Below are 41,837 nucleotides of genomic sequence, written 5' to 3' on the forward strand. Positions count from 1 at the left end.
CGACACCCCGGACCGCACCCACACTTTGACGGTCTTCCACCCGAGCAGCTTGATCGCCGCCAACCGTCTCGCTCCGCAGATGAGGTTCCCATCCAGGGTGATCGTGATCGGTTGCAACAGGCCGTTGCGGCGGATCGACTCGACCATCGGTGCCAGGTCGCCATAGTCCTGCCGATGCCGACGTCCGACGCCGATGGAGTCCACCGCCCGCTCCAACTCGATGTGCCCATCCTGCGGGGAGCTCATGGCTCCTCGCTCCCGTTATCGGGAGCGGCAAGGCCCGCGGTCAGCACGAGGTCGTCGTCACGCCACAGCGCCCGCAACGGCTCCCCGATCAGCAGCCGCACCAACATCCCGCGACCGGCGTTGGTATGCGCGAGGGCGGGGTCGGGATTGCCGAGCACGACCCGCAACAGGGCCGTCCAAGAGGTGCCGGGCAGGTCCAGGAGGGCGCGGGCTTGCCGGTCGCGGCGCAGGACCTCGAAAGCCGACGCCCGCGACACGGACTCGGCAAGCCGCCCGGTGATGTACTCCACCCCAGCCCGCGCGGTCTCCGGCGCCCAACCGACGCGGCTGAGGAACGCGATCGTGTCCTCCACCGTCGAACCCACGTTCATCGTCCGCTCCAGCAGCAAATCCTCGTCCTCGCCGCCGTCGTCGGGGTCGTCATCGGCGAAAGGGTCGACGTGAAACGCGGGGTGATAGTCGGGCAGCGGGTTCTCCCGGTCGCTGAAACGCTCCGCGTCATGGAACACCGAATACCTTGGCCGGCGCGCCTGGTGCACGGAGCACAGCAGGCCGTTGCCTCGCTCCTCACCGATGCAGGTCACCTGCACCGCACGAGTCACCACCGCCCACGGATCATCCGCACGGCGAGTGGCGGCTCCCCGCATCGCCTCGAACGCTGCGCTGGCGGCCTCCCACGGGTCCAGGCCGTGCTTGCGGGCCAGGGCGGCGTACTTGTCGGCGGCGTGCCGCATCAGCGCGGCAGCCTCCGGGTCGTTCCGCCACGCACCCTTACCGGCCTCATGGAGTCTGTTGAGGAGGGCGCGCAGCGCCTCCGAGTCCTCGAAACGATCCCGCGCCACGTTGCGGGTGCTTGCCTGTGTCATTCCGGCACCTCCTGAACAGCAGGTGCGCACGCATCCCCCAGCCGCGGCGCTCGCAGGTACAGGAGGGACGCGCATGGCCTACGTCACCCCAGCCCGATCCCGGACCGCGACACCCACGAGTGCCGTTCCCTGCCTCCGCGGCCGAACGCGGTCACCGGCGGCAGCTTCCGCGCCCGCTCGCTCACAACCCGCACACCCGAACGCGCGACCCCGCGAGTGCCCCGGTATGCCTGAGCGGGTGCCCGGCGGGCGCGGCGGGCAAGTTCGGCTTGGAAGTCGATGCCTTGCCCGGCGACCCTGCCCATCCGCGAGGCCAGCAGATCGGACGGCCGCACCCACTCCACCCCCGGCCGACGCTTTTCCGTCTCCGCCGCATCAGCCGTCTTCTTGTTGGTCGCGGAGGGGTCGCCGTGGCGGGCCAGCTCGGACACTTCCCCCTCCCCGGCACCGTGTGCCTCGTCCGGCAGTTCGGAATCCTCCCGACGTCGTGCGGGGTGCTTCCGGAGCTGGGCGGTGCGCTGTTCGTCGTCATTCACGGTGTCTCCTCCGTATCGGGATCGGTCAGGGCGGGGCGGGCGAACCACCGTCCGACCGTGGACGGGTGCACACCGAGGTGGCGGGCGATCTGCTTGTTCGACCAGCCCTCCTCCTCCCGCAGCAGCACCGCCTCCTCACGGCCCGCCGGGATCAGTGGCGGAGCGCCCGTCGCTGTCTCCTCGCCTGACTCGCGTGACGGCTCGGGTGCGGGGAGGGGGCGGGTGAGTATGACGGTGAGGTGGGTGATCGCCAGCAGCACCAGCGGCGGCACCGCCGCCACCGACGCCGCCAGCACGCTCGGTACGTCCGCGTCCGCAGCGACGACGGCGTGGATCGCGTTCGCGGTCACCGACACCACCGCACCAGCGGCCAGCAGCGCCCACGGATACCAGGCCGAGCGTTGCCCGGCCAAAGCGACGACGGCGACGGTGGAGACCACGATGATGCCATCCACGATCAGCGGCCACGCCCACGCCTGCCCCGCGTCCACCCCCGAGCGGCGGGCAAGATCGGCCAGCGCTGTGAACGAGAGCCAGAACGCGCCCGCGGCGATGAACACGGTCCCGGCCACCGCGGTTGCCACCGCGACCCGGCCACCGCGCGTTCTCGTCGCCGGGGTCATCACAGCCCCCGCCCCCTCGGTGACGAGCCAGTGGTGGAGTGACGGCCGAACCACCTCGACTCAGACGACTCACCCCGCACCGGCGGCGCCTCGCGGCGGGCAGGCTCGGGGCGGACGGTGCGGTAGGCGGAGCGGACGGTCGCGGCAATCTCTCGCGGCCCGAAGTCCGACTTCGCCGCCGCCAGTACCGCATCGAGAGCATCAGCCATCGGGACGCCGCCCTCCGCGAGACGGCAGGACGCCCAGAAAAGTTTGAGGTTGCGGTCGGTGTCCTGCCTGTCCAGCCAGCGCGCCAACCGCTCGGCATCCTCCCGCCCCACCGGCTGCCAGGTGTCGGGGCGAGGACGGGGCTCGGGGCGGGGGTCGAGGAAGTCCCGCAACCGCCCGGCATCCAGGGTTCTCGCGGGACCGGTACTGACCTCCTCGACTCGGTAGAGGGCCATGGTGCCCTCGATCGTCCGGGCTGAGGGCGGGACGATGATGTAGCCGCCGTCACCACGGAAATCGACCCCGGCCCGTCCCGCCTGCCACGACCGCTGCTCGGTCCCCGGCGTCGCCGGATAGTAGGCATGCATCCCGCCCGTGGGCGTGCGCACCAACAGCTCCCACCCACCGGTCAACCCCGCCGCGGTAGCGCGGTCGAAGCTGGCCCGCCCATCGACGGGGCCGTGCACATCGACATCGACCACTAGAAGCCCGGACGCTCGGCCGGTCGGCACGCCGATGTTCGCGGCCGGCCACCGCCGCCACCACGCCCGGATCTGTGCCGGGTCGCTGCTCGCGTCGTGGAAGCCACGGCGCGTGAGCGGCCGCTTCTCGCCCGGCACGCACGGGAACACCGGCATCCCGGCTTGTGCGAAGCGTGCGGCGGCCGCAGCCGGCGGGAGGTCGGCGACCTGGGCGAACAGTTCAGCGGCCTTCATCACAGGCTCCTCACCGCGGCCTCCGCCGTGCGAGACGACCGAGGCGGATCCACTGCTGGCGTTGCCGTGGTGCGTTCTGCTCTTGGGGTACGTTCGGCACGCGCGGGGTCGCGGGTGAGGCCGGGCGGGTCGCCGTCGCCGATCTGCGCGGTGGGGAGGGCGTCAAGGATCGCTCTGGCGGTCTTGCGGACGCGCTCGCCGGTGGCCTGCACCACCTCGGCCGGGTCCTTGTCCGTGACGGTGCCGGCCCAGCCGGAGACGTAAGGGATCGTGTAGGCGGCGGTATCCATGCCATGCGCGGCGCCGATCATCAACGCCACCGACTCCGCCTCCACCTCACCGACCCCGCGGTGCCCCGTCGCTTCGGGGTTGTCGGGGCCGTGCAGCTTCACATGCGCGAGCTCGTGGGCGAGCGTCTTCACCTGCGCGGCGTCGTCCATGTTGGTCCGCACCGCGACCGTCCGGTTGGTGTAGTCGGTCAGCCCGTTCGCGCCGTGGATCATGCCCCCGTGCTCGACCCGCAGCGCCGCGAACCCCTCCGCCTCCACCAGCGCCGCCAGCCCATCCCAGAGGCCTTCGGGCGCTTCGCCTTCCAGCAGCACCGGGGACGGGCGCTCGGGGATCGGCGGTCCCGCCGTCATCGAGATGTCCCACACTCGTACCGGGATCGAGCGGACCATCTTCGAGCGGACCGCCTCGCCGGCTTTCGGCTTCTCGTACTTGTCCAGCCGACGCCACGACCCGGGGTTCTGCGGCGTCGAAGACGCGAAGCGAGCCATCAGGGGCGCGAAAATCTGCATGGAGCCGCCAGCCAACGGTGAGCGCCCCAACGCCTTCCACTGCTTGTAGCCAGCCACGAAGGTCGGTTCCGGCGCGCTCGTCCGGCCCGCCTCATAGGCGTCGAGGTGTTGCGCCCAGATCAGCAACGTGTTGTTGAACGACTTGGCGCGAAAACGGGCAGCGAACTCGAGCGCACGCTTCCAGTCGTCCCCGGAGACCAGCGCCTCAACCGCGCCCGTCAGCCGCTCATGCAAGGCATCGAGCTGCGCATCCCGCGCGGCTCGTGCCTCCTCGCCCGTCGCCATGCTGGCCTCCTCTCGGCGAGCCGCCCGCACATGACGGGTAGCCCTTGCGACCATGAGGTGCGCCGGGAGGATCGGACGAGAAGCGACGGACGACGGACGACGGAAACGAGGGTGCGACCGTCAGGCTCGACCATGAACCCGACGTGTCCGTACCGGCCTAGCAGCCGAGAACCCGCCAGAGCCAGCGATCGGGACAGGTACGACCTTCGGGACGCCGTATATGCGTCGATCGACGCCGCGCGGTCGTCACGAGATAGCGCGCACGCATTGTCCGTTCAGGCACAGCACGCAGGGTGCTTCCCCGGCGCAGGCGGGGGCGGGTTGGCGGCGGAACCGGGTCGGGGACACTCCGAATCGTCGCCGGAACCAAGCGGCGGCCACCCGCCGGTCTGCCCACCCGACCTGGCGAGCGGCGGCATCTACCGGCAGGGCGGCCTCCTCGATCAGCCGAGCAAACTCCGTGGTGCGCGCCTCGATCAGCCACCGCATCGGAGGGATGCCGTACCCCTCGGAGAAGCGACGGGTGAGCTGCGACTTCGACAGCGCCACCGCCTGCGCCAGCTCGCCCACAGTCCACGCCCGCGACAAGTCCTCGCGCAGCAGCGCCGCTGCGCGCTCCGCTTCCGGCACCACGGGCGCATCTGAAAGACGGCTCACCACCCGCGAGGTAATCGGGATCGGCGCGCATGGGTCGGTGAGCAGAGCCGGGATGGTCAGCTCGACCGCCCGCGCGAACAGGGCCATGAGCCCCGCGGCCGCATCAGGGCCGCCTCGGTGCGGCAGGACGCTCATGCGCCGCCAGAGCGGTTCCAGCCGCGCCAGCATCTCACCGCCGGGGCGGAAGAACAGGGCATGCCCGTCCCACTCGGCGGGGTGAAGCCCCGGCAGCACTCGCTCCGGTTCCGCTGGCAGCGCCCACAGCATGTGCCGCACCATGAACTCCTGATCCAGATAGATCGTCCACGTCCGCACTTCTGGTGACGGCACCGCCTCGCACCACACCCCGCGACCGAGCACCATCACGTCCCCGGCAGTCAGCGTCCGCTCACCGGCCGGGGTACGGATTCGGGAGCGGCCGGCCACGACGTGCACGATCTTCGCGTGCGCGAACGCCACCGGCACCACGGGGCGGGTGCGTATCGCTTCGATCACCGCCAGCGGCCCCAGCAACGGCGCCAGATCCCGCAGCGGCCCGTGATAGTCACCGACTGTCACCGGTTGGCCGTTCTTGACACCGGGCAGGCGATCCTTCCACCCCCGGAGCGCATCGTCGCTTCTCCGGGTCGCTGTCGGCGGATCATTCCGTTCCGTCCGCCCTGCCGCGTCCCTGCTCCCATGTCTTCCAGAACTGTGCGTATCTCCCGCCCGCCGTCATGAGCTCGGCATGGGTCCCGGTCTCCGTGATCCGGCCGTGGTCCATCACGACGATCTGGTCGCAGACGGCGGCTTGCGAGAGCCGGTGGGCGATGACGAGCCCGGTCCGGCCGGTCAGCGCGGCATCCGCGGCCCGGTCGAGGATGCCGGCATGGCTGGAGCCGGCTTCGGCGGTGGCCTCATCAAGGATCGCCAGCTCGGGATCGGCCAGCACGAGCCGAGCAAGTGCGACCTGCTGGGCCTGGGCGGCGGTCAACTCCTGACCGCCCGTTCCCAGCGCGGTGTTCAGCCCCTCGGGCAGCAGGTCCAGCAAGCCCGATGCCCCGGTGGCCTCCAGCGCCGCCCGCACGTCCTCATCGCCGGCGTCGGGTGCGGCGAGGGTGAGGTTCTCGCGCAGCGTCCCGGCGAAGGTATGTACTTCTTGGGTGATGACGGCGGTGCGCTGAGGCCGGGCGACCGTTCCCTCCTGGGCGTGGTGGATGCCGGCGATCACCGCGGCGAGAGTGCTCTTACCTGCCCCGGACGAACCGACGACAGCGACTCGCTGGCCGAGGTCGATGGTGAGGGTCACGTCGTCCAGCGCCGGTGGAGCACCTGCGTCGTACCGGTGGGTGACACTCTCAACCCGGACGGCTGCGGGAAAGTTGTGCGGCGAGGCGTCCGGCGCCGAAGCATGAACGGGGGTAGGGATGGTGATGACGCCGACCATGCGTGCCAGGGAGGCGAGCACGGATTGGAGGATGTCGACGGTGATCAGGAGCTGATTGATCGGTCCGAACAGGCGCAGGAACAGCAGCATCGCAGCCGTCGCAGCCCCCACCGTGGAGAGTCCCGCGTCGATGAGCCAGAACCCCACGAGCAGGATCGCGGCCATGCCGAGGTATTCGGCCAGATTGAGCCGGCCGAAGAACATGTTCTGCACCGTCCGCGCCCGCAACGAGTGCACGACGACCTTCCACGACGCGTCCAGCACCCGGTGGTGGCGGTGCTCGGTGAGACCGAAGCCGACGATGGTGGCGTAGCCGCGCTGGGATTCCAGGAGCTGCTGCGCCCGCCCGCTCATCGCGGCACGCTCGGCACGGTACACCCGCGGTCCGGTGCGCAAGTACCAGCGCACAGTGACCACGTACACGGGCAGCACGATCGCCAACGCCAACGCGTACCACGGGTCCAAGGTGGCCATCCCCGCGAAGGTAACCAGGATGGTGAACGCGACCGTGGTGAAGGCAGGGATGAGCTGGGGTGCGGCGTCGGCAACCTGCGCCACGTCATCGCTGGAACGCGACACCAGATCACCGGTGCCCGCGTGCTCCACGACGCCCTGCGGCAGACTCATCGCCTGCTCCACAAGTCGTTCGCGCAGCTCGGCGAGCATCGCATGGTAGCTGCGCGCGGTAAGCACGATGGTCACCGCCGCCCCGGCCGCCCCGGCGAGGGCGGCCGCGACCATCACGGCGAGAACCCAGACGACGGTCCCGGCGTCGGCTGTGCCGTCCTGCACCCCGTCCACGAGATACCCGATGGCTACGGGAGCGACCAGCCCCGCCGTAGCGCTGAGGATGCCGAACAGCGCGGCGGCTCCAAGTTTGAGGCGATGCCCGCGGCTCATCCGCCACACCATCCTCCCGGTCTGCCTCCCATCGGCGACCGGCAGGCCGGCGCCGAGAGCACTTGTGGTGTCGATCACGATGCGTCTTCTCTCGCTTCGCCGCGGTCGCGCAGGTCGACAATCCGGTCGCAGACGCTCAGCAGGGCCGGGGAGGAGGTGATCAGGATCGTGGAGCGGCCGTGGCGCATATCGTGCAGCCGGGCGGCGATGGTCTGCTCGGTGACCGAGTCCACGGCCGTTGTGGGATCGTGCAGCACCAGCACCGGTGCATCCGTTGCGAGGGCGCGCGCTAGCGCGAGGCGTTGCCGCTGCCCACCGGAGAACCGGCCTCCCCCCTCCCCGACCTCGGCATCGACACCGCCCGCCGTGACGATGAAGTCCTCGCACACCGCTGCCCGCAACGCCGCTTCGCGCAACCGGGCCGGCGCGCCCGGGAGTGCGAGGTTGTCGGCGATCGTGCCACTGAACAACGTCGCGTGATGAGGCGCCACCACTACCACCGGCCGGTAGGCACCGTGGGGAATCCTCCGGCCGGGGATGCTGCCGACGCTCACCCGCACCGCGCCGTCCGCGTGCGGACCCAGCAGGGCGGCGGCGAGACCAGCGGCGGTGCGATCATCGGCGACGAACCCGACCAGCTCGCCGGGCTTGACCCGCACCGCGTCGTCGGAGCCGATCGCCAGCTCCACGATCGGTACGCCTGTCGCTGTGGTGGGTACGTCCGTGCGTGGCAGGTCTGACGGGGAGGCGGGGTCGAGGGTGTCGAGGATTCGGCCGCTGGACGCGATCGCGCTAGCCCACGCGGGCACCGCGTTCATCGCGAGCATCCGCATCGGCATCAACAGCGCCTGGGCAAGCCCGACCGCAGCGATCAACCCGCCGATACTGAGATACCCGGTCACGGCGAACCATCCGGCCAAGGCAGCGACGCCGGCCACGAAAACGCCGCTGATCGCGGTGCTGACGGTGATGAACCTGCCCAGCAGACCCACGTTGCGGTACGCCCCGGCAAGAGTCTGCCGGCTCGCGTCCCGGTAGCGGCGCGCCGCCTCCGCTTCGGCCCCGATGCCCTTGACCACCCGGTACCCGGCGACCAGATCGGTCGCCCGTCCCACCGTTGTCGCCAGCAGCGTCTGATACGCCCGGCTGTCGCGCGAGAACCGCCCGCTGAGCAACCCCATTACCCACACGACAACGGGAGCCCCGGCGAGCACGGCCACGCCCAGCGGCCAGTGAATGACTAGCAGCGAGACGGCGATGAACACGATCCCGGCGAACTCGCCGACCGGGAACACCGTCAGGCCTACCGCAGCGAGCCGGGTCACGTCGTTGGTCATCAGCGACACCACTCCGCCATCCGGCGCCCGTGCCGCCGCCCCGTCGCGGTGGAGCACCGCACGGGATAACGTGGCGCGCAACCGATGCTGCACTGCCTCGGTCGCCCGCGCAGTGAGCTGCGCGGCGAAACGGAACGCCAGCGACAGCATCACGAACACCGCTGCGAGCACGACTAGCCACAGCACGAGCTGCCTGGTGTCGCCTGTGGCAAGCGCCCGATCGATCGCGAGCCCCATCACCACCGGCACCAGCGCCTCGCCGACCTGCCACAGCACCGCCAGCACCGCCGCCGGCACCGTGAACCGCTTCACCGAGAAGATCACCACCAGCAGGAATCGGGCCGGGCTCATCCGCTCCGTCACCGCGAACGGCACGACGGTGGGCGGGTCCGGCGGCGCCTGCCAGAACACCGGCAGCCACCGGGACAGCCACCCGCGCCCCAACTCCGCAGGATCGGCGCCGGGCGATGCGATCATGTGCGCTCCGGGCGGCGGTCCCGCCCGAGGGGCACCACCTGCGGGGTGCCCGCCACCGGGTCTGGGACGACCAGGCACCGTAGCCCGAATACTTCTTCCACCAGCTCCACAGTCACAATCTCCTCGGGGGTGCCCTCCGCGACGATGGCGCCGTCCTTCATCGCGATCAGATGCGTCCCGAAGCGCGCGGCATGGTTGAGGTCGTGCAGCACGGCGACCAGAGTGTGGCCGGCGTGGTGCAGGTCGGTGAACAGTTCCAGCAGTTCGATCTGGTGCGTGATGTCCAGGAACGTCGTGGGTTCGTCCAACAGCAGGATGTCGGTGTGCTGGGCCAGCGCCATCGCCACCCATACCCGCTGCCGTTGCCCGCCCGAGAGCTCATCGACCAGCCGGCCCGACAACTCGGTGACCGCCGCGGCGTCCATCGCCCTCAACACGGCGTGTTCATCGTCGTCCGTCCATTGCCGAATGAATCCCTGATAGGGATACCGGCCGCGGGCTACGAGGTCGGCGACGGTAATCCCGTCCGGGGCGATCGAGGTCTGTGGCAGCAGCCCGACCTTGCGGGCCACCTCCTTGGTCTTATATGTCTGGATGTCCGCGCCGTCCAGGATCACCTTCCCGGTCGACGGCTTGAGCAGCCGGGACAGCCCGCGCAACAGCGTGGACTTGCCGCACGCGTTCGGTCCGACGATCACCGTGAACGACCTATCGGGGATCGACACCGACAAATGTTCGCTGATGACACGCTTGTCGTAACCGATCGTCGCAGCATCCACATGCAACCGAGCAGACCCGGCGGGAGTGAACGGAGCAGGGTTGGCCTCGGGTGAGGTGGACGTCGGGGTCATGGTCACGGGGTTGTTCCTTCAACGAGATTGAGGTCAGACGGCACGGCGGCGCACCTCGCGGATGATGAGCCAAACCAAGTAGGCCCCGCCGACAACCACGGTGACCACCCCGACCGGTAGGGAGACGGGCAGCAGGTGCTGAGCGATCACGTCCGCAGCGGCGAGCACGAGCGCGCCCATGAACGCCGCCGGAACCACAGTCACCCCCGGCGTGCGGGCGATACGGCGGGCGATCTGCGGGGCGGCGAGCGCAATGAACGAGATCGGTCCCGCCGCCGCGGTCACGACCGCGACAAGTGCGACGCCGAGGACCATGATGCCCAAACGCACTGGTTCGGCTCGTGTGCCGGTGGCCTTGGCGGCGTCGTCACCCAGTTGGAGCTGCTGTAACCCGGGAGCGAGGGCAGCGATGCTGGCCAGCAGGAGGATGATGATCGCGCCGCCGTAAGATACCTGCTCCCAGTTCGTGCCGTTGAGCGAGCCCGCCCCCCACACTGCCGCGCTCATCGCGGTTTCGATGTCTGCGGTGAGCATCAGCCAGGTGTTGAAGGACCCCAACACCGCCGAGACGGCGATGCCGACGATGATGAGCCGGAACCCCTGAACCCCGCGCCGCCATGCCAGCACATAGACCAGCGCCGCGGTGGCGATGCCGCCCAGGATCGCGCCGCCCGCCAACTGCAAGTACGACCCGTGGATGAGGATGATCACAATCAGGGCGCCGGTGTAGGAGCCGGTGGAGAATCCGATGATGTCGGGTGAAGCGAGCGGGTTGCGGGTGAGGGATTGGAACACCGCCCCCGAGGCGCCCAACGCCGCGCCGAACACGACGGCGGCGACCGCACGGGGAGCCCGCCACTCCACCACCACGGTGCGGGCGAATCCCGCCTCTGGGTCACCGGTCAACGCCCGCCACACCTGGGTGAGGGTGAGCGGGTAGTCCCCGAGGATCAGAGCCCACACGGTGACCGCGATCGTCAGGACAGCGAGGATCGAGCATACGATCGCGGTCCGGGTCCGCCACCGCACCGCAACCGGCCCACGGCGCACCACGATCGTGCGATGACCGAAATCCACCCGCGGCGGGCGAGGAGTGGGCGTGTCCCGCGTATCGACACCTGTCATAGTCCGCTCGCCTTCTTCCGTCGCACCAGCACGATCAGCACCGGTGCGCCGACGAACGCGGTGACGATGCCGACCGGGAATTCACCGGGCCGGATCACGACCCGTCCGACGATGTCGGCGGCGAGCAGCAGAGACGGGGCGAGGAGGATCGTGTAGGCGAGAATCCAGCGTTGATCGGGGCCGACGATCCAGCGGGCGATGTGGGGGACCATGAGCCCGACGAAGCCGATCGGACCGGCAATCGCGGTGGCGCCGCCGGCCAGGAGGGTGACGGCGATGATCACGAGGATGCGAGTGCGCGTGATGTTCGCACCGAGGGACCGCGCCAGGTCGTCGCCGAGCGCGATCGCGTTGAGCGAGGATACTGCGACGATGGCGAGCAGCACACCGATAATGAGAAACGGCAACACCGGGAACAGGATGTTCCAGCCGCGGCCGACGAGGCTGCCCGCGTTCCAGTTACGCATCTGATCGAACGCTTGCGGATCGAGCAGCACCATCGCGGTCACGATCCCGCCGAGCACTGCACCGAGCGCTACCCCGGCCAAGGTGAGCTGCACCGGGTCCGCGCCACCGCGCCCCGCCGAGCCGATCACGTACACGGCGACAGTGACCACAAGCGCACCTGCGAACGCGAACCACATGTACCCGCTCACCGAGGTAACCCCGAACACTGCGACACCGAGGGCGACGAAGAATGATGCGCCAGCGTTGACGCCGAGGATGCCGGGATCGGCCAGCGGGTTGCGGGTCAGCGCCTGGATAAGCGCCCCCGCCACCCCTAGCGCGACTCCGATTGCGAGCCCCACGACGGTGCGGGGGATGCGCATGTCCCAGACGACATACGCATCTCCCTCCCCGCTCGGCCGAAGGAGCGACTCGACCACAGTGCTCAATGGAATGTCCTTCGAGCCCACCGCGATGCTTAGCAAGAGCATGACGACCAGCACGGTCGCAGAGAGCAGGGCTCCCAGCAGTCGACGCTTGTGCGAGGAAGCGGACCCAGGTTCGCTTCCGGCTCTCTCAGTCACATCTGCGCGAGTTGTCATGGGCGCTCAGGTCTCACATTTGCTCTCGGACATGTGAACGGATGGCTCGCTGATCGCGGCGATTCACTGCCCGCGCTGGTTGAGGGGAGAATCCTCCAGGAAACTCACGAGCTGATCCGCGATCCACGTCATGTTTGCCGGACCCGCGTACCCGGCGGCTCCGTAGAAATCGATCGGAAGATATATGAGCGTGCCGTTCTTCGACGCCGGGAGGCTCACAACTCTCGGGTCCGACTTGAACGTGTTCGTCGTTTCCTCATCGAATGCCACGAGCATCAGGACATCAGCTTGGAGCTGGTCGACGTTCTCCATGGACAAGCGCGGGTACTCATCCGTTGGATGGTTGTCCGCAGGGACCAGACCCAGGTCGGTGAGGAACGTCCACGGACTCAAGACGACCTCCCCACCTATGAGCGTTCCGACGTTGTACGTCTTTCCCTGAAGTCCCTGAAGCTGCTCTTGCGCGGCAGCGTACGTCTGCTCGACCGCGGCGATCTGCTCCTTCGCCTCCTCAGACTTCCCTGTGAGCAGGCCGATCTCGGTCGTCGTCGCCTTCCAATCGGTTCCGGCGGCTCGATCCGGAACATACACCGTTGCGAATTCTGAGAGCCTCTCGTAGATGCTCTCGTCGATACTGTTTCCCCAGGCGATCACCAAGTCGGGGGCGTACGCGGCGATCGCTTCGAGGTTGTCAGAAGACGCGTCGAGGTCCCAAAGATCAATGCTGACCTTGTCGGCCATCCATGGAATCAGTGAGATGTCCGGGTCTGCGCCCCTCGCGGTAAATCCGTCGGAGGAGAATGCGACGGGCGTTTCTCCGAGGCTTGTGAGGTCGTCCACGAAGTCCACGCTGAGTGCAATGATGCGCTCGGGCTTCTCATCCAGCGTGATGTCGCCGTACGCCGTCTCTACGGTGACCGGAAACGCGCTGGTAGAGGCGCCGTTTGATGAATCGTCAGCGTCGCCGCCAGGCGCGTTACTGGCGCAGCCGGTGAGGGCGAGGGCCGCACCGAGGATGGTGGCGACGAGCGCTCTGGTCCTTCTGCGGGTTGGGGGCATGGTCATGCTGTGTCCTCTAGCTTTCTTCTCTGGTTCGGGTGGGGTGGTCAATGGGCATCGGTGGGGACCAGCTCGTGGACGGTGGTGCCCCAGCCGACGGTGTGCGTCGTGGTGCGGGCGAGTCCGGCTCGGGTGATGACGGCGTCGAGTTCGGCTTCGGTACGGAGGCCGGAGCCGTGGACGGTGAGGCCGATCAGGTCTGCTTCGCCGTCGTGCTCGTCCAGGTCATCGAGGTCATAGGTTTGCTCGACGAGCAACACCCGGCCACTTGGGGCAAGGTTTTCGGCCGTCCGGCGCAGCGCATGGGACGCGTCAGCGTCGGGCAGGACCCTGAACGCGCGGCCGATGAAAACGGCATCCGCGGCGGGGGTGGGTTCGAACACGGATTGTTCGACCACCTGCACCCGTGCCCGCTGGGTTTCATCGGGAATGGTGTCTGGCAGGTCGCGGCGCAGCCAATCGGCCTGGGCGGGGAGCGCGCAGATCGTGATCCTCAGGTCGGGGTGAACGGCCAGGAACTCCCGTGCCTGCGCTCCGGCGCCGCCGGAGTGGATCACCAGATGTTCGACGCCTGTGAGGATGTCGGATTTGGCGATGGGTTCTGCCAGGGATGCCTGGAACCTCGCTAGCCGCTCCAGGTAGCGGTCTTCATAGTCCTGCTCCGCACGCACCTCGGCGAAGGTCTGTCCCGTGACCGTGGCGTAGGAGGCGTTGCCGGTGCGGATCGACTCGGTGAGGCCCAAGATGCCGAGGAGTTCGCGTCCGCCGACCCCGGCCGGGTGCAGGTGCTCGATCATGAACTCGAGCGTCAGCCCCTCGCCAACCGGGGTCAGAGCATAGTGGTCCGGTTGGGTCTCGGTCAGCACGTTCAGGGCGTGGAGGTATCGCAGGAGCTTGCCCAGCGCTCGCTCATTGGCACCCGCTTTGGCGGCCAGCTCGCTCACGCTGGCTACGCCGCGGGAGATCGCCTCGGGGATGCCGAGTTCGACGGCGGTGCGGATCGCGATCGGCGGGATAAGTTCGGTGAGGTCGTGAAGCTTCTCGAAGGCTGCCGTGTTCTTCTCCGGGTCGGGCACCGCATCGTCGTCTTGGAGGGCGATGACCTTGTCACGACGCCAGTAGCCGGTGAACTCGATGTCCGCCTTCGGCACGTCGCGCTCCTCGACCAGATGGCGGCGGATATCACGAACGGCGGCGTGCTCGCCGGCGACCCAGGCGAACGGGCGACCATCCCACCAGTTGGCAGCGCGTACCGCGTCCAGAAGGTGGGTGGTCGTGCCAGCCTCCGCGCCGTCACGCACCAGCCAAGTCACCTCGACACCCGGCAACGGCCGCAGTTCCAGCCGGTGAGCATCTTCGGCGACCTCGACAAATACCCGCGCCCGCGCATCATCAGGCAACTCCTCCAGCAGCCGAGCAATCGCCGGGATCGCGGTGTCGTCCCCGGCGACCAGCAGCCAGTCCGCATCGTCCGGGAGCGCACGCGAGGCGGAGGGACCGTAGAAGTGGATGCGGTCACCCGGTTGGGCGCGGTACGCCCAGGTCGTGCCGACACCGATGCCGTGCTTGACGAAATCGACGTCCAGTTCACGCGTCTCGGGGTCCCAACGGCTGACCGTGTAGACCTTCGACAACGGCCGGGGGTCTCTCGGCAGGTCTACCCCCTTCTCCTTCTGCACCGGCAACACCGGCTCTGCCTGTCCGGGATAGCGGAACACCAACCGGATGTCGTCATCGAAACCGTCGCTGCGAAACTCCGGCTGCGCGAACCCGTTGGCCGAGGAGAACGCAGCAAGCTGCTCGCCGGACAGAGTGACCCGCCGCATCCCCGGTGTCAGGTCCGTCACCCGAACGACCGCGACCTCCCGCAGGGTCAACGGGTGCACTGTAAGCGGGCGGGAGGTCTTGGGCATGGCGAAAGAGGTTCCGTTCGACGGCGATGACGGTGAGAGGGCAGCGCACTCGCGTCAGAACGCGCAGCACCGCATTACTCAGATTAGCCTTGCCTAACCTTGCTTTGTTATCCTGGTCGGACGACTTCTTTTACTCGATGGGAGGTATGTGCGTGGGGTCTGCACTTGAGTCGCGCTCGGGACACACGGAACACGACATCCCTGCGGGGCGGATAGACCCGCATGCTCACCATCATGCGGAGCTGCTCTGGGTCCGCACCGGGATGATCGAGATAACTATTGACGGCACCGCGCTTCGACTGGCGGCGGGGCAGGCGATCTGGGTGCCCGCGGGAATCGTTCACGCGTTGCAACTGGAGCCGGACACGGTCACCGTCGCCGTCTGGTCGCACTCGGTTGCGAAACCGCCCTCCCTGTCGGAGGTGCGGGTGGTGGACATCCCCGACGGCTGGGGGGATTGGCTGATCCACAAGCACAGCCACGGTGCGCTCGCCGCCGATGGCCCGCTGCTGGAACTCGCCTCGGGTCTCTCCCGCCACGCTGACTCACAGGTCCGCACTCCCCGACTGCCGATGCCGCGCTCCCCTGAGGCGCGTGCCGTCGCGCGGGCGCTGCTGCGCACGCCGGGGTCACCGCTCAGCGCGGACGACTTCGCCGACCGTGAGAGCGTGAGCGCGAAGACCTTGCGGCGGCAGTTCGCGAACGAAACCGGGATCGTGTTCTCAGAGTGGCGCACCCGCGCGCGGGTGACCGCCGCCGCCGCGCATCTGGCAGAGGGGCGCGGAGTCGCGTGGGCCAGAAGGCACGTCGGCTACGCCACTCCCGCCGGCTTCACCCGCGCGTTCCACCGCCACGTCGGCATCGCCCCACGCGAGTACGCACACCGCCTCCGGATGAAGGCGGCACCGACCGATGAGCTCGCCAGGAACGTGGCGGCCCTGGTCGCAGACGAGCAGGCGAGCCCTCCTCCGATCCCCGCTTACAGCGGGCCGATGCGGGTCAATGACTGCCATGTGCTTCTGTGGGTCTACCGAGGTGAGGCGAGCATCCGCATCGCCACCCGCGACCAGAAGCTACGACGCGGCGAGGCGATCTGGGTTCCTGCCGGGGTGTCACACCGCGTGGACCTCGCCGCCGGCTCCATCCTGCGACCCCTCGGCAACCGCTACGGCAGAATCCGCATCGGCGTCGACGACTTGCGCGTGTTCTCGTTCCCGCCCGAGGCGGAGAACTACCTGCTGCACACTACGTTCGCCGAATATGGCCTGCTAAGCCCCGACAACCCGCTCACGCTCACGGACGAGCTGTTTCACGAGCAGTTCATCCGAGACGACACCGGCGAGACGACGCTGACCGGCGCCGCGGGCGCCCTGGCGACCGCGCTTCGCCGCGATCCCGCCGATTCCCGATCCCTCGCCGATTGGGCGAAGGCTCTCGGTGTGACACCGGCGGCGCTCGGGAGAGAGCTCACCAGCCAGACAGGCACGAGCTTCCCGCACTGGCGGGCGCAGCTCAGAATGAACATCGCCCGAGAACTGCTCCACCAGGGCGAACGGCCTGGTGTCATCGCCCGCAGGCTCGGCTACGCGAGCCCCGCCGCGTTCACCAAAGTGTTCACCTCCGCCCACGGCATCCCGCCCCGCGAATACCAACGGCAGGCGACCGGACAGACCACGGCATCCGAGCGGTCCAACGGCCCCGGTGGCGGAGCCTGACACGCACGCCTCCGATCCGGCTCCGGCTACTGGTTGGTCGGCTGGACGAGCTGGCGGACCTCGGCGGCGATCAGTGCAGGCTCGGTGATCGGGACATAGTGCCCGGAACGCTCGGCAATAACGTGTCGGCCCTGCGGGGACTGCGCGGCACGCTCGGAATGAGAGGCGATCGCGGCGGTGCGGACGCGGCGCGGCATCCCGTCGCCGGCCTTGGCGAGCCCGCCGGAGACGATGGTGACCGGGATGTCGCCCAGGGCTGGCGGCATCTCCCGCCACGCGTGGAGCTCATCGAGGAAGGTTCGCCCCTGCCGGGCCTGGGTGGCGAACACCGAGGGCTGGAATGCCTCGCGGCGCAGGTCATCGGCGACGTCGGCGGGCATCGCATCGAGCATGAACCGGAACCCGCGTTGCAGCAGGCCGAGCCGCGCCGACAACGCCATGAGCCGTGTTGCGGGCAGCTCTGCGGCGCGGAACAGATGGGAGAACAGCACGTCGGCGGCCTCGTCGCTCGGGTCGACCAGCACAAGTCCGGCCACCCGCTCGGGGCGGCGGGAGGCGGCGAGGCGCACGATGGGTCCGCCGGCGCTGTGCCCGACGAGGACGAACGGGCCGGGCTCGACGTGGTCGAGGAGGTCGTTCAGGTCGTCGGCCATCCGGTCCAGGGTGCGCCCGGCCGGGTCGGGGCCTGAGAGGCCGAGGCCGGAGCGGTCGTAGACGATCGCGCGGGCGAACTCGGCGACGCGCGTCTGCACGAGCGCCCAGGTGGAACGGGTCGCCGCAGCCCCGGCCTCGAACACCACGGCCGGCGCCCCGGCACGGTCCCCGGCGGCGGGAAGCACCATCGCGTACAGGCTCCGCCCATCGCGGGTCGGCACCCGCACCGGGGCGCCCTGCGTGTGCCCGGCCTCCCGTGCGTGCTCGGTGCTCATCGTGCTCGTCTCGTCCTGCCCGGCAGTGCACCGGGGTCGTCTGGATCGACGTTACGCCTGCCCGGCCACGCGCAGCATCGCGCGAAGGGCGTGCGCGGCTTGTCTGGGGACGACGCCGTTGCCGAGGGCCGTGAGCTGCTGGGCGTCGGTGAGCTCGTGGCGAGGGTCGGTGACCCAGCCGGGATCGAGGCCCATGAGCCATTCCACGAACGGCGGGGCCGGCCGTGGCCCGGTGGCGTCGTTCAGGAGAGCAGGCGCCGGGGCGGGTCGTCCGGTGAGATGTTCCCAGCGAGTGATGGCAGGGGCGTAGCGTCCCCAGCGTCGAACAGTTCCCCGATCAGCGTCCACAGGCTCTCCGGCTCCTCGGGTCGCGGGTATCCGTTCGGGCCGTGGAGGGCGAGGTCGATGATCTGGTGCGACAGGGCGATCGTGCCGCGTCGTGCCTTCACCCTCTGCAAGCTCTCCCCACCCCTGGCGGCGTCGGAGGCGAGTGGGGTGCGGAACAGTGCGGTGGGCGAGGATGAATACCCGGAACCGGGGATGTGGTGCGCCGATGTGGGAAGCGGGTAGACCGATCCATTGCGCGTCATAGCGGAGGTCCACCAAGTCGCCGAGTACGGCGCCGGCCGCCCGGAGAGGTCGAGCTGGCTGGTCTCCCAGATGCCACGGGTCGGGTTCCACCTCGCCAGGGGTTGCACCGGCACCGGCACCGGTTGCGGGTCCGGTTGCGCCTTCGGGGTTGCGTTGCTCATCGTCGTCTCCTTCCGGGGCCGGGCGGATCGCGGGTGCCGAGAGCAGCCCGCGGACGTTCTCGATCACCACCCACTCGGGTTGCAGATGCTCGATGGCCGTCGCCATGTGCGCCCACAGGCCCGAACGCGTGCCGGGCGCGAGGCCGGCCATCTTCCCGACCGTCGACACGTCCTGGCACGGGAAGCCACCGCACAGGATGTCCACCGGCGGGAGGGTGCTCCAGTCGATGGTGGTGATGTCGCCCAGGTTCGGGGCATCGGGCCAGTGGTGGGCGAAGACGCGGGCGACGGGCTCATTGATTTCGGAGAACCACACGGTGTCAGCGTCGAAGACGTCCTCGACGGCGAGGTCGAGGCCGCCGTAGCCGGAGAACAGCGAGCCGACCCGCAGACGGCGATCGTTGTTCGCGTCGTTCGGCTCGCGCATGAGAACTCCGGCAAATCGGTGCTCCCCGGCCGTCGTCTCTGCGACTCCTGACCGGGCTGGTCACCTGCCAGGTGCTCGCGTCGCCTCCCGTGGCCTCTCGCGACCGTCCCGAGTCGACCGATCCGTCACCGCTCGGAGCCCTCGTCTCCACCGCTCCTCAGAAGCACCACGCGTCTTGCAGGTCCTCGGGCCGCCCTTCCGGCGGCGGTCGTTCACCTCCTCGTTGAGCGATGGGAGGTGAGCGGGTGACGGTCTCGATGCGCGTCATGTCGGCAGGCGATGGCTACAAGTACCTGCTCCGCACCGTCGCGGCAGGCGACGGCGACCGCTCTCTGTCCACGCCGTTGACGAGGTACTACGCCGAGGAGGGCAGCCCGCCGGGTCGCTGGCTCGGCGCGGGCGTCGCAGCGCTCGGCGGGGTGATTGTGGAAGGCGATCAGGTCGCCGAGTCCCAGCTCCAGCTTCTTGTCGGGATGGGCCGGAACCCCGTCACCGGCGACCCGCTCGGACTGGCGTATCCCGCGTACAAGAGCGTGGCGGAGCGCATTGAGGAGCGCACCGCGGCCCTCGATCCCGACCTTGGGCCGGCCTCGCGTGCCGAGGCAGTGGCGCAGATCGAAGCCGAGGAAGCGGCGCGCGGGACGCGGCGCGCGGTCGCCGGGTACGACTTCACGTTCTCGATCCCGAAGTCCGCCTCGGTGCTGTGGGCGGTTGCGGATGCGGGCACGCAGGCGTTGATCGCGGACGCGCACCATGCCGCGGTTGCGGAGGTGGTTGCGTTCATGGAACGGGAGGTTGCAGCCACCCGCACCGGCGCAACCGCCCGCGACGGAGCCGTTGCGCAGGTCGACGTGCGGGGTCTGGTCGCCACCGCGTTCGATCACTACGACTCCCGCGCGGGCGACCCCCATCTGCACACGCACGTCGTCATCAGCAACAAGGTGCAGACCGTCCTGGACGGCAAGTGGCGCTCTCTCGACGGCCGGCCCATGCACGCCGCGACCGTCGCCCTATCGGAGTTGCACGAGGCCGTGTTCGCCGACCATCTCACGAGGTTGTTCGGCGTCGCATGGGAGTCCCGCGAGATGGGTCGGGACCGTAATCCGGCGTGGGCGGTGTCGGCGGTGCCGGAGGAGCTGGTGGTCGAGTTCTCCTCCCGATCCCGGCACATCGACGCGGAGAAGAACCGGCTCATCGCCGAGTACGTCGACAGGCACGGACGTCAGCCCTCGACCGCGACGATCATCAAGCTCCGCGCCCAGGCCACCCTCACCACCCGCCCCGAGAAGCAGGTCCGCTCGCTGGCCGATCTGACTACCGAGTGGCGGGCGCGTGCCGGCCGCATCCTCGGCGCGGACGCGACCGCGTGGGCGCGGACGGTCGCGGCGAACGAGGCACCGCTGCTGCTGCGCGCCGACGACATCCCCCTGGACGTGATCGCATCCCTCGGCCAGTCGGTCGTGGAGGTGGTGGGTGAGAAGCGCTCCACCTGGCGGCGGTGGAACCTCACCGCCGAGGCGGCCCGGCAGACGATGGGCTACCGGTTCGCCTCCACCGTGGATAGGGAAGCGGTTGTCGGCCTGGTCGTGGATGCCGCCGAGGCCGCGTCGCTGCGGCTCACGCCGCCGGAGCTCGCGACGAGCCCGGTGGCGTTCCGCCGCCCGGAGGGCACGAGCGTGTTCCGGCCGAAGCACTCGACGGTGTTCTCCTCCGAAGCTCTGCTGGCCGCCGAAGACCGTCTCCTCGAGCGCGCCGGCATGAGGACCGGCCCGACCGTGCCGCTGGCGACGGTGGAACGGATCGCCGCCAGACCAGACCGGGAAGGGCGAGTGCTCGGCGACGACCAAGCCGCCGCGTTGGTGTCGGTCGCCGCGTCCGGCCGCATCGTCGATGTCCTGGTCGGCCCAGCCGGAGCGGGGAAGACCACGGCGATGTCCGCGTTGCGGCGGGCATGGGAGCACGAGCACGGACCCGGCAGCGTGGTCGGGCTGGCGCCGTCTGCGGTCGCCGCGCAGGTCCTCGCCGACGACCTCGGGATCGCGACGGAGAACACCGCGAAGTGGTGGGAGGTCCATCAACGCACCGGCCAGTCGTTCCGCACGGGTCAGCTCGTGATCGTGGACGAAGCCTCCCTCGCCGGCACGCTCTCCCTGGACCGGATCACCGCGCTGGCGGTCGAGGCGGGGGCGAAGGTGCTGCTCGTTGGCGACTACGCGCAGCTCCAGTCCGTCGAGGCCGGCGGCGCGTTCTCGCTGCTGGCCCACGACCGGGACGATGCTCCCGAGCTGGTCGACATCCACAGGTTCACCAACCCGTGGGAGAAGACCGCCTCCCTCGGCCTGCGGCACGGCCACACCGAGGTCATCGACACCTACGTGGAGCATGGCCGGGTGACTGGCGGGGAGACGGAGGCGATGATCGACGCCGCGTACGCGGCCTGGCGCGCCGACCGGCTCGCGGGGAGGGCGAGTGTGCTGGTCAGCGACTCGAACGAATCCGTCCTCGCGCTCAACCAACGCGCCCGCACCGACCTGATCCTGGACGGCACCATAGGGGGCACCCGCGAGGTCGAGCTGCACGACGGCACCCGCGCCGCGACCGGGGATACCGTCATCACCCGCCGCAACGACCGCCGCCTGCGTGCCGGCCGGTCCTGGGTCCGCAACGGCGACAGGTGGACCGTGACCGACATCCGCGACGACGGGTCGGTCACTCTCCGCCGCGCCGGGCGCAGATGGGGCGGGTCGGTCGTGCTCCCCGCCGCGTACGCGGCCGAGCACCTCGACCTCGGCTATGCGGTGACCTCCTACCGGGCGCAGGGCATCACCGTGGACACCTCGCACGTCCTGGTCGACCCATCTGTGACGCGGGAGAACCTGTACGTCGCGCTCACTCGCGGCCGGGACGCGAACTTCGCCTACGTCGCCATCGACAAGCCAGACGACTCCCACGCCGGGCCGCATCCCGGCGACAACACCGACGCCACCGCCCGGTCGGTGCTGTTCGGGGTGCTCCAGCACGTCGGCGCCGAGCTCTCCGCCCACGAGACCATCACTGCCGAGCAGGATGCTTGGGTGAATATCGGCCAGCTCGCTGCGGAGTACGAGACGATCGCCGCCGCCGCGCAACGCGACAGGTGGGCGAACCTCGTGCGCGCATCCGGGCTCACCGACGACGACGCGGACGCCGCGATCAGCTCCCCAGCGTTCGGCGCCTTGACTGCCGAGCTTCGCCGCGCCGAGGCCAACCACCACGACATCGAGGCCCTGCTGCCACGGCTTGTCCGGGCACGGGGCTTCTCCGATGCCGACGACATCGCCGGCGTCCTCCACTACCGCGTGACTCGCGCCACCGCCCGCCCTGCCGGGTCCGGCCGCGCCCGCAAGACGCCCCGGCTGATCGCCGGGCTCATCCCCGAAGCCACCGGCACCATGAGCCCCGACCTCCGGCAGGCGCTCACCGAACGACGCAACCTCATCGAGACCCGCGCCGACGCCCTCCTCGACACCGCGCTCACCGAGAACCAGGGGTGGACGAAAGCGCTCGGCACCCCGCCGAAGAAGGACGCCAAGACCGCCGCGACCTGGCGCCGCCTGGCCCGCACGGTCGCCGCGTACCGCGACCGCTACGGCATCGCGGATCTGACGCCGCTCGGGGCGCCGGCCGAGAACGATGTACAGAAGATTGACCAGGAACGTGCCGCCGCTGCAATCCGGGCCATCACACAAGCAAAGCGGGCCCCGACGCGTGAGCGTCGGCCCGCGAACCAAGTAACTCGCGGGCTCGGGTTCTGAGGCAGAACACGGCGACCTGCCATCCTTGTTGGAGACGGGAGGACGAGGGATGACTCAAGCAGAGCTGGCGGCCGACGTGGCGCGTCGCCTGGGAGTTGTCGCGCATCCCGCCGTCACGCAGATCGCCGAAGCAGTCGCACTGTTCGCCCCGCTGGGGTGGGCGATGTGCGATCGCTGGCACCAAGCCGGAACCGTCCGCGTCCTACGCCTTGCCGCGAAGGGCGCTGAGCCCACGACTATTGATGAGGCGATCACGGAGGTCTGGAACTCCGACAACCAGGTGCTTCTCCGACACGCTGCGGCACCGATACGCCGATGGTCAAACTCCCACTACCCCTTCAAGCAGGTGCTCTGGGATCGCGTCACGCTGATCGAGAAAGCGATCGAGCATCATCTCGCGGGAGCCTACGAAGCGTCCATCCCGATCATCCTGGCGCAGATCGACGGGATGAGCCGCGACCTTACCGGGCAGTCCTTCTTCTCCAAGGCCAACGCGGACCCCTACCTCGATGACGCGACGCTCGCCGGGATGGAGGAGAACCTGCCCGTCGTCCGCCGCGTGTTCTCCGAGAACGTCGATGAGTCCGGGACCTTCGGGCTCGTCTCGCGCCACGGTGTCCTGCACGGTCGAGACCTTGGCTACGCGACGCGAGAGAACTCAACCAAGACGATCGTGCTCGTCGCAGCCCTGGCCGAGTATTTCCCACGGGTCGCTGACGACGCAGGTGCCAGGTTGCGTCGTCTCCACGAAGAAGCCGTCGCCGGCTCGCGGGAACTCGATGGGTCAGGTCGGCTGGTCGATGACCGGCACATCCCCAACCTGCTGAACTTCGCCTACGACTTCGACACGGAGTACCTCAACGCCGTGCTACTCCGCCCCGGCCCGTTCGACGCTCACGCGACACTCGCGCAGGTCGCCAGCAAGCACATTCTCGACCCCGACGCCTTCACTGTCGGGCAAGATCAGGTCGGATGCTGGTGGCACTACACCGTCCCCGCAAGACAGACACTCGGCTACGCGGCCCGGCCGACAACCAACACCGAACGACGCCACCCCGACGTATGGCGATGGGACGCCCCCGATGCGCCCAGCGGATCGCCGTGGACGAACGCAGAGGGGTGGCGCTCAGACGATGACTTCCCGCGATCACCAAACTGGGAGCGCGACCCCGTCATCTGACGAGGTGAGGGACGGCAATGCAGGAACGGATCGACAGCGGCGATGGCGCGGGGAGCGAGAAGCACAATGAGTGACAATCCGGTTGGTCGCGCCGAGGACATCATCGCGGGGTTCGACGCGATACTGCCTGAGCAAGAGCGCGTGCTGGAACGGGCTGCTCAGAACGTCAAGCTCGGCCTCGAACGGGACTCCGAGATTTACCGTGGATTCACGCAGCTCGAGTTCTTCATCCTCACCGTCGACTTCGACATGCGTGTCATGCTCCGTGCGTTACTCGCGGACCCGCAGAACCGGCTCACCGCCGAGAAGTTCCTTGCCCTGACACTCGAAGAGGCGGAAGAGTCGGCCGGGCGAATGGTCAATGCCGTATCCAGGGCGATGCGGACTCTCCGCAACGACACCGGCGCTCATCTGTTCGATGTCGCGAGGTTCGATGAAGCAGTGGGCGCGTTCAAGCAGGCGATGTCCGAGATGAGGGACGACAAAGAGTTCAACAAGACCCTGCGTCTCATTCGGAACACCGTCTCCGGCCACATTGTCGGCGACGAGGTCGGCGTTCAGAACAGCGCGATCTGGGTCCTCACCCGGCACGGCGTCCCTCGCGACATCGACGGTGTGCTGCGGAGCCAGATCGTCTACTACGCCATCGCGACCCTCAACGCGCTCAGCGAGTTCGCACACGGACTGCAACGTGCCCTGCGCACCTGACGACATGGGATCGCCCATCGGAACTTCCGTCAGCGACCGACCAGTGCGGTACCCTATCCGGTGTCGCCAGGGCGGCGTACAGTAGGGAACGAGGCAGATTCCTCCTTGAACTGGCGCCCCTCGCGCGCAGGCCCTCGGGCCACTCTCTAACGCACTGTCTCGTCATCTGACCGTGCGAAGAGAGAAGCCCACATCATGTTCCGATTGCTCTGGGAAGACAGCACCCGCGTCCGCGACATCCTCCGCTACGCGTCGAGCAACCTCGTGCTCTAGGCGATCCGCACCTGCCGTCGCGGCCTCAAATGGGGGCGTCCCCGCTATGCTCCTCGCCATCCCGTACTGGCCCGTCGCCCAGCACTTCGTCGCTCTGATTGAGGGCGGTGGGGACGACCAAGAAAAGCCTCCCGCTGCCGATGAGGAGCTTTCGTGGGGGTGTCGTCCCCTCATGAGTACCCCACCACGACATGACTAGCGTTGGTCTCTTGTCGTGCGCCGAGACTGGCTGATCCACACGTCCACGTCCACTCAGGAGCAGAGGATGACCTTCCCCTGGTCTCCCGTCGGCTCGAAGTACGCCGGACCCTTGCCCGACTTGCGCAGCTCACCGAGATTCACGACTGTGAGGCCGAGCACGGAGACCGCCACGTCCGCTGGCGACATACATTCGTGCTGCCGAACCCCTAGATACTCACCCATCACGCGGCAACCTCGACGACCGCCGACGCTTCTGTGTGAACTCCGAAGGTTTCACAGTGCACCAGCGTGCCCAGATCACGCGCAGCACTCTCCACGCGTTCGGCTGGTGCAGCGTGTCGACATTGCGACGCAGGTCAGGTTTCGACGCTGACGCCCTCCGGCGCTCCGGGAGAACGGCGGAAGCGCGGGTGGGCCAGGACGAAGACCGCGACGACGGCCATGATCGCGGTACCGACGATGATCGGCAGCGGTGCCCAGAGCCCGTAGAGGGCGGTGCCCGCGGTGGGCGCGATGACGAAGGTGAGTCCGGTGGTCGCGCCGATGAGCCCGGCCAGGCCGCCTTGCTCCTCGCGGCTGACGAGAAGGGTGGGGCCGGCAGTGTAGCCGGGCATCGCGATGCCCAGACCCAGACCGATCAGCAGGATCGCGACGAACAGCAGGACGGGACCGGCGTCGAAGACGAGCACCAGGAAGCCCGCGAACGCGATCACCCCGCCCACGCGCAGCAGCGTAGGCGGCGTCCAGCCGCTGCGGGGCACGATGACGGCTTGGGCGAGGATCATGCCGACGCCGGCGGCCAGGAGCGCGGCGCCGGTCACGAGGCCGGTGGTCGCTGAATCCAGTCCGAGGCGGTCTTGGACGATGAATCCGGTGATGACCTGGATGAAGCCGAGCGCGGTGAACATGCCGAACCCGGCGAGCAGGAACGGCCATACCCGCGAGTCGAACGGGCTGACCCTGGCCGGGGTCTGGATGAGTTCATGGCGGGGCTCGCGCCGCAGCCGGAAGACGATCAGGGCGAGGCCGGCGAGCAGCAGCACCGGCACGGCGATCAGCGGCGTGATGAGGCCGAAGGCCGAGAGGAGCCCGCCGATGACGGACCCGCCGATCATGGCGATGCCCTGCACCGCGCCGACGCCGGCCATCCCCTTCACTCGGGCCTTCTCATCGGTCGTGACGTCGGCGATGTACGCCTGCGCGTTCGGCGGCACGGCGGCGATCGCGGTGCCGAAGCCGATCCCGCGCAGGGCGACGAACAGCAGGAACAGGCTCACGCCGGTGATCGCGCCGCTCATGCCGAGCCAGGCCAGCAGCGCGAACAGAATCATCGCGACCGTCGCGAGCACGAACGCGGCCACCAGGACCGGCTTGCGCCCCAAGGACTGGGAACGGCGCCCCCAGAACTGGCTGGTGAGCACGACCATGACCGCCGCCGTGCTGATGGTCACCCCGATCTGCCATTCGGCCAAGCCGACCTCGCGCGACAACGGCGCGATGATCGGGTTGAGCGTCATCTGCCCGAGGTAGATGAGCAGAACCGCGGCGAGCAGCAGCGGGATCTGCGGGCGAGGCGCAGTCGTCTCAGACGCGGGGGTCGGGGTGGGGGCGGTCATGCTGCCTTCCTTCATTGGTTCCCACCCGCGTGAACGGGCGTGAGCTGCCGGTCCGCAGCGGGCGGGGTCAGGACGAGCTGCCGGTCGGCGGCCAGGGCAAGTAGATCGTCGTCGTGGCTGATGAGCAGCACCACCGCGCCTGCGGCGGCGACCTGGCGGATCTGATCGCAGATCGACTGGAGGTGACGTCGGTCGACGCCCGAGCTGGGCTCGTCGAAGATCACGATGCGGCGACCGGCGACGCGGACGGCCGCGACGACGAGGCGCTGCTGCTGCCCGCCGGACAGCGCCAGCGGATGCCGCTCGGCCAGATGATCGAGATCGAGCGCTGCGAGGACGTCGGTGGTCTGGGGGGCTCCGGGAGCGTCGGCGCTGGCGAGGTCGATCTCGGCCCGGACGCTGTCAGTGAACAGCTGCCGTTGCACGTCCTGCATCACGATCGCGCTCGCGCGCTGTCTCGCGCGCCCGCTCAGCACGCGCCCGTCGAGCCGGACGGTGCCGGCGGACTTCTGCAGGCCGGTGATGACGCGGGCGAGGGTGGACTTGCCAGCGCCGTTGACGCCGCGGATCGCGGTCACCTCGCCCGCGGCGAACGCGACCCGCTCGAGGTCGAGGACCGTGCGACCCCCCAGCCGGCAGCGGATGCCGTCCAACAGCAGCGTCCCGCTCGGATCATCCTCTGCCTGGGCCTGCTCGACCATGCTCCGGCCGGCCGCAGGCAGGAGCGGCACGTCGGGCGAACGGATCTGTCCGCGCAGTCCCTCCTTCGCGAGCACAGCGTCGGGGACCGCGCGGAACTGCGCTGCGGTCCATTCGATGTCGACGGCACCGTCGCGCATGACGACGACCCGGTCGATCAGTTCCTCCAGGTAGCGCAGTCGGTGCTCCGCGATGACGATCGTCACCCCTGCTGCTTTGAGTTCTGCGAGGGTGGTGGTGAGCCGGCGCACGGCGTCCGCGGAGAGGTTGGAGCTGGGTTCGTCCAGCAGCAGGATGCGCGGGTCGTGGGCGGTCGCGGCGGCGATCGCGACCTGCTGCTGCTGCCCGCCGGACAAGTGCTGCAGTCGCTGTTCGATCGGAACCCGCTCCGCGAGGTCGGTGAGGATCGCCTCAACGCGCGCGCGGATCTCGTCGCGGGGGAAGCCGAAGTTCTCCATCGCGAACGCCGTCTCCTCACGGGCGGAGTCGGTAAAGAACTGGCGTCGTGGGTGCTGGAGCACGGTGCCGGTGACCAGGCCGAGGGCGTCGAGCTCGACAGCGGTGGTGACCGCTGCCTCGACGGTGACGGTGCCGGTGAGGATTCCGTCGTCGTGGAACTGTGGCACGAGGCCGTTCATCAACCGCAGGGCCGTCGACTTGCCGGAGCCCGACGCCCCGCACAGCACGACGAACTCACCGGATGCGATATGCAGGTCGAGGTCGCGCAACGCCGGAGCCTCGGCGTGCGGATAGGTCCAGGACACGCCCGCGATGTCGATCATGCGATCACCATCGTCAAAAGGTTCGGCAGCAGCAGGCTCGCCGCCGCGAAGACGGTCAGGGCAAGAACCAGCACGAGGTCGGGCCAGCCGAACCGGGGCGGATCAAGAGACACCGGCCTGTGTCGTGAGCCGAGCCCGCGCAGGATCGCCGAGGCGGAGAGATCCTCGCTAGCGCGCAGGCTCGCGGCGATCATCGGCACGGTGAAGCGTTCCATGCTGAGGATCGGATGCCGGGCAAGGCCCGTCGCGCCGGCCAGGCCCCGCAGCCGCATGGCATCGAGCACCGCGGCAGATTCCGCCGCGACAACCGGGAAGAACCGGAGCATCACCGCGAGCGTGACCGACAGCGCCCGCGGCAGGCGCCAGGCCCGCAGCGCCGCGCTCAGCTGGGTCGGCGAGGTGGTGGCGATGAAGTGTGCGCCGACACCGAACGCGGCGACGAAGCGGATGAGATATCCGCAGCCGATCGCGACGACCGTGACCAGGGGGTTGGGCCAGAGCAGCGGGAGCACCCAGCCGAGCAGGTACATGAGGACCGCGAGGACCGGGATCGCCACGGCGCGGCGCCACGCGCCTTCCGTGACCGCGAGCAGGGTCGCCAGCACGATCCCCGCCGGCACGAACACCAGCCCGCCAGGACTCATCACGGCGAGGCTGACCGCCAGCACGAGCAGGATCTTGCTGCGCGGGTCGAGCCCCCCTCGCCCCGCGGCACCACGCGAGACGGCGCCGATAGGGGCGGCGACGTCAGGCAAGGCCGGCGCGGACAAAGTGCTTGCGCAGGACGGCCGAGCCGAGCAGTCCGCCGAGGAACCCAGCCACCGCGATCGCAACGGCAAGGACGCCGAGCACCGGCAGCGTGGTGAATGCATCGGCGGCGGCAACGTACTCCTCACCCATCCTGGTGAAGCTCGGGCTGCGCAAGTAGTTCTCGCGATCGAACACGAGCGGCAGGAACGGGGTGAAGAAGCTCAGCGCGAAGATCGTGTACGAGAACATCGCCGCCCACCTGGAGCGGTAGCCACCGACCCAGAGCACGACCTCGGCGAGGACCGCGAGGACGATGATCCCGATCGTGCTGAAGATCGAGTTGCCGGTCAACAGGTAGAACAGTGCCACGACGACGCCGAGCAGCGTCACCATCCCCGCGTGCCCGACCCGTGTGAGGAACAGCATGAACACGATCCCGTTGACCAGCACCGAGACCGGCACGGCGGCAAGCCACACCAGCGGCGAAAGGATGCCGAGCATCCCGATCGCATAGGTGACGACGATCAAGATGACCGCGAAGATCGCGACGCTGGTCAGGTCGCGCGCACTGAACCGCAGCGAGAACGGGGGCCGGGCGGGCTTCGCCTCGGTGGGCACGGTCGTGTCGGTCACGCGAGTCCCGCCTTCACGAAGTGCTTGCGCAGCACCGCGGCACCGAGCAGGCCACCCAGGAAGCCGAAGACGATCCCCGCCACCCACACGCCCAGGACGACAGGCCCGGTCAGGACCGACGCCATCTGCTCCGCGTACCCGCTGCCCATCGACTGGCTGGCCTGCTGCGAGATGTACCCGGATGGGTCGAGGAAGAACGGAATCCAGGGGCCGATCATCCATGCCGAGAAGATCGTGTAGGTCCAGATCGCGGCCCACTTGGAGCGGTACTGCCCGGCGTACATCACGAGCTCGCCGATCAGGGAGAAGCCGACGATGACGAGGGCGCTCTGCCACGGGTGTCCCCAGCCCATCGAGGCAAGTCCGAAGACGATCCCGAACAGGGTGATCATGCCGCCGTGGCGCACACGGCTGAGGAACAGCATGTAGGGGATGCCGGCGACCAGCGGCGCGAGGGGCAGGGTGATCACCATCACGAGCGGGCTGATGATGCCGAGCATCGCGACGGCAAAGATCACCACGATATAGATCACGGCGAAGATCGCGACGTTCAGGAAGTCGCGGGCCTTGAAGGTCAACGAGAAGGGCGAGCGTCCCGCCGTGGCGGTGGCGGGCTGGGGTGGGGCGGTCGTGTCTGACATGGGCGTTCCTTTCGGGATTCGGATGGTTCAGTCGGGCTGGGTCAGCTGCCAGCCGGTGGCGTCGACGCGTTCGCGCCAGTAGCCGGCGTAGGCGCCGTCCTGTGCGAGCAGTTCGGCGTGGCTGCCGGTCTCGCGGATGCCGCCTTCGCCGTCGAGCATGATGATCCGGTCGGCCGTCATGATGGTCTGCAGCCGGTGTGCCACGACGATCAGCGTCCGGTCCGCGCGGATCGAGTCGATGGCCTCGCCGATGGCGATCTCGTTGCCGATGTCCAGGGCGCTGGTGGCCTCATCGAGCAGCACGACGGGTGCGTCTTTGAGAAGCGCTCGGGCGATGGAGATTCGTTGCCGTTCTCCGCCGGAGAGGTTCGAGCCGCCTTCACCCACGCGGGCGTCCCATCCGCCGGGGAGGCGTTCGATGATCTCGTCGACGCGGGCACGGGTCGCGGCGGCGATGACCTCCTCGCGGGACAGGTCGGGGCCTCCGATCCAGATGTTGTTCAGGATGGTGTCGTCGAACAGGTAGACGTCCTGGAAGACGGGGGCCACGGCCCGTTCGATCACGTCCGTGCCCAACTCGGGCACCGGCACGCCGCCGATGAGCACCGTCCCGGCCTCGGGGTCGTAGAAGCGTGCGATGAGTTTGGTGATCGTCGTCTTGCCCGACCCTGACGGGCCGACGATCGCGGTCATCCCGCCGGCTGGGGCGGTGAAGGACAACCCCTGGAGCACAGGGTCGCCGCCATAGCCGAAGGTGACATCCTGGAACTCGATGCCGAAGTCGGTAGGCGTCGCTGGATGCTCGGGCTCGGGCAGTCTGGGGACGGCGGCGAGCTCGTCGAGCCGGTCGATCGTGGTCTTCGCCACGGCGACGCCGCCGCCGAGGTCGCCCGCGGTGACGATCGGCTCGTTGAACCGCACCCCGAGCACGAGCAACGCGATCAGGGTCGCGATATCGACGGTGCCGCCGACGGCGAGGAACGCGCCTGTGACCAGCAGCACCGTGATCGAGAGTTGGACGAGTCCCGCGAACAGGGCAATGGCCGAGCCCCCGGTGATCAACAGACCCCGGTACTGGTTGTGCTGGTCTTCCAGCGCCTGGTCGACGAGCCGATCGGCGATCGAGCCTTCGCCGGCAGTGCGGAGGGCGGGCTGGGCGCGGGCGAACTCGACAACCCGGTTGGAGGCTTCGGCGACCGCGAGCGAGTGGGCCTGGTCACCGCGGCCGATGCCCCGGCTGAGCCACCGGTAGCCGAATACGATGATCGGAACCACCACCGTCATCGCCAGGGCGAGCCGCCAGTCGAAGAAGTACATGCCGACCAGGACGGTGCCGGGGGCGATGAACCCGGCGAGGATCTGCCGCAGGATCGCGTAGGGCATCGTCGAGACGAACATCGCACCCTGCGTCGCCAGGCCCGTGATCAGTCCGGTCCGGTCGGTGGAGAACCACGAGACCGGCAGCGACACAACGCTGTCGCCGAGCCGCTCCAGCAGCGAGTCGAGGACCGCGGTCGATGCTTCCATGCCGATCTGGGACGCGAACCACGACGCGGCGACGTAGCCCACGGCGGTCCCGACGACGGCGATCAGCCACCCCCAGGAGGCGTCGAGGTCGCCGACGAACAGCGACCGCAACAGCGGGACCAGCAGCAAGAACGCGATTCCCTGCAGCACCGCGGCGACCACCACGAAGCTCAGCTCCGCGATCACCAGGCGCCGGGCACGGGGCGAGCAGTAATGCAGCAGACGACCGATCATGCGCCTGCTCCTTCCGGTAGAGAGCGGGCATGGTTGGCCTGGTAGTCGGCCCACATCCCCGCGAACCGCCCCCCGCTCGCGACGAGCTCGGGGTGCGTGCCCTGCTCGATGATGCGACCGCCGTCGAGCACGAGAATCTGATCGGCCCCGACGATCGTGTGCAGCCGATGGGCGATCACGAGCACGGTGCGGTCCGCGGCGAGAGTGCTCAGCGCGCGCTGGATCGCCGCCTCCGAGTCCGGATCGGCGAACGCGGTCGCCTCGTCGAGCACGAGGACCGGAGCATCGGCGAGCAGAGCGCGGGCGATCGTCACCCGCTGGGCCTCACCGCCGGAGAGGTTCGCGTCCTCGCCGATCACGGCGTCATAGCCCCGCTCGAAGCGCGCGATACGGTCGTGGATCTGCGCCGCGTGTGCAGCGTCCTCGACCTCGGCGTCGGTCGCGTCGGGCCGGGTGAGCCGGATGTTGTCGCGCAGGCTCGCGCGCAGCAGCTGCACGTCCTGGAACACGAACCCGACCTGCCGGTACAGCTCGCCGGACGCTATCTGACGCACGTCCGCTCCGCCGATCTCGATCGCACCGGCGTCCACGTCGTAGAAGCGCGGGACGAGCTTCGCCAGCGTCGACTTTCCCGACCCCGAGGCGCCGACGAGGGCGGTCACGGTGCCGGGGGCGCAGGACGCGGCGATCTCTTGGAGCACACGGTGCTCGCCGTCGTAGCTGAAGGACGCATCCTGGAACCCGACAGAGCGGCCCTCCGGCGTCTGCGGGGAGGCCGGCTGGGCAATGGGAGGGAGGGCGAAGAACGCGGCGAGGGACTGCTGGGCCTTGCCCGCGTTGCGCAGGAACTGGCCGGAGGCCCCGAGCTTCATCAGCGGCGCGGTGAGCCCGAGCCCGAGGAGGATACCGGGGAGCACATCGACCGGAGAGGCCCCGCCGTTCGCGACCAGCCACACCGCGGCCGCCAGCAACAAGGCGAGCACGACGATCGGCGAGGCGAGCAGTTCGACGATCGTGAACACCACGGCCGTCTCACGGGTCCACTCGCCGACGAACCTCGAGTATTCTCCGGTCGCGTCCCGGTAACGGCGGTGGCTGCGTCCGACCTGCCCGAAGCGCTTGACGACGGCGATGCCCTGCACGAACTCGACGGTCGCGCCGGACAGGGCCTGTGTTGCCTGGTCGTACTGCACGTACTTCTCGCCGGCCCCCCGCATCATCAGCGGGTAGAGGAGGAAGATCGCCACGAGCGGCACGAGAGCGGCGAGTGCCATCCGCCAGTCCACGATGAAGAGATAGACCAAGCTGATCACGGGCACCGTGATCGCGGTCAGGACGTCCTGGATCGAGTGCGCGACCAGCTGGTGCAGCGCGACGACATCGTTCTCCACGAGCTTGCGCGCCGACCCCGAGCTGCGCTGATCGAACCAGCCCAGCGGCAGGCGCTGCAAGTGGCCAACAATCCGCTTGCGCAGCGAGTGCTGCAGCTCGGCATCCGCGAAATGACCGACCAGGCCGGACAGGAAAGCCGCGCCGAAGCTCACGATCAGTGCGATCACGGCGACGACCACGATCACCCAGACCCGACCAGCATCCACCGGCGACCCGTCGATCGCCGGGAGCAGCGTGCGAGCCAGCTCGACAATAGCGATGAACGGCACCACGCTGCCGGCCGCGCCCAGAACCGCCAGGGCGATGACCCCCGCCAGGCTGCCCCGCACCGGCGCGAAGAACGAACCCTCCGCCGCCGACGCCTCGCTCCGTGCCACGCTCATCGTGCTCCTTCCATCGCGCTATTGAGAATGATTATCACACAGTAGAATGAACAGTGTTCTAATCGCTGTGGCGAGCCTACAGGTAAGGCAAGCCTTACCTCAATGATTGGGCGGCGCTACCCGCGAGACCCAGCCAGAGGAGCCCCAGTGACCACAAAGGAGCCCGCGCCGTTCCATGCCGGCCTCACCCCCGAACGCGTCATCGACGCTGCGGTGGAGCTGACCCGTGAGTCGCACCTGATGAGCTGGTCGCTCCGCGACCTCGCCGGGCAGCTCGGCGTCGCCGCCTCGGTGATCTATCACCACGTCGGCGGAAAGGACTTGCTGTGCCGCCGGGTCGTGGAGCGGATGCTCGCGCAGATCGAGCCGCCGGACGCGGAGCTGCCCTGGCAGGAGTGGTTCCGCGCGCTGCTATGCTCGGCCGGTCCTCGCGCCGCGGAGTATCCGGGCTCGGCGAAGTGGATGCTCATGCACGGGCCGACGCTGCCCGTAGCCCTGCCTATCCTCGAGGCAGGCATTGCCGTCCTGCACCGCGCCGGCTTCGGCAGCCGCGCAGACTTCGCCTATGCGGCGCTTCTCAACAACGCCATGCTAACTGTCTCGATGAGTGACGACCGGCTCCAGCACGAGGGCGACGGCCCGCGGGACCACGCCACGATGATGGCCGAGTTCCATCAGATACCCACCGCATCCGCCGAAGTCCGCGCAATGGGTCACGAATTCATACGCCCGCTCGCGGAAGGCGGCGAGACCGCCGCCCGGATGCGCTGGGACTACTACCGCTTCGTCGTCGACACCACCATCGCCGGCCTCGACGCTACTCTACGAACCGGAGACGCCGAGGCGAGCGAATAGCGCCGACGCGGGCCAGCTCTTCCACCGGAGCCCGCGCCGACTCAGTGTCCGCGGGTCTGTCGGGAAGTTTGTGTGTGAGGGGTTCGGCGTGATCGGTTCGGCTTCGGTCGTCCGGGAAGATGAATCACGTCATGAACACTGAATTGAAGACACCAACTGAGCAATCCGAGACCGTCGATCTGCGGACCGGGGAGATCCTTCCTGCGCCGCCGGATGTCACTGCGGTCGCGGAGCAACTCGTGGCCGCCGCTCGTGGTCAAGGGATCGAGCTGACTGGCCCGGACGGGCTGCTGACGGGGCTGACCCGGCAGGTACTGCAGTCCGCGTTGGAGGCGGAGCTGACCGAACACCTCGGCTACGACCCGGGCGACCGGGTCGGGAAGCAGACGCCGAACAGTCGGAACGGATCCACGCCGAAGACGGTGCGGACCGAGATCGGCGATCTCACGATCCAGGTCCCGAGGGACCGGGCGGGGACATTCGCGCCGGTGGTGGTGCCCAAGCATCAACGCCGAATCGCGGGGTTCGACGAGGCGGTGATCTCTCTGTATGCGAAGGGCATGACCACCGGCGATATCGCTAAGCACCTCTCTGACCTCTACGGATCCGACGTCTCTCGTGATCTGGTGTCGACCGTGACAGACAAGGTGCTCGGCGACATGCAGGAATGGCAAGCCCGTCCTCTCGATGCGATCTATCCGGTGGTGCTGATCGACGCGCTCGTGATCAAGGTCCGCGACGGGCAGGTCGCCAACCGGCCTGTCTACGTCGCTGTCGGCATCGATCTGGAGGGGCATCGTGACGTTCTCGGGTTGTGGATGGGACCGACCGGCGGGGAGGGTGCGAAGCAATGGATGAACATGCTCACGGAGCTGCGCAACCGTGGTGTCGCCGATGTCTGCATCGTCTGCTGCGACGGACTCAAAGGCCTCCCCGATGCGATCACCGCGATCTGGCCCCTCGCAACGGTGCAGCAGTGTGTCGTGCATCTCGTGCGGAACTCACTTCGATACGCGTCGAAGAAGTACTGGTCCAAGATCACCAGGCAGCTCCGCGAGGTCTATACCGCTCCGACCGCCGCAGCGGCCGAGGCGAGGTTCGCGGAGTTCGCCGAGCAATGGCGGAGCCTGTATCCGGCGATGATCCAGATGTGGGAGAACGCGTGGGGCGAGTTCGTGCCGTTCCTGAAGTTCCCGCCGGAGATCAGACGCCTCATCTATACGACGAATGGGATTGAGTCGCTCAATGCCAGGTTCCGGCAGGCCACGAGACGCCGCGGGCACTTCCCCAACGAGCAGGCGGCGATGAAGGTGCTCTACCTGACGGTGCTCGAGCGGCGCCCGAATCGCACGAACCCGACCGGGCAGATCGCCGGCTGGAAAGCTATCCTGAACACCCTGTCCATCACCTACGGCGACCGCCTAGGAATCAACTAAGCCGAAGCCCCGTACACAAAGGAACGGACAGACCCCATCAGCAGCCTGCTCGCCAAACTCGCCGCCCGAGACCGCGCCCAACTCGTCATCGCCGCCTACGAGCACCAGCTCATCATCCCCAGCACACGCAACCACAGCCCCCTAAATCCTCTCAGCCGACCATAGCCACCGCGCCGGTCCTTCTGCGCGACCAACTCCATACAGCCTCTGTTGTTCTGGAAGGACATACCGCAGGCCGCTCGATGCACCGGCGGCGAGCGAGGCACAGAAGGTCGACGCCGCCCGTGCTCGCGCAAGTTTCGACCGAGCACGCAAACTATCCCTCGCGTAACCCGCAGGATTGGTCGCAGTTGCGCCTAAGACAGGAGTCAGCCACGCGATCACTGCAAAACTGTGCGGAACCTGACTGGCGAGACTCTGGATAACAGAGGGCGGAGAGCTCCCGGAGTCCATCTTGTGCTGAACCGATCGTTGTCGGTTACGGTCAGCGCGTCCCAACTCGCCAGCGGTACACCTGAGCGAACGCCCTGACATCGGTTGACGGGATTCCCTTGATCTGCGGCAGACCCGTCGCTGTGCCCACGAGCTCCGTCTCCAGATAGGCGATCTCTTTCTCGGTGAGCACGGGCACGCTAATCTCGAACGCCTCGTCGCCGGTGCGTATGAAGTGGAGATCTTCGAAACGGCAGGTGTCGATTGCGCGGTCTAGGGAGGTGCTGGTCGTCATTCCTCCCCAGGTCAGCATCTTGGCGTCGTCCGCGTAGTGGAAGTTGAAGAGCTGACGAAACGGCAGACCATGAGCTTGTCTTCCCGCCGCATGCGCTGTCGCTTGGAGGATGCTTCGTTCGACTTGCGTTGGCCCCCATCCCGCCATGTCTTTGTCGGCCAGTGCGTCATCGACTAGGTCTCCGAGGTTGGCGCGCAAGTTGCTCAGCCGTTCGGGCATCGGCACCTTAGTTGCCGCACCATTGACGGTGACGATAACGACGCTTCCGGGTTGAGTGGAACGCACGACATAGTCGACGTCCCGCAAGATGTCGGTTGTCAGTAGGTCGGTGTAGTCGAGCCACACGATGGACAGCTTCGTCCAGTCGACTTGCGGTAGCTGGTCGTGGGCCTCACCCATTAGGACGCGGATACTCTTGTACGGCTTGTTGAAGTCGAGCCGATGCTGCATGTTTGTATCGCGTTCGATGCTGGTCATCTGCGGAACTCCGAGGCCGCGATGGAATTCGACGAAGTCGATGAACTCCAGCCCGCCGAATCCGACATATTGGTACTGGACCAGGGGCGCGATGGCGGTCAGCCGCCGACAGGCATCGACGATCATCATGCGTTGAGCGGCCTTCGCCGGCCGAAACTCATACTGCCGAGCCATCAGCCGATTTCTTGGTCGTAGAAGTAATCGAAAGTGAGACGGCCAACTTCGGAGCCGCTGTTGGCCCCCAATGCGTCGGCAACCTCCTCGAAGCGGTCTGGGTCCACGGCGTACTGGATGCGCTGAGCCTTGGGCGTTGGCGGCGCCTTCGGCTTAGGCGGTGGCGGGGCCGGCGTGATCATCTGCGACGATGTGGAGAGCGAGCTGATCGGCCGATCCGGTGTGTCGTCTAGGGCAATCAGCAGCTCGGGCTTCGGGTCCTCCTGCTCGACACGGGCTCGTACCTGCTTTGCGCGGTTGATCACCGCTTGTACAGCGTAGAGCGTCGTCTTCATTTGTGACTGGACCGCTCGGAACACTGGCGAATCGCGATCGACGGCGGTCTTAGTCGTGTTCCACGGCAGCAGGCTGGCGTCGTCGGCCGAGAGGTAGACGAAGCCTCGGAACAGGCGATACTGAGGGTGGTAGGCGGCGGCTGGGTTGCCCCATCCTGTAAGCGGGGTCCTGTCTGCGACGAGTAGTAGGCGGTCGTTGCAGAAGAGGTACCACCCGGCATCACCGGGGTCTTGGAAGTTCTCGGCTTGGCCGTCGTCCTCGGGGTCAGTTTCTTTATCGCGCCTCGGCGGTGCCACCGTTCCGGCGTAGAGCTTGACGTCAACCACGCCTCCGTTCGGACCGGGGACCTGGAACTCTTTGAAGACCGGCTGCACCACGTCGGATGCTTGAAGCGATGGTCTCGATGCTGTCAGGGGCTTGTCACTGTTCAGGTAGAGCTGCAACCCGCTCTGAATCGACTCTTGATGCCGGACTCGCAACTCGGTGCGCAGCGCCTGCACGATGGCGGGATCGTTCAGATCATCTTGAACGCTCGGATGCAGACGCGTTACCGAGATGGTCGTGCCGGCCACCTCGTCGGGAGCGAGCGCAACGTTCTCCTCGACACTGTTGAACTGGAACGTCCAGTCGTCCTGTACTGCCCACCGCTCGACATCGACGTCGAGTTGGAAGCGAGAGCCGTCGCTATTGCCAGTCTCGCCGTGATGGGCGGATTGGACGGCGAACGCCCGTCCAATCTTGAAGATGGCGCGCTTCATCCCCACGCCAAACTGACCGACCGAGCGCTTCACCCCCGTAAAGTCTTTGGACCGCCCGAATCGGAACGCGTAGTGTCGGGCGATTTCGGCGGAGATGCCGCCGGAATTGTCCGAGATCGTGAAAGAACCGTCCCCGAACTCGATTTTCACCCACTGTCCGGACAAGTCGCCGTCGGGGTGGAGGCCCCGTGCACCGTCCACGCTGTTATCCAAGAGATCGACGATCGCCGGCAGCAGCTCGATGTCCTTCGTTAGCATCTCGATGAAGAAGCGCTTCTCTGCGCCCGCATCGATCGTCGTGTCGGGGGTGGGTGTGACCATGTACTCATGATGCCCGACCTATGCCCCTCTCCGTGGAAACACGGCCTCGGCGGTGCGTGCGTTCGGGGACGAGATGTGCGATCGTCATAGTGTGTCGGATTCCTCTGCTCGCGCGCGCCTGACCAGGCCTGTCGCCGTGGACCTCTTCGCTGGGGCCGGTGGTATGAGCCTCGGGTTCGAGCAAGCCGGGTTCGATGTGGTCGCGGCTGTCGAGTACGACCCTGTGCACGCTGCCACCCATGCCTTCAACTTCCCGCAGTGCGAGGTTCTCTGCCGGGATGCTTCAAGGCTGTCTGCCGCTGACGTGCTCGCGGCCGCCAAACGTGGGTTCAAGAAGCTCCATCCTGGCGTTGCGTGGTCGGGGCGACTTGACGCGCTGATTGGCGGCCCTCCGTGCCAAGGGTTCTCGACGGGAGGAAAGCGCGAGCGAGACGACGAGCGGAACGACCTGCTCTTGGAGTTCGTTCGTCTGATCGAAGAACTCAAACCGCGAACGTTTTGCCTGGAGAACGTCGCCGGATTGCTCGAAACGAAGTTCGACGAGGTGCGCGAGGAGGCGTTCGAGCGGCTCCGCAAAGCGGGTTATTCGCTCTCTGGAACAGACAAGGTAGTCAACAGCCTCAACTTCGGCGTCCCGCAATCGCGTCGACGAGTCATCGTGCTCGGCGCCCTCAGCGACAAGGCGCCGAGGCGTCCGGCCACCGTGGACGGCGAGGTGTCGGTGCAAGAGGCCTTTGATGGGCTGCCGTCGCCCGTTCAATACAAGGCGTTGTTAGATTCCGACGAAGCAGAGTTGACGAGCGGGGACGCGGAGCGCCGCACAGCGACGAAGAGCGCGTACGCCCGGAGGCTAGCTGGCATCGATCCGCTGCCTGGCGACAAGTCGAGGCCACGTCTCTGGGACCCATCGCTCCTGACTGGCTCACGCCGGACTATCCACACGGCCGAGACCATTCAGCGATTCGCCGAGACCGAGCGTGGCGCAGTTGAACCCAAGAGCCGCCTGTATCGACTTCCGCTTGATGGTCCCTCCCGGACGTTGAGGGCGGGTACTGGTTCCGAGCGCGGCTCGCACACGTCCCCGCGACCGATTCATCCTCGGGAGGATCGCGTGGTGACCGTCCGTGAAGCTGCCCGGCTGCACGGCTATCCAGACTGGTTCCGCTTCCACACCACGAACTGGCACGGCCACCGCCAAGTCGGCAACAGCGTTCCACCGCCCCTCGCACGAGCGGCTGCAACGGCGTTGCTCAGTTCGCTTGGATACTCACCGGTGGCGCTTCGCGCCACCGTCCGGCTCGGCGAGGTTTCCCTCCTTACCTTGTCGCGTTCGAAGGCTCAGCCCGTAGTCGATGCGCTGATCGAGGAGATGCCGGCTACGCGAACACGGAAGCCTATCGTGCCCGAGCGCGACATGATCGACTCCTACGAAGCCGCAGCGGGCTGACGCCGACCAACACCTATCCGGGCAGGTCCTGGTCGTGCGCGATCACATGAGACTCGACCAAGACCGCGACTTCCTCGGGAGGCGTGTGGCTCCAGTAGCGCAGGATCGTCCAGCCGGCAGCGGACAGCGTTCGAGTGGTTTCGACATCGCGCGCTGCATTCGCGGCGATCTTCGGAGCCCAGTAGTCACGATTCGACTTCGACGGCACGTAGTGCTCGGGGCATCCGTGCCAGAAGCAGCCGTCGATGAAAACCGCGATTCGCTTGCGCGGGAACACGATGTCGGCTGTCCGTGGCAGTGACGGCAGTGGACGGGCATTCACGCGATAGCGCAGGCCACGAGCGTGTAGAAGCCGTCGCACCGCCATTTCGGGCTTCGTGTCGCGAGAACGGTTGCCGCGCATTACCTTCGCCACGCGCGGGCTGCTCGCCCACGAACCGGTACTCATTCTCCCACGCTACGCCGCGGGCAGATCGGCCGGGCGCTTCCGTAGGTCGCACCGGGGTCGTACTCTGTAAAGGAGGCAGATTTCTCCTTGACTGGCGTCCTTCGGGACAGGCCCATTGGGCCACTCTTACACGCACTGTCTCACTACTGACCGTGCGATGAGAGAGAAGCCCCACGTCATGTTCCGACTGCTCTGGGAAGCCAGCACCCGTGTCCGCGATGTCTTGCGTTACGCGCCGAGCAACATCGTGCTCTACGCGATCCGAGCTCGCCGCCGCGGCCTGAAATGGGGCCTCCCCGCGATGCTCCTCGCCGTCCCCTACTGGCTCGCCGCAATGCACTTCGTCGCCTTGATCAAGGCCGGCGGCGACGCTTGGCTCAACCTCCTGGTTCTGTGGGCGGGATGGAACGCGATCAAGTTCGTCATGATCGGGCCGGTCAGCGTCGTTCTGCTGATTCGCGTCCGCATTGCAGAGGCCATCGAACGCCAACGCGCGCGCCGTGCGGCTGCTTCCGCTGCGCACGGAACGGTGGGCGTGGCGCGACGAACGTCGTCGTCTACACGAGAAGCGGGCGACTCAGCAGATCGTGGCCGCGATGCGCGTCAGCCGTCCCCACGGCGGTCCACTTAGACGCTAACTGAGGACGTCGGCCCCGCGGTCGAATCTGACCGCCCTCCGCGATCACAGCGTTGCGCACCGTCTTGTGATCGACGTCCAGCCGCTCGGCGACCTCCTGCAACGTCAACCCTTCTGCGTAAAGGGCGGCCGCGCGGGTACGACCTCCATCGTCCAGCCCAGGCGTCCTGACCAACCCGCCCGCCCGGGTGACCAACGTCGGGATCGTCCCACGATGCACTCCGTACTTTGCGGTGATCGCCCGAACCGGCATCCCTGCCTCATAGTCCGCGACCAACTCAGCCCGTCGCTCGGAGGCCAATCGTGTTTGAGACTTCGCCGGATTTCTTGCCACCGGACCGCGCGTGTCGTGTCTCTTGGAGCCTTGATCACGAGGACCACGGCCCTCAGAGCCCCGGAGTACCCGGCGAATCAGGGTTTTCAGCGCCGGGCGCGTGTTTGAGAATCGCTTGGGAAGGCCCACCACATCCCTTCTCCCGTCGATTCCCCGTTGCGGCGTGATCGAGTGATTC

Annotated in this window: 35 protein-coding genes; 8 read left to right on the plus strand and 27 right to left on the minus strand. The window is 67.9% G+C overall.

Going from position 1 to position 41,837, the window contains the following annotated elements; genetic code table 11:
- From ACTIAO_RS09740 to ACTIAO_RS09805, 14 genes are all read right to left on the minus strand, one after another.
- Positions 1 to 246, minus strand: a 246-nt coding sequence (locus tag ACTIAO_RS09740) for a ParB N-terminal domain-containing protein (protein ID WP_441906094.1), incomplete at its 3' end; no start/stop codon positions are given.
- A complete protein-coding gene (locus ACTIAO_RS09745) occupies positions 243 to 1,112 on the minus strand; it encodes a hypothetical protein (protein ID WP_441906095.1) in 870 nt (289 codons plus the stop codon). The genes ACTIAO_RS09745 and ACTIAO_RS09740, both read right to left, overlap by 4 nt.
- Before the next feature lie 83 nt (positions 1,113 to 1,195).
- Positions 1,196 to 1,648 (minus strand): hypothetical protein, encoded by a 453-nt coding sequence (locus tag ACTIAO_RS09750; RefSeq protein ID WP_441906096.1) that lies wholly within the window; start codon positions 1,646 to 1,648, stop codon positions 1,196 to 1,198.
- Complete coding sequence (locus ACTIAO_RS09755) at positions 1,645 to 2,271, minus strand: DUF2637 domain-containing protein (protein ID WP_441906097.1); 627 nt, start codon at positions 2,269 to 2,271, stop codon at positions 1,645 to 1,647. Before ACTIAO_RS09755 ends, ACTIAO_RS09750 begins: the two co-directional genes overlap by 4 nt.
- Positions 2,271 to 3,194: a bifunctional DNA primase/polymerase gene (locus ACTIAO_RS09760; RefSeq protein WP_441906098.1), complete on the minus strand. Its 924-nt coding sequence runs from the start codon at positions 3,192 to 3,194 to the stop codon at positions 2,271 to 2,273. Before ACTIAO_RS09760 ends, ACTIAO_RS09755 begins: the two co-directional genes overlap by 1 nt.
- Positions 3,194 to 4,279 carry an ImmA/IrrE family metallo-endopeptidase gene (locus ACTIAO_RS09765; protein ID WP_441906099.1) on the minus strand — a complete coding sequence of 362 codons (1,086 nt, stop codon included), beginning with the start codon at positions 4,277 to 4,279 and terminating at the stop codon, positions 3,194 to 3,196. Before ACTIAO_RS09765 ends, ACTIAO_RS09760 begins: the two co-directional genes overlap by 1 nt.
- A gap of 246 nt (positions 4,280 to 4,525) precedes the next feature.
- On the minus strand, positions 4,526 to 5,494 hold the full coding sequence (locus tag ACTIAO_RS09770) for a helix-turn-helix domain-containing protein (protein WP_441906100.1): 969 nt from the start codon (positions 5,492 to 5,494) through the stop codon (positions 4,526 to 4,528).
- An 82-nt stretch (positions 5,495 to 5,576) separates the two neighbouring features.
- Positions 5,577 to 7,340, minus strand: a complete 1,764-nt coding sequence (locus ACTIAO_RS09775; RefSeq protein WP_441906101.1) for an ABC transporter ATP-binding protein — start codon at positions 7,338 to 7,340, stop codon at positions 5,577 to 5,579.
- A complete protein-coding gene (locus ACTIAO_RS09780; RefSeq protein ID WP_441906102.1) occupies positions 7,337 to 9,076 on the minus strand; it encodes an ABC transporter transmembrane domain-containing protein in 1,740 nt (579 codons plus the stop codon). Before ACTIAO_RS09780 ends, ACTIAO_RS09775 begins: the two co-directional genes overlap by 4 nt.
- Entirely contained in the window at positions 9,073 to 9,927 is an 855-nt protein-coding gene (locus tag ACTIAO_RS09785; RefSeq protein WP_441906127.1) for an ABC transporter ATP-binding protein, read from the minus strand. The genes ACTIAO_RS09780 and ACTIAO_RS09785 overlap by 4 nt, the downstream gene beginning before the upstream one ends.
- Positions 9,928 to 9,960: 33 nt before the next feature.
- On the minus strand, positions 9,961 to 11,052 hold the full coding sequence (locus ACTIAO_RS09790; RefSeq protein ID WP_441906103.1) for a FecCD family ABC transporter permease: 1,092 nt from the start codon (positions 11,050 to 11,052) through the stop codon (positions 9,961 to 9,963).
- Entirely contained in the window at positions 11,049 to 12,101 is a 1,053-nt protein-coding gene (locus ACTIAO_RS09795; protein ID WP_441906104.1) for an iron chelate uptake ABC transporter family permease subunit, read from the minus strand. The genes ACTIAO_RS09790 and ACTIAO_RS09795 overlap by 4 nt, the downstream gene beginning before the upstream one ends.
- 63 nt (positions 12,102 to 12,164) lie before the next feature.
- Positions 12,165 to 13,211 (minus strand): ABC transporter substrate-binding protein, encoded by a 1,047-nt coding sequence (locus ACTIAO_RS09800; protein ID WP_441906105.1) that lies wholly within the window; start codon positions 13,209 to 13,211, stop codon positions 12,165 to 12,167.
- Positions 13,208 to 15,073 (minus strand): SIP domain-containing protein, encoded by a 1,866-nt coding sequence (locus tag ACTIAO_RS09805; RefSeq protein WP_441906106.1) that lies wholly within the window; start codon positions 15,071 to 15,073, stop codon positions 13,208 to 13,210. The genes ACTIAO_RS09800 and ACTIAO_RS09805 overlap by 4 nt, the downstream gene beginning before the upstream one ends.
- Before the next feature lie 152 nt (positions 15,074 to 15,225).
- Here ACTIAO_RS09805 and ACTIAO_RS09810 point away from each other — a divergent pair, with 152 nt between their 5' ends.
- Complete coding sequence (locus ACTIAO_RS09810) at positions 15,226 to 16,788, plus strand: helix-turn-helix domain-containing protein (protein WP_441906107.1); 1,563 nt, start codon at positions 15,226 to 15,228, stop codon at positions 16,786 to 16,788.
- Positions 16,789 to 16,814: 26 nt separating this feature from the next.
- Here the strand turns inward: ACTIAO_RS09810 and ACTIAO_RS09815 are convergent, their stop codons facing one another.
- Both ACTIAO_RS09815 and ACTIAO_RS09820 read right to left on the minus strand, forming a co-directional pair.
- A complete protein-coding gene (locus ACTIAO_RS09815) occupies positions 16,815 to 17,717 on the minus strand; it encodes an alpha/beta fold hydrolase (protein WP_441906108.1) in 903 nt (300 codons plus the stop codon).
- 51 nt (positions 17,718 to 17,768) lie between these two features.
- A complete protein-coding gene (locus tag ACTIAO_RS09820) occupies positions 17,769 to 18,896 on the minus strand; it encodes a DNA cytosine methyltransferase (RefSeq protein ID WP_441906109.1) in 1,128 nt (375 codons plus the stop codon).
- A gap of 257 nt (positions 18,897 to 19,153) precedes the next feature.
- Between ACTIAO_RS09820 and mobF the strand changes: the two genes are divergently transcribed.
- The 3 genes from mobF to ACTIAO_RS09835 all read left to right on the plus strand — a co-directional run bounded on the left by mobF (position 19,154) and on the right by ACTIAO_RS09835 (position 24,578).
- The gene (gene mobF, locus ACTIAO_RS09825) at positions 19,154 to 22,690 is read left to right on the plus strand and encodes a MobF family relaxase (RefSeq protein WP_441906128.1); all 3,537 of its coding nucleotides are present in this window, start codon (positions 19,154 to 19,156) and stop codon (positions 22,688 to 22,690) included.
- A gap of 49 nt (positions 22,691 to 22,739) precedes the next feature.
- Complete coding sequence (locus tag ACTIAO_RS09830) at positions 22,740 to 23,870, plus strand: hypothetical protein (protein WP_441906110.1); 1,131 nt, start codon at positions 22,740 to 22,742, stop codon at positions 23,868 to 23,870.
- A gap of 66 nt (positions 23,871 to 23,936) precedes the next feature.
- Positions 23,937 to 24,578, plus strand: coding sequence for a hypothetical protein (locus ACTIAO_RS09835; RefSeq protein ID WP_441906111.1), 642 nt, complete (start codon positions 23,937 to 23,939; stop codon positions 24,576 to 24,578).
- A gap of 525 nt (positions 24,579 to 25,103) precedes the next feature.
- Here the strand turns inward: ACTIAO_RS09835 and ACTIAO_RS09840 are convergent.
- The 8 genes from ACTIAO_RS09840 to ACTIAO_RS09875 all read right to left on the minus strand — a co-directional run bounded on the left by ACTIAO_RS09840 (position 25,104) and on the right by ACTIAO_RS09875 (position 33,709).
- Positions 25,104 to 25,238: a hypothetical protein gene (locus tag ACTIAO_RS09840; RefSeq protein WP_441906112.1), complete on the minus strand. Its 135-nt coding sequence runs from the start codon at positions 25,236 to 25,238 to the stop codon at positions 25,104 to 25,106.
- Between the two features lie 170 nt (positions 25,239 to 25,408).
- On the minus strand, positions 25,409 to 26,668 hold the full coding sequence (locus ACTIAO_RS09845) for an MFS transporter (protein ID WP_441906113.1): 1,260 nt from the start codon (positions 26,666 to 26,668) through the stop codon (positions 25,409 to 25,411).
- An 11-nt stretch (positions 26,669 to 26,679) separates the two neighbouring features.
- A complete protein-coding gene (locus ACTIAO_RS09850) occupies positions 26,680 to 28,149 on the minus strand; it encodes an ATP-binding cassette domain-containing protein (RefSeq protein ID WP_441906114.1) in 1,470 nt (489 codons plus the stop codon).
- Positions 28,146 to 28,904 carry an energy-coupling factor transporter transmembrane component T gene (locus ACTIAO_RS09855; RefSeq protein ID WP_441906115.1) on the minus strand — a complete coding sequence of 253 codons (759 nt, stop codon included), beginning with the start codon at positions 28,902 to 28,904 and terminating at the stop codon, positions 28,146 to 28,148. The genes ACTIAO_RS09850 and ACTIAO_RS09855 overlap by 4 nt, the downstream gene beginning before the upstream one ends.
- The gene (locus ACTIAO_RS09860) at positions 28,897 to 29,532 is read right to left on the minus strand and encodes an MptD family putative ECF transporter S component (protein ID WP_441906116.1); all 636 of its coding nucleotides are present in this window, start codon (positions 29,530 to 29,532) and stop codon (positions 28,897 to 28,899) included. Before ACTIAO_RS09860 ends, ACTIAO_RS09855 begins: the two co-directional genes overlap by 8 nt.
- On the minus strand, positions 29,529 to 30,173 hold the full coding sequence (locus tag ACTIAO_RS09865) for an MptD family putative ECF transporter S component (protein WP_441906117.1): 645 nt from the start codon (positions 30,171 to 30,173) through the stop codon (positions 29,529 to 29,531). Before ACTIAO_RS09865 ends, ACTIAO_RS09860 begins: the two co-directional genes overlap by 4 nt.
- A gap of 27 nt (positions 30,174 to 30,200) precedes the next feature.
- Positions 30,201 to 31,934: an ABC transporter ATP-binding protein gene (locus ACTIAO_RS09870; protein WP_441906118.1), complete on the minus strand. Its 1,734-nt coding sequence runs from the start codon at positions 31,932 to 31,934 to the stop codon at positions 30,201 to 30,203.
- Complete coding sequence (locus ACTIAO_RS09875; protein WP_441906119.1) at positions 31,931 to 33,709, minus strand: ABC transporter ATP-binding protein; 1,779 nt, start codon at positions 33,707 to 33,709, stop codon at positions 31,931 to 31,933. Before ACTIAO_RS09875 ends, ACTIAO_RS09870 begins: the two co-directional genes overlap by 4 nt.
- 147 nt (positions 33,710 to 33,856) lie before the next feature.
- Between ACTIAO_RS09875 and ACTIAO_RS09880 the strand changes: the two genes are divergently transcribed.
- Both ACTIAO_RS09880 and ACTIAO_RS09885 read left to right on the plus strand, forming a co-directional pair.
- Entirely contained in the window at positions 33,857 to 34,564 is a 708-nt protein-coding gene (locus ACTIAO_RS09880; RefSeq protein WP_441906120.1) for a TetR/AcrR family transcriptional regulator, read from the plus strand.
- A 131-nt stretch (positions 34,565 to 34,695) separates the two neighbouring features.
- On the plus strand, positions 34,696 to 36,000 hold the full coding sequence (locus ACTIAO_RS09885) for an IS256 family transposase (protein WP_441906121.1): 1,305 nt from the start codon (positions 34,696 to 34,698) through the stop codon (positions 35,998 to 36,000).
- A gap of 484 nt (positions 36,001 to 36,484) precedes the next feature.
- On the opposite strand, the gene ACTIAO_RS09890 is transcribed toward ACTIAO_RS09885, so the two are convergent.
- Together ACTIAO_RS09890 and ACTIAO_RS09895 are read right to left on the minus strand one after the other, a co-directional pair.
- On the minus strand, positions 36,485 to 37,378 hold the full coding sequence (locus ACTIAO_RS09890) for an O-methyltransferase (RefSeq protein WP_441906122.1): 894 nt from the start codon (positions 37,376 to 37,378) through the stop codon (positions 36,485 to 36,487).
- The gene (locus ACTIAO_RS09895; RefSeq protein WP_441906123.1) at positions 37,378 to 38,793 is read right to left on the minus strand and encodes an ATP-binding protein; all 1,416 of its coding nucleotides are present in this window, start codon (positions 38,791 to 38,793) and stop codon (positions 37,378 to 37,380) included. The genes ACTIAO_RS09890 and ACTIAO_RS09895 overlap by 1 nt, the downstream gene beginning before the upstream one ends.
- A gap of 136 nt (positions 38,794 to 38,929) precedes the next feature.
- Here ACTIAO_RS09895 and ACTIAO_RS09900 point away from each other — a divergent pair, with 136 nt between their 5' ends.
- Entirely contained in the window at positions 38,930 to 40,240 is a 1,311-nt protein-coding gene (locus tag ACTIAO_RS09900) for a DNA cytosine methyltransferase (protein ID WP_441906124.1), read from the plus strand.
- A gap of 13 nt (positions 40,241 to 40,253) precedes the next feature.
- On the opposite strand, the gene ACTIAO_RS09905 is transcribed toward ACTIAO_RS09900, so the two are convergent.
- Entirely contained in the window at positions 40,254 to 40,688 is a 435-nt protein-coding gene (locus tag ACTIAO_RS09905) for a very short patch repair endonuclease (RefSeq protein WP_441906125.1), read from the minus strand.
- A gap of 178 nt (positions 40,689 to 40,866) precedes the next feature.
- On the opposite strand from ACTIAO_RS09905, the gene ACTIAO_RS09910 reads away from it, so the two are divergent.
- Positions 40,867 to 41,319 carry a sulfate permease gene (locus ACTIAO_RS09910; RefSeq protein WP_441906126.1) on the plus strand — a complete coding sequence of 151 codons (453 nt, stop codon included), beginning with the start codon at positions 40,867 to 40,869 and terminating at the stop codon, positions 41,317 to 41,319.
- The last annotated feature ends 518 nt before the right edge of the window (positions 41,320 to 41,837 follow it).

The sequence above is a fragment of the Microbacterium sp. genome, assembly GCF_052099035.1.
In the GTDB taxonomy this organism is placed as follows: domain Bacteria; phylum Actinomycetota; class Actinomycetes; order Actinomycetales; family Microbacteriaceae; genus Microbacterium.

Excerpts from the sequence above, each read along its gene's own strand:
- ACTIAO_RS09790 (WP_441906103.1), bottom strand. The coding sequence starts at position 11,052 with ATGACAGGTGTCGATACGCGGGACACGCCCACTCCTCGCCCGCCGCGG.
- ACTIAO_RS09745 (WP_441906095.1), bottom strand. The coding sequence starts at position 1,112 with ATGACACAGGCAAGCACCCGCAACGTGGCGCGGGATCGTTTCGAGGAC.
- ACTIAO_RS09885 (WP_441906121.1), top strand. The coding sequence starts at position 34,696 with ATGAACACTGAATTGAAGACACCAACTGAGCAATCCGAGACCGTCGAT.
- ACTIAO_RS09785 (WP_441906127.1), bottom strand. The coding sequence starts at position 9,927 with ATGACCCCGACGTCCACCTCACCCGAGGCCAACCCTGCTCCGTTCACT.
- ACTIAO_RS09865 (WP_441906117.1), bottom strand. The coding sequence starts at position 30,173 with ATGTCAGACACGACCGCCCCACCCCAGCCCGCCACCGCCACGGCGGGA.
- ACTIAO_RS09850 (WP_441906114.1), bottom strand. The coding sequence starts at position 28,149 with ATGATCGACATCGCGGGCGTGTCCTGGACCTATCCGCACGCCGAGGCT.
- ACTIAO_RS09780 (WP_441906102.1), bottom strand. The coding sequence starts at position 9,076 with ATGATCGCATCGCCCGGCGCCGATCCTGCGGAGTTGGGGCGCGGGTGG.
- ACTIAO_RS09840 (WP_441906112.1), bottom strand. The coding sequence starts at position 25,238 with ATGTCGCCAGCGGACGTGGCGGTCTCCGTGCTCGGCCTCACAGTCGTG.
- ACTIAO_RS09795 (WP_441906104.1), bottom strand. The coding sequence starts at position 12,101 with ATGACAACTCGCGCAGATGTGACTGAGAGAGCCGGAAGCGAACCTGGG.
- ACTIAO_RS09870 (WP_441906118.1), bottom strand. The coding sequence starts at position 31,934 with ATGATCGGTCGTCTGCTGCATTACTGCTCGCCCCGTGCCCGGCGCCTG.
- ACTIAO_RS09755 (WP_441906097.1), bottom strand. The coding sequence starts at position 2,271 with ATGACCCCGGCGACGAGAACGCGCGGTGGCCGGGTCGCGGTGGCAACC.
- ACTIAO_RS09760 (WP_441906098.1), bottom strand. The coding sequence starts at position 3,194 with ATGAAGGCCGCTGAACTGTTCGCCCAGGTCGCCGACCTCCCGCCGGCT.
- ACTIAO_RS09805 (WP_441906106.1), bottom strand. The coding sequence starts at position 15,073 with ATGCCCAAGACCTCCCGCCCGCTTACAGTGCACCCGTTGACCCTGCGG.
- mobF (WP_441906128.1), top strand. The coding sequence starts at position 19,154 with ATGCGCGTCATGTCGGCAGGCGATGGCTACAAGTACCTGCTCCGCACC.
- ACTIAO_RS09830 (WP_441906110.1), top strand. The coding sequence starts at position 22,740 with ATGACTCAAGCAGAGCTGGCGGCCGACGTGGCGCGTCGCCTGGGAGTT.
- ACTIAO_RS09905 (WP_441906125.1), bottom strand. The coding sequence starts at position 40,688 with ATGAGTACCGGTTCGTGGGCGAGCAGCCCGCGCGTGGCGAAGGTAATG.
- ACTIAO_RS09815 (WP_441906108.1), bottom strand. The coding sequence starts at position 17,717 with ATGAGCACCGAGCACGCACGGGAGGCCGGGCACACGCAGGGCGCCCCG.
- ACTIAO_RS09765 (WP_441906099.1), bottom strand. The coding sequence starts at position 4,279 with ATGGCGACGGGCGAGGAGGCACGAGCCGCGCGGGATGCGCAGCTCGAT.
- ACTIAO_RS09845 (WP_441906113.1), bottom strand. The coding sequence starts at position 26,668 with ATGACCGCCCCCACCCCGACCCCCGCGTCTGAGACGACTGCGCCTCGC.
- ACTIAO_RS09835 (WP_441906111.1), top strand. The coding sequence starts at position 23,937 with ATGAGTGACAATCCGGTTGGTCGCGCCGAGGACATCATCGCGGGGTTC.
- ACTIAO_RS09890 (WP_441906122.1), bottom strand. The coding sequence starts at position 37,378 with ATGGCTCGGCAGTATGAGTTTCGGCCGGCGAAGGCCGCTCAACGCATG.
- ACTIAO_RS09820 (WP_441906109.1), bottom strand. The coding sequence starts at position 18,896 with ATGCGCGAGCCGAACGACGCGAACAACGATCGCCGTCTGCGGGTCGGC.
- ACTIAO_RS09910 (WP_441906126.1), top strand. The coding sequence starts at position 40,867 with ATGTTCCGACTGCTCTGGGAAGCCAGCACCCGTGTCCGCGATGTCTTG.
- ACTIAO_RS09895 (WP_441906123.1), bottom strand. The coding sequence starts at position 38,793 with ATGGTCACACCCACCCCCGACACGACGATCGATGCGGGCGCAGAGAAG.
- ACTIAO_RS09875 (WP_441906119.1), bottom strand. The coding sequence starts at position 33,709 with ATGAGCGTGGCACGGAGCGAGGCGTCGGCGGCGGAGGGTTCGTTCTTC.